General features: G+C 61.5%; 51 protein-coding genes (2 of these 51 cut by a window edge). 32 read left to right on the plus strand and 19 right to left on the minus strand.

Annotated elements, in window-relative coordinates:
- The 10 genes from ACXJKE_RS14135 to wecB all read left to right on the plus strand — a co-directional run.
- Positions 1 to 834, plus strand: the 3' portion of a protein-coding gene (locus ACXJKE_RS14135) for a CgeB family protein (RefSeq protein WP_457281233.1). It extends 165 nt beyond the left edge of the window; the window shows 834 of its 999 coding nt (coding positions 166-999); its start codon lies beyond the left edge, outside the window; its stop codon occupies positions 832 to 834.
- Positions 827 to 1,858, plus strand: a complete 1,032-nt coding sequence (locus tag ACXJKE_RS14140) for a glycosyltransferase family 2 protein (protein WP_457281234.1) — start codon at positions 827 to 829, stop codon at positions 1,856 to 1,858. The genes ACXJKE_RS14135 and ACXJKE_RS14140 overlap by 8 nt, the downstream gene beginning before the upstream one ends.
- An 11-nt stretch (positions 1,859 to 1,869) precedes the next feature.
- Positions 1,870 to 2,895, plus strand: coding sequence for a glycosyltransferase family 10 domain-containing protein (locus ACXJKE_RS14145; protein WP_457281235.1), 1,026 nt, complete (start codon positions 1,870 to 1,872; stop codon positions 2,893 to 2,895).
- Between the two features lie 52 nt (positions 2,896 to 2,947).
- Entirely contained in the window at positions 2,948 to 4,342 is a 1,395-nt protein-coding gene (locus tag ACXJKE_RS14150; RefSeq protein ID WP_457281236.1) for a hypothetical protein, read from the plus strand.
- 66 nt (positions 4,343 to 4,408) lie between these two features.
- On the plus strand, positions 4,409 to 6,115 hold the full coding sequence (locus ACXJKE_RS14155) for a hypothetical protein (RefSeq protein ID WP_457281237.1): 1,707 nt from the start codon (positions 4,409 to 4,411) through the stop codon (positions 6,113 to 6,115).
- Positions 6,105 to 7,163, plus strand: coding sequence for a glycosyltransferase (locus tag ACXJKE_RS14160; protein WP_457281238.1), 1,059 nt, complete (start codon positions 6,105 to 6,107; stop codon positions 7,161 to 7,163). Before ACXJKE_RS14155 ends, ACXJKE_RS14160 begins: the two co-directional genes overlap by 11 nt.
- 5 nt (positions 7,164 to 7,168) lie before the next feature.
- A complete protein-coding gene (locus ACXJKE_RS14165) occupies positions 7,169 to 8,392 on the plus strand; it encodes a glycosyltransferase family 4 protein (protein WP_457281239.1) in 1,224 nt (407 codons plus the stop codon).
- 9 nt (positions 8,393 to 8,401) lie between these two features.
- Positions 8,402 to 9,259: a dTDP-4-dehydrorhamnose reductase family protein gene (locus ACXJKE_RS14170; RefSeq protein ID WP_457281240.1), complete on the plus strand. Its 858-nt coding sequence runs from the start codon at positions 8,402 to 8,404 to the stop codon at positions 9,257 to 9,259.
- 9 nt (positions 9,260 to 9,268) lie between these two features.
- Positions 9,269 to 10,282: a polysaccharide biosynthesis protein gene (locus ACXJKE_RS14175; protein WP_457281241.1), complete on the plus strand. Its 1,014-nt coding sequence runs from the start codon at positions 9,269 to 9,271 to the stop codon at positions 10,280 to 10,282.
- Positions 10,275 to 11,402, plus strand: a complete 1,128-nt coding sequence (wecB, locus tag ACXJKE_RS14180; RefSeq protein ID WP_457281242.1) for a non-hydrolyzing UDP-N-acetylglucosamine 2-epimerase — start codon at positions 10,275 to 10,277, stop codon at positions 11,400 to 11,402. The genes ACXJKE_RS14175 and wecB overlap by 8 nt, the downstream gene beginning before the upstream one ends.
- Before the next feature lie 12 nt (positions 11,403 to 11,414).
- Here the strand turns inward: wecB and rfbC are convergent, their stop codons facing one another.
- From rfbC to ACXJKE_RS14200, 4 genes are all read right to left on the minus strand, one after another.
- On the minus strand, positions 11,415 to 11,963 hold the full coding sequence (rfbC, locus tag ACXJKE_RS14185) for a dTDP-4-dehydrorhamnose 3,5-epimerase (RefSeq protein WP_457281243.1): 549 nt from the start codon (positions 11,961 to 11,963) through the stop codon (positions 11,415 to 11,417).
- Positions 11,960 to 12,877 (minus strand): dTDP-4-dehydrorhamnose reductase, encoded by a 918-nt coding sequence (gene rfbD / locus ACXJKE_RS14190; RefSeq protein ID WP_457281244.1) that lies wholly within the window; start codon positions 12,875 to 12,877, stop codon positions 11,960 to 11,962. The genes rfbC and rfbD overlap by 4 nt, the downstream gene beginning before the upstream one ends.
- Positions 12,855 to 13,883, minus strand: a complete 1,029-nt coding sequence (gene rfbB / locus ACXJKE_RS14195) for a dTDP-glucose 4,6-dehydratase (RefSeq protein WP_457281245.1) — start codon at positions 13,881 to 13,883, stop codon at positions 12,855 to 12,857. The genes rfbD and rfbB overlap by 23 nt, the downstream gene beginning before the upstream one ends.
- A gap of 131 nt (positions 13,884 to 14,014) precedes the next feature.
- Positions 14,015 to 16,000, minus strand: a complete 1,986-nt coding sequence (locus tag ACXJKE_RS14200; protein ID WP_457281246.1) for an SDR family oxidoreductase — start codon at positions 15,998 to 16,000, stop codon at positions 14,015 to 14,017.
- A gap of 248 nt (positions 16,001 to 16,248) precedes the next feature.
- Between ACXJKE_RS14200 and ACXJKE_RS14205 the strand changes: the two genes are divergently transcribed.
- The 4 genes from ACXJKE_RS14205 to ACXJKE_RS14220 all read left to right on the plus strand — a co-directional run bounded on the left by ACXJKE_RS14205 (position 16,249) and on the right by ACXJKE_RS14220 (position 19,888).
- Positions 16,249 to 16,752 (plus strand): phasin family protein, encoded by a 504-nt coding sequence (locus ACXJKE_RS14205; protein ID WP_431098472.1) that lies wholly within the window; start codon positions 16,249 to 16,251, stop codon positions 16,750 to 16,752.
- 238 nt (positions 16,753 to 16,990) lie between these two features.
- Positions 16,991 to 18,262 carry a patatin-like phospholipase family protein gene (locus tag ACXJKE_RS14210; protein ID WP_457281247.1) on the plus strand — a complete coding sequence of 424 codons (1,272 nt, stop codon included), beginning with the start codon at positions 16,991 to 16,993 and terminating at the stop codon, positions 18,260 to 18,262.
- 133 nt (positions 18,263 to 18,395) lie between these two features.
- A complete protein-coding gene (locus tag ACXJKE_RS14215) occupies positions 18,396 to 19,055 on the plus strand; it encodes a TetR/AcrR family transcriptional regulator (RefSeq protein ID WP_457281248.1) in 660 nt (219 codons plus the stop codon).
- Between the two features lie 59 nt (positions 19,056 to 19,114).
- On the plus strand, positions 19,115 to 19,888 hold the full coding sequence (locus tag ACXJKE_RS14220; RefSeq protein ID WP_457281249.1) for a tetratricopeptide repeat protein: 774 nt from the start codon (positions 19,115 to 19,117) through the stop codon (positions 19,886 to 19,888).
- A 339-nt stretch (positions 19,889 to 20,227) separates the two neighbouring features.
- Here ACXJKE_RS14220 and ACXJKE_RS14225 read toward each other — a convergent pair whose 3' ends face one another.
- The 4 genes from ACXJKE_RS14225 to ACXJKE_RS14240 form a co-directional block, all read right to left on the minus strand.
- The gene (locus ACXJKE_RS14225; protein WP_457281250.1) at positions 20,228 to 20,914 is read right to left on the minus strand and encodes an HAD-IB family hydrolase; all 687 of its coding nucleotides are present in this window, start codon (positions 20,912 to 20,914) and stop codon (positions 20,228 to 20,230) included.
- The gene (locus ACXJKE_RS14230) at positions 20,902 to 22,440 is read right to left on the minus strand and encodes an ArnT family glycosyltransferase (RefSeq protein WP_457281251.1); all 1,539 of its coding nucleotides are present in this window, start codon (positions 22,438 to 22,440) and stop codon (positions 20,902 to 20,904) included. Before ACXJKE_RS14230 ends, ACXJKE_RS14225 begins: the two co-directional genes overlap by 13 nt.
- A 74-nt stretch (positions 22,441 to 22,514) precedes the next feature.
- On the minus strand, positions 22,515 to 23,465 hold the full coding sequence (locus tag ACXJKE_RS14235; RefSeq protein ID WP_457281252.1) for a lysylphosphatidylglycerol synthase transmembrane domain-containing protein: 951 nt from the start codon (positions 23,463 to 23,465) through the stop codon (positions 22,515 to 22,517).
- Positions 23,462 to 24,340: a decaprenyl-phosphate phosphoribosyltransferase gene (locus ACXJKE_RS14240; protein ID WP_457281253.1), complete on the minus strand. Its 879-nt coding sequence runs from the start codon at positions 24,338 to 24,340 to the stop codon at positions 23,462 to 23,464. The genes ACXJKE_RS14235 and ACXJKE_RS14240 overlap by 4 nt, the downstream gene beginning before the upstream one ends.
- Positions 24,341 to 24,502: 162 nt before the next feature.
- Between ACXJKE_RS14240 and argE the strand changes: the two genes are divergently transcribed.
- Positions 24,503 to 25,657 (plus strand): acetylornithine deacetylase, encoded by a 1,155-nt coding sequence (argE, locus tag ACXJKE_RS14245; protein ID WP_457281254.1) that lies wholly within the window; start codon positions 24,503 to 24,505, stop codon positions 25,655 to 25,657.
- A 126-nt stretch (positions 25,658 to 25,783) separates the two neighbouring features.
- On the opposite strand, the gene ACXJKE_RS14250 is transcribed toward argE, so the two are convergent.
- Positions 25,784 to 26,914, minus strand: a complete 1,131-nt coding sequence (locus tag ACXJKE_RS14250) for an ABC transporter substrate-binding protein (protein ID WP_457281255.1) — start codon at positions 26,912 to 26,914, stop codon at positions 25,784 to 25,786.
- Between the two features lie 174 nt (positions 26,915 to 27,088).
- Complete coding sequence (locus ACXJKE_RS14255) at positions 27,089 to 28,240, minus strand: ABC transporter substrate-binding protein (protein ID WP_457281256.1); 1,152 nt, start codon at positions 28,238 to 28,240, stop codon at positions 27,089 to 27,091.
- Between the two features lie 52 nt (positions 28,241 to 28,292).
- Here ACXJKE_RS14255 and ACXJKE_RS14260 point away from each other — a divergent pair, with 52 nt between their 5' ends.
- Positions 28,293 to 30,422, plus strand: coding sequence for a molybdopterin-containing oxidoreductase family protein (locus ACXJKE_RS14260; protein WP_457281257.1), 2,130 nt, complete (start codon positions 28,293 to 28,295; stop codon positions 30,420 to 30,422).
- 6 nt (positions 30,423 to 30,428) lie between these two features.
- A complete protein-coding gene (locus ACXJKE_RS14265; protein ID WP_457281258.1) occupies positions 30,429 to 31,568 on the plus strand; it encodes an aminopeptidase in 1,140 nt (379 codons plus the stop codon).
- 51 nt (positions 31,569 to 31,619) lie between these two features.
- On the opposite strand, the gene ACXJKE_RS14270 is transcribed toward ACXJKE_RS14265, so the two are convergent.
- From ACXJKE_RS14270 to ACXJKE_RS14280, 3 genes are all read right to left on the minus strand, one after another.
- The gene (locus ACXJKE_RS14270; protein WP_457281259.1) at positions 31,620 to 32,090 is read right to left on the minus strand and encodes a GNAT family N-acetyltransferase; all 471 of its coding nucleotides are present in this window, start codon (positions 32,088 to 32,090) and stop codon (positions 31,620 to 31,622) included.
- Positions 32,087 to 32,893, minus strand: coding sequence for a class I SAM-dependent methyltransferase (locus ACXJKE_RS14275; RefSeq protein WP_457281260.1), 807 nt, complete (start codon positions 32,891 to 32,893; stop codon positions 32,087 to 32,089). Before ACXJKE_RS14275 ends, ACXJKE_RS14270 begins: the two co-directional genes overlap by 4 nt.
- Before the next feature lie 235 nt (positions 32,894 to 33,128).
- A complete protein-coding gene (locus ACXJKE_RS14280; protein ID WP_457281649.1) occupies positions 33,129 to 34,232 on the minus strand; it encodes an alpha/beta fold hydrolase in 1,104 nt (367 codons plus the stop codon).
- A gap of 205 nt (positions 34,233 to 34,437) precedes the next feature.
- Between ACXJKE_RS14280 and ACXJKE_RS14285 the strand changes: the two genes are divergently transcribed.
- The 7 genes from ACXJKE_RS14285 (at position 34,438) to ACXJKE_RS14315 (ending at position 40,517) form a co-directional block, all read left to right on the plus strand.
- The gene (locus tag ACXJKE_RS14285) at positions 34,438 to 34,770 is read left to right on the plus strand and encodes a polyhydroxyalkanoic acid system family protein (protein WP_457281261.1); all 333 of its coding nucleotides are present in this window, start codon (positions 34,438 to 34,440) and stop codon (positions 34,768 to 34,770) included.
- A gap of 20 nt (positions 34,771 to 34,790) precedes the next feature.
- Positions 34,791 to 35,723, plus strand: a complete 933-nt coding sequence (locus ACXJKE_RS14290; RefSeq protein ID WP_457281262.1) for a LysR family transcriptional regulator — start codon at positions 34,791 to 34,793, stop codon at positions 35,721 to 35,723.
- Between the two features lie 33 nt (positions 35,724 to 35,756).
- Positions 35,757 to 37,010, plus strand: coding sequence for a CaiB/BaiF CoA transferase family protein (locus ACXJKE_RS14295; RefSeq protein ID WP_457281263.1), 1,254 nt, complete (start codon positions 35,757 to 35,759; stop codon positions 37,008 to 37,010).
- Between the two features lie 89 nt (positions 37,011 to 37,099).
- Positions 37,100 to 38,050 carry a hydroxymethylglutaryl-CoA lyase gene (locus tag ACXJKE_RS14300; RefSeq protein ID WP_457281650.1) on the plus strand — a complete coding sequence of 317 codons (951 nt, stop codon included), beginning with the start codon at positions 37,100 to 37,102 and terminating at the stop codon, positions 38,048 to 38,050.
- Positions 38,047 to 38,439, plus strand: coding sequence for a VOC family protein (locus tag ACXJKE_RS14305; protein WP_457281264.1), 393 nt, complete (start codon positions 38,047 to 38,049; stop codon positions 38,437 to 38,439). The genes ACXJKE_RS14300 and ACXJKE_RS14305 overlap by 4 nt, the downstream gene beginning before the upstream one ends.
- A gap of 35 nt (positions 38,440 to 38,474) precedes the next feature.
- The gene (locus ACXJKE_RS14310) at positions 38,475 to 39,458 is read left to right on the plus strand and encodes a Bug family tripartite tricarboxylate transporter substrate binding protein (RefSeq protein ID WP_457281265.1); all 984 of its coding nucleotides are present in this window, start codon (positions 38,475 to 38,477) and stop codon (positions 39,456 to 39,458) included.
- Positions 39,459 to 39,542: 84 nt separating this feature from the next.
- The gene (locus ACXJKE_RS14315; RefSeq protein WP_457281266.1) at positions 39,543 to 40,517 is read left to right on the plus strand and encodes a Bug family tripartite tricarboxylate transporter substrate binding protein; all 975 of its coding nucleotides are present in this window, start codon (positions 39,543 to 39,545) and stop codon (positions 40,515 to 40,517) included.
- Positions 40,518 to 40,599: 82 nt separating this feature from the next.
- Here ACXJKE_RS14315 and ACXJKE_RS14320 read toward each other — a convergent pair whose 3' ends face one another.
- Entirely contained in the window at positions 40,600 to 40,854 is a 255-nt protein-coding gene (locus tag ACXJKE_RS14320) for an acyl-CoA-binding protein (RefSeq protein WP_457281267.1), read from the minus strand.
- 144 nt (positions 40,855 to 40,998) lie between these two features.
- Between ACXJKE_RS14320 and ACXJKE_RS14325 the strand changes: the two genes are divergently transcribed.
- Entirely contained in the window at positions 40,999 to 42,531 is a 1,533-nt protein-coding gene (locus ACXJKE_RS14325) for a wax ester/triacylglycerol synthase family O-acyltransferase (RefSeq protein ID WP_457281268.1), read from the plus strand.
- 141 nt (positions 42,532 to 42,672) lie between these two features.
- Here ACXJKE_RS14325 and ACXJKE_RS14330 read toward each other — a convergent pair whose 3' ends face one another.
- Both ACXJKE_RS14330 and ACXJKE_RS14335 read right to left on the minus strand, forming a co-directional pair.
- On the minus strand, positions 42,673 to 43,440 hold the full coding sequence (locus ACXJKE_RS14330; RefSeq protein WP_457281269.1) for a type III pantothenate kinase: 768 nt from the start codon (positions 43,438 to 43,440) through the stop codon (positions 42,673 to 42,675).
- 79 nt (positions 43,441 to 43,519) lie between these two features.
- A complete protein-coding gene (locus ACXJKE_RS14335) occupies positions 43,520 to 44,188 on the minus strand; it encodes a helix-turn-helix transcriptional regulator (protein ID WP_457281270.1) in 669 nt (222 codons plus the stop codon).
- Between the two features lie 183 nt (positions 44,189 to 44,371).
- On the opposite strand from ACXJKE_RS14335, the gene ACXJKE_RS14340 reads away from it, so the two are divergent.
- Both ACXJKE_RS14340 and ACXJKE_RS14345 read left to right on the plus strand, forming a co-directional pair.
- Positions 44,372 to 45,580 (plus strand): sensor histidine kinase, encoded by a 1,209-nt coding sequence (locus ACXJKE_RS14340; RefSeq protein ID WP_457281271.1) that lies wholly within the window; start codon positions 44,372 to 44,374, stop codon positions 45,578 to 45,580.
- A 47-nt stretch (positions 45,581 to 45,627) separates the two neighbouring features.
- Positions 45,628 to 46,614: a response regulator gene (locus ACXJKE_RS14345; protein WP_457281272.1), complete on the plus strand. Its 987-nt coding sequence runs from the start codon at positions 45,628 to 45,630 to the stop codon at positions 46,612 to 46,614.
- Positions 46,615 to 46,622: 8 nt separating this feature from the next.
- Here ACXJKE_RS14345 and cqsA read toward each other — a convergent pair whose 3' ends face one another.
- Together cqsA and ACXJKE_RS14355 are read right to left on the minus strand one after the other, a co-directional pair.
- Positions 46,623 to 47,873 carry an alpha-hydroxyketone-type quorum-sensing autoinducer synthase gene (cqsA, locus tag ACXJKE_RS14350; RefSeq protein ID WP_457281273.1) on the minus strand — a complete coding sequence of 417 codons (1,251 nt, stop codon included), beginning with the start codon at positions 47,871 to 47,873 and terminating at the stop codon, positions 46,623 to 46,625.
- A 224-nt stretch (positions 47,874 to 48,097) separates the two neighbouring features.
- Complete coding sequence (locus tag ACXJKE_RS14355) at positions 48,098 to 48,541, minus strand: rhodanese-like domain-containing protein (RefSeq protein WP_457281274.1); 444 nt, start codon at positions 48,539 to 48,541, stop codon at positions 48,098 to 48,100.
- 200 nt (positions 48,542 to 48,741) lie between these two features.
- Between ACXJKE_RS14355 and ACXJKE_RS14360 the strand changes: the two genes are divergently transcribed.
- The 5 genes from ACXJKE_RS14360 to icmF all read left to right on the plus strand — a co-directional run bounded on the left by ACXJKE_RS14360 (position 48,742) and on the right by icmF (position 57,100).
- Positions 48,742 to 49,629 carry a PPK2 family polyphosphate kinase gene (locus tag ACXJKE_RS14360; protein ID WP_457281275.1) on the plus strand — a complete coding sequence of 296 codons (888 nt, stop codon included), beginning with the start codon at positions 48,742 to 48,744 and terminating at the stop codon, positions 49,627 to 49,629.
- A gap of 152 nt (positions 49,630 to 49,781) precedes the next feature.
- Positions 49,782 to 50,891: a TRAP transporter substrate-binding protein gene (locus tag ACXJKE_RS14365; RefSeq protein ID WP_457281276.1), complete on the plus strand. Its 1,110-nt coding sequence runs from the start codon at positions 49,782 to 49,784 to the stop codon at positions 50,889 to 50,891.
- Positions 50,892 to 50,968: 77 nt separating this feature from the next.
- Positions 50,969 to 51,595, plus strand: a complete 627-nt coding sequence (locus ACXJKE_RS14370) for a TRAP transporter small permease subunit (protein ID WP_457281277.1) — start codon at positions 50,969 to 50,971, stop codon at positions 51,593 to 51,595.
- A 64-nt stretch (positions 51,596 to 51,659) separates the two neighbouring features.
- Entirely contained in the window at positions 51,660 to 53,591 is a 1,932-nt protein-coding gene (locus tag ACXJKE_RS14375) for a TRAP transporter large permease subunit (protein WP_457281278.1), read from the plus strand.
- 185 nt (positions 53,592 to 53,776) lie between these two features.
- On the plus strand, positions 53,777 to 57,100 hold the full coding sequence (gene icmF, locus ACXJKE_RS14380; RefSeq protein ID WP_457281279.1) for a fused isobutyryl-CoA mutase/GTPase IcmF: 3,324 nt from the start codon (positions 53,777 to 53,779) through the stop codon (positions 57,098 to 57,100).
- A gap of 17 nt (positions 57,101 to 57,117) precedes the next feature.
- Here the strand turns inward: icmF and ACXJKE_RS14385 are convergent, their stop codons facing one another.
- Positions 57,118 to 57,671 carry the 3' portion of a hypothetical protein gene (locus tag ACXJKE_RS14385; RefSeq protein WP_457281280.1) on the minus strand. It continues 196 nt past the right edge of the window, so only the last 554 of its 750 coding nucleotides appear in the window; the start codon falls outside the window, past its right edge; the stop codon is at positions 57,118 to 57,120.

The following is a 57,671-nucleotide window of genomic DNA, read 5'->3' on the forward strand; positions in this document are numbered from 1 at the left end:
CGCAAGCTGATCGAGGTCGCGGCGGCGTCCAGGCCTGACTTCGCGATGTTCTCGCTTTATACCGATCAGTTCGAGCCAGACACGATCAAGTCGATGAAACAGCTCACACGCACACTGTGCTTTTTCCACGACGACACCTGGCGCGTCGAGTTTTCGCGCTACTGGGCGCCACAGTTCGATTTTTTCACAACACCCGACGTATATGGTGAGCAGAAATACCGGGCATTGGGCCTGGAAAATGTGATCTATTTCCCGTTCGGCTGCAACAACAGCATTTACCGGAAAGCGTCTGTCGAAAAAAAATACGACGTGTCGTTTGTAGGTGCCTGGCACCCCTATCGCGAATGGCTCATCAATCGCCTGCGCAAAGCGGGGTTCAATGTCAAAGTTGCCGGGTACCGCTGGCCAGGCGGCATCGTGTCGCACGAGGAGATGGTCCAGCTGTTCAATGAAAGCCGCATCAACCTGAATATGTCGAATTCGACCTCCTGGGACGCGCGTTACCTGCTGTCGTCCCCGCGCGGTCTGGTCAATCGCATCCGCTCGCCGAAGTCCGTCGAACAGATCAAGGCCCGTCATTTCGAGATTAACGGCACTGGCGGGTTTCAGCTCTCGTACTACGTTGAGGGACTGGAACGGCACTACGGTATAGGCACAGAGATTGCCATCTACCTGGACCCCGATGACCTTCAGCAAAAGGTTGCGCTTTATCTCGCAGAGACTGCACTGAGAGAAAGCATCGCCGATGCCGGTTATGCCCGGACTCTTGCGGAGCACACCTTCGGCCACCGCTTTCGGCACGCGTTCGCCAGGATGGGACTCATCGATGGCTGACAATACACTGCCACTGGTCTGCATCTGCATCCCGACTTATAACGCGGAAAAAACCGTCGCAGCCACTTTGCATTCGGTGCTAAACCAGAGTTACGGGAACCTCAAAATTCACGTGGTCGACAATCACTCGACCGACAGCACGATCGCAGTTGTCGAAGGATTTTCTGACAGCCGCATCACGCTCTACCGCAACGCGGTCAATATCGGTGGCGAAGGCAATTTCAATCGTTGCATCGAACTGGCAACGGGGAAATACACCGCGATTTACCATGCGGACGATATCTACGAATCAGATATGGTCGCGTCACAGGTCGCATTTCTCGAGGTGCACCCACAAGCCGGAGCAGCGTTTACACAAGCACTGCTGATCGATGAGGACAACCGCCCCATCGGTGCGATCCGACAGCCCCCCGAACTGGCGGCCACTGGCCCGTTGCATCATTTTCCCGAGGTCTTCAGGGCGATTCTCAAGCATTCCAATTTTCTGATCTGTCCCAGCGTGATGGCGCGCACCAGCGTTTATCAGCAGAACATCAAGAGCTGGCGCGGAGAACTGTTCGGCCCGAGCGGCGACCTTGACGTCTGGCTCAGGATGCTGCAGCTTGGGCCCATCGGAATACTGCCTGGAGCGACCATGCGATACCGCATCAGCAGCAGCCAGTGGTCGGCGAATGTACGCCTTGATACGCGTCGTGCGGCTTTTTTTACCGTGATGGACTACTATCTCGCGCAACCCGACGTGTGCAAACTGGTTACCGCCGAGGATATGGTCAACTACGGACGCCTCGAACGTCGCGACCAGGTCATGCGCGCCGCCAACGCCCTGTTGCGCGGTGAGCCGCAGCTGGCTCAGGAACTTTTCCCCAATGTATTTTCACGGGACGCCCTAAAGGCAGCTCTACAGACCAAACGGGGGCTCGGCGTTTTTCTGCTGGGCCTGTACCTCAAGGTCATGCTCGGTTTGCGACTCGATGGCCTGGCCAGGATTTCGCTGGTTCATCTCAAGAGGATAAGCAAGAAGTGATTCCCGCTCCAGTGTCCGACGAAATTTACATCGACACGCCGCCGGCCTACCGGCAGGACCAGATGTTCGACTTGTCGAATCTCGCGCTCAATCGCGACGGGACATTGGTGCCCTACGCGCGCGTGCGCGAAGTGCACGCCAGTGCCGGCAGAACCGTACGCACCGCCGATTACCTGATGTCCTTGCCAGCAAACAACACCCCCAAGGACTACTACTCGCTCGGCGTCCTCGACAACTTCAAGATGCTGGCTGCACGTCCTGATGTACACCTTCGAGCCTTTTTGGTGCTGGAGCCGCCCGTCGTCGACCCGAGTATCTATAAGGCCTTACCGGAATTGACCGCAGCTTTCGAGCGGGTCTATGTCCACAACGTGAACGGTGACGGCTATTCGCTCGCAGGTGTTGACAGCTCGCGATTGCGCCAACTCTATTGGCCGCAGCCTCGCGAAGATGTTATGGAACCCTACTGGTCTCGGCGTGACCGTCTCAATCGCATCGTGGTGATCAACGGAAACCATGTGCCACGCAAAGTGCCGAACGAGCTCTACAGCCGCCGCATCGAGGCGATGACCGAACTGGCGGAATCCGGTGTTGTCGATCTTTATGGTCGCGGTTGGGCCAAATTAAAGGCTCGTACGTCTCTCTGGTGGCCCTATATAAGCCGGCGCAAAACGCTGCTGTCGATTTACAGAGGCTCGTGCGAATCGAAATACGAGGTACTGAGTCAATACAACTTCTGCCTCTGTCTCGAAAACATGGCGATGCAGGGGTACGTAACCGAGAAAATTTTCGACTGCTTCTATGCGGGAACGATTCCCCTGTATTTGGGCGCTCCCGATATCAAGCAGTTGATCCCCAAAGAAGCCTATATCGATTGCCGCGAATTTTCATCATGGCACGATGCCTACAAGGTGGCTGCGGCAATGTCGCCCGAAGCGGTTCGGCAAATGCGCGAACACGGCCGACGGTTTGTTCAAAGCGAGCAGGGCCGACGATATACCGATTCCTTGCTGAAGATTGTCGGAGACGCGCAATGAACCCCTCGTATTCTGTCGAATCCGATTCTCAGCGCGCTCGAGGCCGACCAGGATGATCAGAAATCCATTTTTTGAGCTTCCATGGGGCAAAGATTCTCAGGTATTGCTGATCTTTCTCACGGTATTTTCGTGGTCGCTCTTTCCGGTGATGCTGAAGCAATTCAACATCACGCTGTTCCAGGCCGGTTTCGCGATCTGTCTGCTCGTGATCTGTCTGTTTGTCGCCCTCACAGCACAGCGCAACCAATTGACGCTGACGCCTCTGCATAAACTCATGCTGATTTTCTGGGCGGGCTATCTATGCATGCTATTGATCGCTTCTGTCCATGCGACATCGAGAACCAGCATCGTGCAATGGTGCATCCTGTTCACCAAGTTCCTGTTTTTCCTGTTTCTGCTTTTCCACATCAATCGAAAATTTGTCTACGCAAGCCTGCGCATTTATTCGAACTTGATGGTCGCGACGGTTGTTTTTTCGCTTGCCGCCATAGCGGCGGTGTTGCTCGGCATCCATCCCTTCAGCACGATGGAAGTCGGAGGACGTGCGGCGGACGTTTTCTTCGGTGCCTACTACATCACCAACACGCCCATATGCCCGCCCACGCCGGTGTTCCGCATTCAGGGACTCAGCGAGGAGCCCGGAACCTACGCGTTCGCATTGATGCCCGCGCTGTTCTGGTTCCTCATCGCGGAGAAGGCTTATCTTCGGTCCACCGTTATCGTGCTCGGATTGATGCTTAGCATGTCCCTGGGTGCCGGGCTTTTTCTCTGCATGGTGCTGGTGCTGATTTTGCTTCTGATGGTCATCAAAAGGTCTGTTGGCGATCATAAGTTGGTGATCTTCCTGGCGGGTGCAATAGGCGCCATTGCCCTGATGTACAGCCTGGCCGGCGCCTGCACCAAACAGTATCTTGAGAACTTGAGCGACAAATCCGCCATGGCACTGGTCGAAGGATGCATGAAAGAGCATTCGTCTGACCGTGAGACCTGCGTACACCGGGTTGCCCATGCCCTGAGCACCACACCGACCGGTAAGTCGTTGTCACTTCATGACCGAAAAGAGGGGCTGCGTATCGTCATCGATTACTTGAAGGAGCATCCGATCGGAACTGGCACCGCGCTCGGCATGCAAACCGTGCAGAACTCGATTGCTGTAGGTTATGCGGTCGCGACACTGGAATCCGGCGTCGCCGGTGGAATCTTTTACATCGGCCTTTTTGCGACGATGGGCTGGCTTGCCCTGCGAACCATCGTCAGGGCGGACAACAAATCATTTGATGGACACGTCAACGTTGCGGTGTCGTTAAGCATCGGCGCCGTTCTCGTAATGGGCGCCCAGCGGATTCAGCCCGACCTGAGCTTCTGGCATATGTGGCTCTACGCAATATGGTTTCACCTCCTGCAGCCAACAGCATCGGGCGCCAGCACCGACTCACGAGCTCTTTGAAAATCAACATCCGCAGAGCACAAATTTGTGACCTGCGATCTTCAAATATTCCATGCCACGACAAACATGATTCCGCGACTCCTGAAAATTATTGATATGCCATCGGAGGAAAACCTGTGGGCCAGGAGCTTCATGATCGCGGGCGTCGGCATCTGGCTCATATTTTTCACCCTGGGACTGTCTGGCTATACCGGCGCCAAGGAGTCTTATCTGCTTTTTTCGGCCGCGACCGGCGTCATGCTGATCACCGGATTCCGTCAGAAACACAGTTATGGCTATTTGTTCCTGACGGTATTTCTGTGGCTCGGACTCTGGCTCAAACTGACGATTCACACCATTTTTAATTACCCGTATGTCGAACCCATCGGATTGTTCGAGGGTGCGCCAGCAGCGTGGGACGAAGTACTGCTGGTGGCAAGCGTGGCCAGCTTGGGTGTCATTGCGGGCGGCATGGCCTATGCAGCCCTGGCAAGACGTGCCAGCCCCATGCGCGAGGAAAGAAAACTCATTGTGCCTTCATGGTACGAACCAAATCGGAAATGGCTATGGCTTGCGCTGGCGCTCGCGATGGCAGGGGTGCTGATTGTCAATCTGGCATACGGAATACATCGAATCGGCCTTGCGCCAAAAGCGTCCTTGATGTGGCCGCTGAACTCGGTAGTAGCCTGGCTGCTCAACATCGGCCTGGCTACTTTCGTTGCCCTTTTTGCCTGGTGGGACATCACGCTCGGGAAGAATCCCGCCTTGGCGGCGTATGCCATATTGATTGAGGCGCTTCTCTCAAGCACGTCGATCCTGAGCCGGGCAGCCTATATCTTTCACGCCGTTCCACAACTGTTCGTTTTACACCAATTCAGGCACAAGCTGGCGGGCTGGTCGCGCCTGAAAACCGTCATGCTCGCCGCTTCCTTTTGTGCGCTGCTGGTGGTTTCCATCTCGGCTGTCACGACATTCCGGAACTATTTCTACCAGACCGGCCTTTATACAAGCACCGCCTACCATGAGGCCTACTACCGTTGGGAAATTGTCAGTGGCCATCTTGGAACGCTAGAGAATCAACTCAAAATTGCACCACCAGAAGAGCGTCCGCCAATCATTGAATTGATGCGGAAACTGAATGCCGAGAAAATACTGCTGGAAGCGATCATGGCCGCCGAAAAGAAGAAATGGGCGGAAGCCATGGGCACGGATTCGGCGCAATCCCGGCTGTTGCTCAATGAGTTTGGTTATCAACTGACCGACGGTTTTTCGGCGCGCCTCTTGCAGCTAAGTGTTGACAGATGGATAGGCCTGGAGGGCTTGATGGCCGTTCAGGCGTATCCAAACAAGGATCCGGCGCTCTTGCGTCGCGGTTTTCTGGAGAAGCCGGCGATAGGAAAGCCCGATATCTACCAAAGCATCTCGAAGTCTGTGTACCTCAAGTCCGACGGTACAAAATTCAGATTTGCAAGCCTGCCTGGCGGGCCGGCCTTCCTCTACTACAGCAATTCGCTCTGGATTGTCGCGCTCGGAATGGTTGTTTTTACGTTCCTGGTACTGCTTGCCGAGCTTTTGATACGAACCTTGACCCGCAACCCCATTCTCTGTTCGCTTTACGGCGTCGTGATGGCCAGCACCGCCGTTCAATTCGGCGTGGCACCGCAGCAAAGCATTCCCTATTTTCTGGTTCTCGGCTGCGGTATCCTGCTGGTATGGACGGTCCATACGCGAGGTTTTGCGTTCGCTCTGTACAAGTTGAAACTGGCAAAAGCCCCGCCACCACGTGACAACTAAAACGGCAACAACCCTTTTTGTCCACGCCACCAATGTGCACTCCGGCGGAGGGCAGTCGTTGCTGCGCGCGCTGCTTGAGGCTCTGCCGGCTGGTCGTGACACAACTGCGTTGCTCGATAGCCGCATGCCAGTGTCGAAGACTCATCTTCCGCACCTGAAAGTCATTACTGTTGCGCCTACCGTGTGGCGTCGTTTCTGGGCTGAATGGTGGCTTTCCAAATCCGTGGGGGCAGCTGACCTCGTGCTGTGCTTCGGCAATTTGCCGCCGCTCTTCAAGCTGAAGGGACGCGCCGTTGTGTTCGTGCAGAACCGTTATCTCGTCGACCCGGTGACGCTCACCAGCTTCCCTCTCAGGACGCGCCTGCGGCTGTTGATCGAAAGGGCTTGGTTCGCCCACAAGGCCCAAAACGCGCAAGCCTTTGTCGTGCAAACTCCTTCAATGCGCGACCTGCTGAATGCCTCGGGTTTGGCAAAGGGCAAACCGGTTTCGGTACTGCCCTTTGTGAGCACCAGCGCCGGCTATGAAAGAAGCACCACCCCGACGGCGCGCGATACCGCATGCGATTTCATCTATGTAGCCTCCGGCGAGCCGCATAAAAATCACAAACGGCTCATCGAAGCCTGGACCCTATTGGCACGCGACGGTGCGCGTCCTTCGCTACGGCTGACTGTCGACGCCAAGGCCCACCCGGAACTCTGCGCATGGATCGATGAAAAGAAGGCCCGTTCCAACCTGGATGTTGAAAACCTCGGCGCGAGGCCTCATGACGAAATCCTGCGCCTCTACGCCCAGGCGAAGGTACTGGTTTATCCGTCACTGTTCGAGTCGTTTGGCCTGCCACTGATCGAAGCGCGCCAGGCAGGCCTGGCAATCCTGGCGTCAGAACTCGACTACGTACGCGACGTGGTCGACCCCGAGCAGGTATTCGACCCCCATTCACCGGTCTCCATTGCCAGGGCAGTGAAGCGCTTTCTCGGCCAAAGCGAGCAGCCGCTTCCCCTAATGAACGCCGGCGAATTCCTCGCCCATGTTTTCCCCGAAGAGTGACCGAATTGCGTATCCTGATCGTCAGCCAGTATTTCTGGCCAGAAAGCTTTCGCATCAACGATGTCGCGAAAACGCTCGTTGAAAAAGGCTTCGAGGTCGACGTATTGACCGGCAAGCCCAACTATCCTGAAGGCTCGGTTTTTCCCGGCTACCGGGCCTGGGGCTGCCAGCGTGAATCATGGGCCGGCATCTCGATATACCGGGTGCCCCTGGCGCCGCGCCGGAAAAAAGGCGCGCTGAACCTGGTCTTCAACTATTTGTCGTTTGTTGCCTCGGGCACACTTTTCGGTGCGTGGAAGCTGCGCGGCAAACGCTACGACGTCATTTTTGCCTACGGTACTTCGCCGATCCTCCAGGCGATCCCGGCGTTGTTCCTCGGTTGGCTGAAAAGCCGCAAGGTTGCCGTCTGGGTCCAGGATCTCTGGCCGGAAAGCCTGGAGGCCACGGGTTATGTGCGTAATCCGCGTGCACTGGCGTTGGTGGGGTCCATCGTTAAAAGTATCTACGCACGCACCGACCTGCTTCTGGTGCAATCGCAGGCATTTGTGCCCAAGGTTCGCGAACTGGCCGGCGACACGCCCATCGCCTACTACCCGAATTCGGTTGACCCGCTATTTGCCGCGCCCGGCGACGCACCAGCGCCCCCGATACCGGTTATGGACAGCGGCGCGTTTTGCGTCGTATTCGCCGGCAATATCGGCGCCGGCCAGGCCGTCGAGGCCATTGTCGAGGCCGCTACCCTGCTCCGCGAGCGTCCGGATGTCCAGTTTGTGGTCGTCGGCCAGGGCAGCCGCCAGGCCTGGATGGCCGAAGAAGCTGCGGCGCGCGGGCTCACCAACCTGCACCTGCCCGGCCGTTTCCCGGTCGAATTGATGCCCGGCCTCATGCAAAAGGCCTCAGCGCTACTCGTAACCCTGGCCGACCAGCCGATTTTCGCGGCGACCATTCCCAACAAGATCCAGGCCTATATGGCCGCCGGACGACCGATAATTGCCTGTTTGAACGGGGAAGGTGCCCGCGTCGTCGAGGAAGCTGGGGCTGGCCTTTCGGTTCCGGCCGAGAATGCGCCGGCTCTGGCCGCCGCGGTGATCCGGCTGGCTGAGATGGGCGCACCAGAACGCGCCACTCTTGGCGCCAACGGTCAACGGTATTTCAAAGCGCATTTTGACCACGACATGCTGACACGTCAGCTCATGGACCATTTCCGCGCACTTGCGGAATCTTCTTGAGGTTTTTCGATGAGAGTTCTTGTATTGGGCGCCAGCGGCATGATCGGCAGCGCCATGATCCGCGTCTTGAGCCAAAAAAAGGATTGGCAGGTCTTCGGCAGCATGCGAAATGCCGCGGCGCTGCGCTTTTTTGAGCCCGCCATCGCCGAGCGCATGCTGACCTTTGTCGATATCAACGACCGCGACAGCGTCATCCGCGCATTTGCCCACGCCCGGCCTGACGTGGTGATCAACTGTATCGGCCTGACCAAGCACCATACCGAAGCTGATGATCCGTTGCTCGCGATTCCCATCAATGCGTTGCTGCCACACCAGCTCGCCGGGCTGTGCCTGGCGGCGTCGGCACGTTTGATCCATATCAGCACCGACTGCGTCTTCTCGGGCTCCAAGGGGCACTACATCGAAGCCGACGCTGCCGATGCAAAAGATGTCTATGGCAAGTCCAAGCTCCTCGGTGAGGTGCTGGGCCAGGGCGCGATCACTTTGCGCACCTCGACAATAGGCCACGAATTGCAAAGCGCTTACGGGTTGCTGGAATGGTTTCTTGCCCAACAGGGTTCCTGCAAAGGCTTCAACAAGGCCATTTTTTCGGGTCTGCCGAATGTCGTGTTCGCCGAAATCGTCCGCGACATCGTGATTCCACGGCCCGAGCTGACCGGCCTGTACCACGTTGGCGCCTCCCCGATCGGCAAATACGACCTGCTCAAGCTGATCGCCGCAGCCTACGGCAAGGCCATTGATATTCAGATGGACAATACGTTTACGATGGACCGATCGCTCGATTCCAGCCGTTTCCGCGAAGCGACAGGCTACACCGCACCGGCCTGGCCCGAGCTTATCGACATCATGCATTCCTCCAAACTGTAAGAATCAGCCATGTTTGACAACAAAATACTGATGATCACCGGCGGCACCGGCTCGTTCGGCAACGCCGTCCTCAAACGCTTTCTCTCAACCGAAGTGCGCGAAATCCGCATTTTCAGCCGCGACGAAAAAAAGCAGGAAGAGATGCGGATCGCGCTGAACAATGACAAGCTCAAGTTTTACATCGGTGACATCCGCGACTACGACAGCATTCACCAGGCGATGAAGGGTGTTGACTACGTGTTTCACGCGGCAGCACTCAAGCAGGTCCCGTCCTGCGAGTTCTATCCGATGGAGGCGGTGCGTACCAATGTACTGGGCGCGGAGAACGTCATGAACGCAGCGATCGCCCACAACGTCAAGCGCGTCGTCGTCCTGAGCACCGACAAGGCGGTCTATCCGATCAATGCCATGGGTGTGTCCAAGGCAATGATGGAAAAACTCATGGTCGCCAAGGCACGCATGCAAAACGATGGCGAGACCGTGCTTTGCGCCACGCGTTATGGCAACGTCATGGCGTCGCGCGGCTCGGTGATCCCGTTGTTCGTCTCGCAGCTCAAGAGCGGCGCGCCGCTGACCGTGACCGACGCCAGCATGACCCGCTTCCTGATGTCACTCGACGATTCAGTCGACCTGGTGCTGCACGCGTTCGAGCACGGCCAGCAGGGCGACATTTTTGTGCAGAAGGCGCCGGCCTCGACCGTCGCCGACCTTGCGCAAGCGCTCAAGGACATTTTTGGCGGCAACGACCAACCCACCAAGATCATTGGCACGCGCCATGGCGAAAAGCTCTACGAAACGCTGGTGTCGCGCGAGGAAATGGCCCGGATCGACGACATGGGCGCGTACTACCGCATTCCCGCAGACAACCGCGATCTCAATTACGCCAAGTATTTCAGCGACGGTGAGGAACGGATCTCGCAACTGGACGACTACACATCGCACAACACCGAGCGGCTCAATGTCGCCCAGGTCAAGGCGCTTTTGGGAAAACTGGATTTTATTGAGGAGGCACTTCGTGTTTAAAGTGATGACGGTAGTCGGGACCCGGCCCGAATTGATCAAGATGAGCCGCGTGATTGCGGCGCTCGACAAGCACACCCAGCACATTCTTGTGCACACGGGCCAGAATTTCGACTACGAACTGAACCAGATTTTTTTCGAAGACCTGCAGATTCGCAAGCCCGACCACTTTCTCAATGCAGTCGGCGAAAATGCGGCCCAGACCATCGGCCAGATAATCATGAAGGCCGATGAGGTGTTCCAGGCCGAGAAGCCCGACGCCGTCCTGCTCTACGGCGACACCAACTCATGCCTGGCAGTGATCGCGGCCAAACGGCGGAAAATCCCGGTGTTCCACATGGAGGCAGGCAACCGCTGCTTCGATCAGCGCGTTCCCGAAGAACTCAACCGAAAGGTGCTCGACCACCTGTCGGACATCAACATGGTCCTGACGGAACATGCACGGCGCTACCTCATCGCCGAAGGCGTGCGGCCCGAAACCATCATCAAGACCGGCTCGCACATGCGTGAGGTCGTCGACCACTACCGCCCGCAAATCGACAAGTCCGACATCATTTCGCGCCTGTCCCTCAAGCCCAATGAATTTTTCCTGGTCAGCGCGCATCGCGAGGAAAACGTTGACTCGCCCGACGCGCTGAAGGACCTGCTCGAGACCTTGACCGAGCTTGTCAAAAAGTATGGCTTCCCGGTGATCGTTTCCACCCATCCACGCACGCGAAAACGGCTGGAGGAGGCTGGTTACGAAGGTCTGGACAAGCGCATCGTGTTCGGCAAGCCGCTCGGGTTTTTCGACTACATGAAACTGCAGGTCGAAGCCAAATGCGTGCTGTCCGACAGCGGCACGATCACGGAAGAAACTTCGCTGCTCAACCTCTGCTCCATCACCCTGCGCAATGCCCACGAGCGCCCGGAAGGAATGGATGTCGGCACCCTCATCATGAGCGGCCTCAAGAAGGACCGCGTGATAGACGCCATCGAGATCGTGACGTCGCAATATGACCGCAACCGGCGCCCGGTGCTACCCATCTCCGACTACGAAAACCCGTTCGTCTCGACGCAGATCGTGCGTGTCGTGACGAGCTACATCGACTACATCAACCGGGTCGTCTGGTCGAAAAAATAGTACGCGTGGCGGCTATGGCGGCAGCTCCGCCTGCGCCATCGTCGCGCCGTCACAATCTCTGGCTGAAAGCAGAGGCACAGCGCCCGCCAGGGGCCAGGCAATCGCCAGATCCGGGTCGTCCCAACGGATGCAGCGTTCATGTTCAGCGGCGTAATAGTCGGTGGTCTTGTACAGCACGTCGGCAAATTCGCTAAGCACCAAAAAGCCGTGCGCAAAGCCCGGCGGCACCCAAAGCTGCCGATGCTCCTGGGCCGACAGCTCGAACGCGACCGAACGCATGAAATTCGGCGAGGAGCGCCGGACATCGACCGCCACATCCCAGATGCGGCCGCTGACCACCCTCACGAGCTTGCCTTGGGGTTGCCTGAGCTGGTAATGCAGGCCGCGCAGCACATGGCGAACCGAGCGCGAATGGTTGTCCTGTACAAAACCGCCGTCAAGCCCGGTTGCCCGCTCAAAATCGCGCCTGTTGAAGCTTTCGAGAAACAGGCCCCGCGCGTCAACATGAACTTCAGGCTGAATCAGCAGCACTTCGGGCAGGGCCGTCGGGGTGACCTTCATGAGAGCTCCTCAACCATTTTGGCGACACCCGTTTGCCAACCGGGAATGTCGACTCCGAAAGTCCATCGCAGCTTCGAAGTATCAAGCCGTGAGTTCAATGGGCGGCGGGCTGCCTGCGCGTAGGTGGTTGACGCCACGGGCTGGACCGCATCGATGGGCACACTGGGCAACAGGCCGGTTTTTTGTGCCTGCTCGACGACAAAACACGCATAGCCATGCCAGGAAGTTTCACCGGTGGCAGCCGCGTGATAAAGCCCGGCCAATCGCTCATCCGCGAGAACGCGCGTCAACGCCAATACAGTCAGGTCGGCCAGCCAGGGCGCTGCGGTGGGCGCACCGAACTGGTCGTTGACCACCGCCAGCCGGCCGTCCCTGCGCAACTTGTGCAGGATTTTCTTTGCAAAGTTTTCACCATGCGCCGCATAAAGCCAGCTTGTGCGGAAGATCAGGTGCCGCGCGCAATTTTTTGCCACCAACTGGTCGCCGAGCAGCTTGCCGCGGCCATAGGCGTTCAGCGGCTGGGCGGGGTCGGCCTCGATCCACGGCCGCGTTCCCCCGCTGCCATCAAAGACATAGTCGCTTGAATAGTGCACAAACCAGGCACCGGTCTCGTCACACGACCGCGCCAGCACGGCCGGTGCACCGGCATTGATCGCGTTGGCAATATCAGGCTGGCCCTCGGCCGCATCAACGTCGGTGAAAGCCGCCGCATTGACGACGATATCGGGCCTGGCACTGAGTACGGCATCCCGGATACCGGCGCTGTCGGCAAGGTCGCCGCCAGGCCGGCTCCGATCGGGTGCAATCACCTCGCCCAACGCGGCCAGGCTGCGCACGAGCTCCGCGCCCAATTGCCCGCTCTTGCCGAACAGCAATATCTTCAGCATCGGCTCACCCGGTATGGCCGCGCTCACGCACCGCTTGCAGCCAACCTGGGTTGTCCAGGTACCAGCGCACGGTGTGGCGCAGGCCGGCTTCGAAGCTCTGGTCAGCATGCCAGCCCAGCTCATGGCGAATCTTGCTCGAATCGATGGCGTAACGGGCATCATGGCCGCGGCGATCGGCTACGTGGGTGATCAGGCCGGCATAGCCGGCCGGCACCGGTCGCAATTCATCGAGCAGGCGGCAGATCGTGCGCACGACGTCCAGATTGGTTTTTTCTCCCTGGCAACCGATGTTGTAGGTCTCACCGGGCCGGCCGGCCTCCAGCACCATGCGGATCGCCTTGCAATGGTCCTTGACATACAGCCAGTCGCGCACCTGCAGGCCATCACCGTAGACCGGCAGGGGCCGCCCTTCGAGCGCTGCAACAATCATGTGGGGGATCAGTTTTTCCGGAAACTGGTAGGGCCCATAGTTGTTGGCGCAGTTGGTGGTAAGCACCGGCAGGCCATAGGTGCGATGGCTGGCACGCACCAGGTGGTCGGCGGCCGCCTTGCTTGCGGCATAAGGGCTGTTGGGCTCATAGCGGTCAACTTCACGGAAAGCCGCCGCCGCCGACGTCAGCGAGCCATAGACTTCATCCGTCGACACCTGCAAAAACCGAAAGTTCGCGCCGCTTGATCCCTCCAGCTCCGACCAGTAGGCACGCGCGGCCTCCAGCAGGCGGAAAGTGCCCACGATATTGGTCTGGACGAACTCTTCGGCCGCGTCGATGGAGCGGTCGACATGCGACTCCGCCGCGAAGTTGATGATGGCGCGCGGCCGGTGCAGCGCGAGCAGGCCGGCCACCCACCGGCTGTCGGCAATATCGCCGTGCGCAAAGACATGGCGGCTGTCACCCTCAAGCCCGCGAAGGTTGTCGCGGTTGCCCGCGTAGGTGAGCTTGTCGATATTGAGGATCGGCTCATCGTGCAACGCGAGCCAGTCCAGAATGAAGTTGGCTCCGATAAAACCGGCTCCGCCAGTGACCAGAATCATGGATAGCCTTTGTTGACGGCGCACGTGCGGCAACGGCGCCTGGAAACGAATTATCCCCCAGCCGTGGCCGCCGCCCAACGAAAAACGGGCCTGGAAAACCAGGCCCGTTTGGCTTCAAGCCTGAAACATGCTCAGAAATGAATCCCGCGCATCATCTGCTGCATCGCCACCGCTTCGGCCGACAGCGTCGGTTTGGCGCTCTTGTCGCCCTTGGCAGCCGATGAGTCGGGGAACATACGGAAGCTGGTGTTCATGGCGATCTGGGCGATGCGTGGCACCAGCGCATGCATGAGCTGGCCGGTGATGCCCAGGCGGGTGGCCACGCGTACCGGCTTGAAGATGCAGGCCTGCGCAATCATGTCGGCGGCCTCTTCAGGGGAGAGCGTGGGCACGTTGTTGTACAGGTTGGTCGGCGCGATCATGGGCGTGCGCACCAGCGGCATGTTGATGGTGGTAAAGCTGATGCCGACGTCGGCAAATTCACTGGATGCGCAGCGCGTCCAGGCGTCCAGCGCGGCCTTGGAGGCTACATAGGCCGAAAAGCGCGGCGCATTGGTCAGCACACCGATGGAGCTGATGTTGACCACATGGCCCTTGCGCTTGGCCGCCATGCCGGGCAACAGCCCCATGGTCACGCGCAGGCAGCCAAAGTAATTGAGCTGCATGGTGCGCTCGTAATCGTGAAAACGGTCGTAGCTGGCCTCAATGGCGCGGCGGATGGAGCGGCCCGCGTTGTTGATGAGGAAGTCCACGCCGCCATGGTTGGCGATCAGTTCCTTGATGAAACGGTCGCAATCCACCATGTCGGCGATGTCGGCCGGGTAAGCCACGAAGTTATAGCCCTTGGCCTTGGCTTCCTTGCAGGCTTCGTCGAGCTTGTCCTGGTCGCGCCCGCAGATGATGGTGATGGCACCCGCATCGGCAAACTTGTGCGCCGCCGCCAGACCGATGCCGGATGAACCACCGGTGACCAGCACCACCTTGCCATTGACGGTGCCGCGCAGCGACCGGTCGATATGCAGGTCTGGATCCAGGTGGCGTTCCCAGTAATCCCAGAGGCGCCAGGCGTAGTCTTTCAGGTTGGGACATTCGATGTTCGAACCCTTGAGCGCAGCCATGGTGTCGCGGCAGTCAAAGCGGGTCGGGTAGTTGACAAACGTCAGCATGTCTTCCGGCAGGCCCAGGTCGGCCAGCACCGCATTGCGTACGCGGCGCACCGGCGCAAGTGCCATCAGGCTCTTTTTGACGCCGCGCGGAATGAAGCCCAGCAGGGCGGCATTCACGAACAGGTTCATCTTGGGCGCATGGGCCGCGCGGCTGAAGATGTCCAGCACATCACCGACGCGGTAACCCACCGGGTCCACCAGGTGAAAGCATTTTTTGGCAATGCCGGTTTTGTGGCTGAGGTGGTCCAGCGCATCGACAACAAAGTCGACCGGAACGATATTGACCCGCCCGCCTTCCAGCCCCACCGCCGGCATCCAGGGCGGCAGCAGCTGCCGCATGCGCTGGATCAGCTTGAAGAAGTAATAAGGCCCGTCGATCTTGTCCATTTCGCCGGTGGTGCTGTCGCCGACCACCATGGCGGGGCGAAACACCGTCCACGGAACCTTGCATTCCTTGCGCACGATTTTTTCGCTCTCGTGCTTGGTCATGAAATACGGGTGTTCGTAGTTTTCGGCCTCTTCGAACATGTCCTCGCGGAACACGCCTTCATAGAGGCCGGCAGCGGCGATGGAGCTCACATGGTGAAAGTGGCCGGCGTCAATCGCCTTGGCAAACTCCACCGTGTTGCGGGTGCCGTCAATGTTGACGGCCACCTGGCTTTCCTCGTCGGCGCTCAGGTCATACACGGCGGCGAGATGGTAAAAATGCCCGATCTCGCCCTTGAGTTTTTTGATGTCTTCACTGCTGACACCGAGCTTTTTGCTGGTCAGGTCGCCGTGCACGGCCACCGCACGGGCAGCAGGCACGCCCCAGTACTCGCGCAGCGCCGCCACTTTGCCGGCGCTTTCCTTGCGGATCAGGAAATGAACGGTCGTTCCTTTTCGTTCCAGAAGTTTTTTTACCAGGCGCTTGCCAATGAAGCCTGTGGCCCCTGTAACGAAATAATGCATTTGTGTTTCCTCCGCTGAACGGCCAAGTCAAAAAGTGATTCTTGCTTAAACGGCATGACTCTCTATTCAGCAGAAACCCGCGCTCAGCCTGACTGCACGTGCTTTTCCGTAGAGCCGCATGCCTAGAACCTGTTCACGGTTCTAGAACGCCGCACCTAAACGCCACCGCGAGGAGGGCTTATATTTTCCCCATGCGTGCGGCATACTGCCCGCGAAGTTCCATAACCACAAACTGTCTGGAGTAAACCATGGTCAAGAAACTGCAAAAAATGAGCGCCGACAAGAAGTCCGGCCCACAGCTGTCCGGTGCTGTCAAGGAATCCGCCCAGCAAATCTGGCTGGCCGGCCTGGGCGCATTCTCGAAGGCGCAGGAAGAAGGCGGCAAAGTGTTTGAGACCCTGGTCAAGGAAGGCCTGTCCATCCAGCGCAAGACCCAGGCCGTGGCTGAAGGCAAAATTTCTGAAGCCACCAACAAGATGGCCAGCATGGCCACCGACATCCAGTCCAAGGCCGGCCACCAGTGGGACAAGCTGGAAAACATCTTCGAAGACCGCGTAGCCAAGGCCCTGAACAAACTCGGCGTACCTTCCGCCAAAGACGTGGACGCCCTGATCGCACGCATTGACGAGCTCAACCGCAATGTGCAAAAAATGGGCGGCAAGCCAGCAGCCAAAACCGCAGCGGCAAAACCCGCAGCAAAAAAGGCGGCCCGCCCCGCGGCCAAACGCCCAGCTGCACGCAAATCGGCTTAAGCACGGCGGCCTCACAAGAAAAGGGACATGCCGTCCCTTTTTTTACGCCTGCGCGCAATCACCCAGCGCCCTGACTTTGCTGCAAAGCAGCAAATAGTTCCAGGGCCGCCGTCTACACTTTCCAGCCATGACCCAAGCGAAGCCCGCAAAAAATAAACGCCCTGCAAAACCGCGCATCGCCCTTGCGTTGTCGGGCGGTGGTCATCTAGCTGCTACGCAGCCAGCCGACCCGGCAAAGATGACGAAACGGTCCGCCGCCCGGCCGCGCATTGCTTTGGCACTCTCTGGCGGCGGCCCTTTGGGCGCCATCTACGAAATCGGTGCGCTGTGCGCGCTCGACGAATCCCTGCAGGGGCTTTCATTCACCGAACTGGACCACTATGTCGGCGTGTCAGCCGGCGGTTTTATCGCGGCGGGCCTTGCCAACGGCATGACGCCGCGCGAACTGTGTGCCGCCTTCATTGAAAACGGCGACCAGGCGTCCGAGGTGTTTGACCCGGCCTGGCTGATGGTGCCGGCGTATGGCGAATTTTTGCGGCGCGGCATCATGCTGCCCGGCCTGCTGGCGTCGGCGGCCTGGCGCGCCACCTTCGGGCGCAAGTCACTGGTCAATGCGCTGGAGGCGCTGGGCCCGGCCTTGCCCACCGGCGTTTTCTCCAATGACGAAATCAACACGCGCCTGACCGCATTGTTTTCCAAACCCGGCCGCACCAACGACTTTCGCCAGCTCCGCACACGGCTGACACTGGTTGCGACGAATCTGGACAGCGGGGACGCCGCGCCCTTCGGCCGCCCCGGCTGGGATCACGTGCCCATTTCCAAAGCCGTGCAGGCCAGCTCGGCCCTGCCGGGCCTGTTTCCGCCGGTGGAGATCGACAGCCACTACTACGTGGACGGCGCGCTGAAAAAGACCATGCACGCCGGCGTGGCACTGGACGACGGCGTTGACCTGATGTTCTGCCTGAACCCGCTGGTGCCCTTCAACGCCACCCGCGCACCCGCACTGGCCATGAACCAGCGCGTCATGCGCCGCGGCCTGCCGGCTGAAAAGCAGGCCATCCCGCGCATAGTGAGCGGCGGCCTGCCCGCCGTGATGAGCCAGACCTTCCGCTCGATGATCCACTCGCGGCTGGAGCTCGGCATGAAGCACTACGCGCATGCCTATCCCGGCACCGACATCGTGCTGATGGAACCCGACGCCCGCGACACCGAGATGTTCCTGGCCAATACCTTCAGTTACCGGCAGCGCCGCGAGCTGGCCGAGCACGCCTACCAGAACACCCGGCAGATGCTGCGCTCACGCAAGACCACGCTGTCTGCCACGCTGGCGCGGCACGGTGTGTCGCTGAACCTGGACGTTCTGGAAGACCCCAGGCGCCACCTGGTGGCTGAAAGACCTGCCGCCACCCGTGTGGGCCGCGCCATTGCCTCGCTCGAAGATGTGATGGAAGATTTGAGCCACGCGCTGCGGCCCGCTGCACGCAAGCTGCCCGCGTCAGCCGGCGCTTAACCCAAAGGTTTGCCAAAGGTGCATGCCATGCCGTTCACCTTGTTGCAAACCGCCGTGCGGATTGATGGACTTCCCTAGTGTCGCCCGGGGAAACGCTGGGTTAGAGTAAAGAACAACACGAGGTAGACAACTTATGGCGAAAAAAGCGCCGCGCCGTACAGCAGAGCGGATCCTGGAGGTCACCCTGGACCTGTTCAACCGCTTTGGCGAGCCCAATGTGTCGACCACGCTGATCTCCGCCGAGCTCAGCATCAGCCCAGGCAACCTGTACTACCACTACCCCGCCAAAGACGAGCTCATCAACTCGCTGTTTGACCGCTACGAAAAATCCCTGAGCGAGCTGCTCAATGCCAGCGACGGCGTTCGCGACGTGGAAGACGCCTGGTTTTTCATGCATACGCTGTTCGAGCTGATCTGGCAGTACCGCTTTTTGTACCGCGACCTCAATGACCTGCTGAGCAAGAACCGCCGCCTCGAAACCCACTTCCAGTGGGTGCTCAAAAACAAGACCCGCGCCGTGAAAGCCCTGCTGGACGGCATGAGCCGCTCAGGCGCCGTGACGATTGATTCGCGCGAGGTCGAGGCCACGGCCACCAGCATGGTGGTGGTGCTCACTTACTGGCTGAGCTTTGAGTACGTGCGCGACCCACGCAACGCGCTGGAACCTGCCAACGCACAGGCCGCCCTGCTGCGCGGTGCGCACCACGTGCTCAACCTGCTGATTCCCTACCTCGAGCAAGGCCAGCGCGCCCACCTGCAGGCGCTGGTCGGGGCTTACAACAACCCGGCTTGAATTCCGTCAAACTGCCGTCATTCATAACACCAACAATTTTTACCAAGGAGACAACACACATGGCCAAATGGACTGCCTTTCCCCACGCCGGCGACTACACATTTGATGCTGCCAGCCTGAAGAAGAGCTGGGCCCGACTGCACCAGGGCGACTGTGAGCCCCTGCCCAAGGATGCCGATGTGCTGCAGGCCTGGGTGCTGTTTCATAACGGCGACTTTCAGAAAGCGGCTGAGGCCGGCGCCAAGGCCGGCGGCGACGGCATCACCGTGGCCAACAAGGCCACCAGCATGTACGCGACCTACCTCGAAACCAAGGAAAAAGCCAAGCTGGACATGTTCATGGAAGTGGCCGCACGCGCCGAAGCCCAGCAAAAATCCGACCCGAAGAACGCCAACGCCTGGTACTGGCAGGCCTACGCGCTGGGCCGCTACAGCCAGGGTATCAGCGTGGCCAAGGCGCTGGCCCAGGGACTGGGGACCAAGGTGAAGAATTCGCTGGAGCAGGCCATCAAGCTGTCCCCCAAACACGCGGACGCGCACATCGCACTGGCGGCCTTTCATGCCGAGGTGATCGACAAGGTGGGCTCGCTGATCGGCGGCATGACCTATGGCGCCAAAAAAGACATCGGCCTGGCGCTCTACAAGGACGCGCTCAAGCTGCACCCGGGCTCGGCCATCGGCATGATCGAATACGCCAACGGCCTGGTCATGCTGGAAGGCGACAAGAGAATGAAGGAAGCCACCAAGCTGTACGAGCAGGCCGCAGCCAGCAAGCCGCTGGACGCCACTGAACGGCTGGACGTGGAGATGGCCAAGGCCGAACTCGAAGACTGAGCCGGCAGCGAAGCTTCACTCAACACTCCCGGCAGGGCCCGCGCGTCGCAAGGCGCACGGGCCTTGCCTGTTTTTTGCTATGGTTTTGATAGCTACTTGCGCAAGTGAATATTGGGCTGGAGGCCAAATTGATGCTCAAAAACAGGTCGAAGTGGCCTTCAAACTGGTGCTTTGGAGCCGGTTTTGGCGATTTTCAGCATCGCAAAGCAGGTTTTGAGGCATCTTTTGAGTGCCAAACAGGGCTGAAAGGCATAGGGGTCTTGCGCAAGCAGCTATCAAAACCATAGCGCCCACGTGGGCCGGCCTGCGTCAGGCGCCGGGCCAGACCGGCTCAAGCCCTCACACCGGCCGTGCCGCATCCACCCAAGGCTTGCCCCGGTACCACGCATGCCGGGCCAGCCGCAGCATGGGCTTGTCGCCGGAGGTATCGCCGTAGGCATACAGGGTGACGCCGTCCAGCGCTGTTTCCCCATAGCGCGCCAGCGCCCAGGCCTGCAGTCGCAGCACCTTCTGCTCGCCATGGCAGTTGGGGGTGCTCATGCGACCAGTGAGGCGGCCGGTGAGATGCCCGTCCTCACCCTCGTCCACCACTTCCATTTCCGTGCAGAGCAGCGCGTCAAACCCCAGCTGCCGTGCCACCACGGGCAGGTAGATGTCGGGCGACGCGCTGACCATGACGCAGCAATGCCCGGCCTCGCGGTGCCAGGCCAGGCGCGCCATGGCGTCCTCGCGCAGCTGGCCGGGAAAATCGTGGGCCAGCCAGCGGGCCGTCCAGCTCTCCATCTCGGCCAGGCTGCGGCCGGCCAGCGTGGCCTGCATCAGCTTGCCTTTGGCGACGTGGTTGGGCACCAGGCGCAGCGCATAGCCGGCCAACCAGGGAAGGCAGCGCAACACGGCCACCAGGAACCGCGGCCAGCCCAGGCCGCGCACCAGGAAAGGCATGAAGGTGTCGCGCCGGGTCAGCGTGCCGTCGAAGTCAAAGGCCGCGACGACGGGGCCGGCCCCGGCAGCGATCACCTCGTGCATCGCACCTGCCCGCAGTAGCGCACGCAGAACGGGCAGCCCGTCATCGGCAGCCACGAAGGGATGTTGAAGTAGCGCTTGAAGATCGTGCCCAGCACACCTTCGCGGTAGGCCTGGTATTTAAAGCCCATGCCTTCAACCGCGTAGAAGGGCACGCCGTCCTGCTCGAAGCTGAGCACACGCACCGACTCGAAGTAAGGCGCAAACTCTTCCAGCTTCGGCTTGTCGGCAACGATGACACGCACCGTCTTGCCCTGGTAGAGCGAAAAGTCGACCAGCATGTCGTCCTGGCGCGCATGGAACTTGCCGACGCCGAACACCGGCATGTATTCGCGGCGTTCGAAACCGAAAATCGACGCGGGCGTATAGGCCTCGCCCATCAGCACCACGCCGGGCACGGTGACCTGCTGCAGCATTTCGGCGGTCTTGTAGCTGCGGATGATCTGCGGATAAAGCTTGGTCGTTTTCCAAGTATCCAGCGACGTCATGTACAGCCCGGCCACCGCCAGCACATGCAGGCCGGCAAACACGGCCAGCCCCTTGGCGCAGGCCTTGAGCCTGTCAGCCGGCAAGGCAAACGCCAAAAAGGCGAAGCCAAAAGGGTAAAACGACAGCACCCAATGCAGGCCAATCACCTTCTTGCCTGACAGCAGCGCAAAAAACAGCAGCGGCACCACCACCAGGCAGGCCAGCAGGCGCTGGTTCCGGGCAGCGGCCATCAGCGCATCACGGTAGCGCACAGCCATCCATACCGCCACGGGCGTGATCAGGTAGACCATCATGCCGATGTAAGTCAGCGGCTTGCGCCATTCGAACACCGCATCTTCATTGCGGTTGTAGACGTTGAACATGATGTTCGACCAGCCGTGCGACATGTTGTAGGTGATGTTGATCGCCGGGCCGGGCAAGGCACACAGCACCAGCAGCGCAAAACCCGCGAGCCGCTCACGCCGGTACAACACGAAGTAAACGAAGTAGGTGAAGCCAAGCACCACCGAGAAATACTTCGACAGAAAGGCACAGCCCAGGAAAAGGCCCGACAGGGCGTAGAGGCCGTAAGCGGCGCGGTCCAGCTGCGCCCGTCGCTCGGCGCGCATCAGCGCGGCCACCGACAGTGCCGACCAGAAAATCAGCGGTGTGTCGGTGGTGATCAGGACGTTAAGCCAGTTCAGCGGCGCCAGCCAGAAAAACAGCACGGCCCAGGCAGCGCGCACCTTGCCCGCCGGCTTGAGGGCCCACCAAAGCGCCCCGCCCAGAGCCAGCGGCAGCAGCACGATGGGCAGGCGTATCGACCAGAGGCTGTCGCCCAGCGTGGCGCGCATCAGCGCAATCAGCCAGCCCACCATGGGCGGGTGGTCTGAATACCCCCACGCGGGGTACACCCCCCACCAATAGAAAAAGGCCTCGTCACCGGTGACCGGAAAGGTGACGGCGATCCAGAACCGCAGCAGCAGTGACAGAAGGCCGGCGGCCAGCAGCCAGCGGCTCAGCGAAACGGGGAAAGCGGCGGTGTCTTGGTTCTGGGGCATGAAAACTAGGGGAACGGGTAGGTCTGGCGGCTTTGCATGGTGCGGGGAAGGCCAGGAAAGAAGGCCCGCAGGGGCTAGCGAAAACTGATTTCCTTGCGGATGGCCGCACTATAAAGCAAGGCCACCACGCCAATGGCGACGGCCAGCCACAGGGTCAACAGCCGCACCAGCACCGTGATGGAAAGGGCTGCAGCCGGTGTGGCGCCCTGTGCCACCAGCAGGCCGGTCAGCACGGCTTCGGTGCCGCCCAGGCCCGCCGGCAGGGCAGACAACGCCCCGGCCACCATGGCGGTCGCGTAAAACCCGGTGGCTGTCAGCAGGCCGAGGGGGGCATTCATCTCGCGGCATACCAGCCAGACCGCGACACCCTGCGCGGCCCAGGCCGCGAACGTCAGGCCAAACCAGAGCAGCGGGCGCACCGCCAGGCACAACCAGGCCTCCTGCAGCCAGGCAAAGCGCAGGAACAGCCGTGCGCGGTGCTTGAACAGCAGGCCCAGCACCAACGCCAGCAGCAGGGCTGCGGCAGCCAGCAGCCCGGCCAGCCAGGCGGGTGATGCCGGCATCGCGCCATGGTTCAGGCCCCACCACACGGCGGGCAAACACAGCAGCAACAGGCACAGCAAATCGGCCAGCCGCTCGGCGCCGAAGATGGCCAGGCTTTGCGCGGTGCCTAGCGGGCGCTGGGCCAGCATCAGGCCGCGCACCGCTTCACCCACATTGCCCGGCGTGGGCGTGAAGGCATAACCGGCCAGGTAGAGCCTCAGCCCCTGCAGCCAGCCGAAATGGCGCCCGAAGTGGGCCATCCAGAGCCGCCAACGGAGGCCTCGCAGCAAATAGTTGAGCAGGCAAAGGCCTGCTGCCTGGGCGCCCGTCCACGACCACAGCAACGCGAGCGAGGCCCTGGGGCTGTCACCCCAGATCAGCAGCACGGCCGCATAAGCCGTGGCTACCACGCCGAGCACCAGCAACAGCTGCTTGAACGGCAAGGTACCGCGCGCGGGCGGCGGAGCGCCCTCGGGAATCACAGGCGGCGGCTCAGGAAGATGGCCAGCCAGATCGCGCCGGCCGCCAGGATCCACGGGTCCCGCAGCATGTCACGCGCCACGTCTTCGCCGCGGCCGCGGTGCACCTGGTAGGTGTAGCGCAGCATGCCGAAAATGACCACCGGCACGGTGTAGAGCAGGCGCTCGCCATGCTGCAGCTGCGCCTCGGGGCTGGTGGCAAACAGGCTGTAGGTGGTGAGCGTGGCTGTCATGGTCGCGGCCATGAAGGTGTCGAGCAGGGCCGCCGGGTAGTGCGCCAGCACGGCGCGCTGGCTGGCTTCTTCATGAAAAGTTTCGGCCTTGCGTTTGGAAAAACCGAGGAACAGGGCCACAAAAATGCCGGTGAGCAGCAGCCAGCGCGAAGGCGGAATCCCCACCGCCACGGTGCCGGCAAGCAGGCGCAGCATGAAGCCCGAGGCAATGATGGACACATCGACCACCGGCACCTGCTTGAGCCGCCACGAATACGCCAGGTTCAGCACCGTGTACAGGCCCAGCAGCACCAGCAGCGTGCGGTTGCCCGCGGCCAGCAGCAGGCCGGCCACCAGCAACAGGACCGCCAGCACCAGCGCCACCGGGGCAGCCACTGCGCCGCTGGCCAGCGGCCGGTGGCGCTTGGTGGGGTGCAGGGCGTCGCTCGCGCGGTCATGCCAGTCGTTGATGATGTAGACCATGCTTGAGAGGCAGCAGAACGCCGCAAAGGCGTAGAAGACGCGCAGGTCCAGCGCGGTGTCCTGCCAGTTCTGGCTGAACACCAGGCCGGCAAACACAAAGGCGTTTTTGAGCCACTGGTGCGGCCGCATGAGCCGTATCAGCGCAAGCGGGGAAGAGGACGAAGAAGGGGACAAGGAAGACATCAGGATGGGCGAAAACGCCCCGGAGGAAAGCGACGTTGAAGCATACCTGACAGGACCGGCTCCAGATATCCGGGAATGCGGCCAAAATAGGCGATGGATTCCGCGCCTTCCTCCTCCATCTTCCCGGGCCCCACCTTGATCCCATCCCCTTCGCTTCCTCCCGTGTCCCCCCGCGCCCTGCAACTGGTCCAGACCCTGGTCCGCATGAACACGGTCAGCGACAACAGCAACCTGGCGCTGATTCATTTCGTGCGCGACGAGCTGCAAAAGCTCGGCGTTGCCAGCCGCATCACCACCAATGCCGACAAAACCAAGGCCAACCTGTTTGCCACGCTGGGCGAAGGCAAACCGGCCGGCATCATCCTGTCAGGCCACACCGACACGGTGCCCTGGGACAACCAGGACTGGACGCTGGACCCGCTGTCGGCCACGGTCAGCGATGGCAGGCTGTATGGCCGTGGCAGCTGCGACATGAAGGGCTTTATTGGCCTGGCACTGGCCCACGCCGGAGATTTTTTGAACAGCCAGGCGCCTTTTGCGGTGCACCTGGCGCTGAGCTACGACGAGGAAGTCGGCTGCATGGGCGTGAAGGAACTGATTGCCGACATGAAGGACGCGGGCATCAAGCCGCTCGCCTGCATCGTGGGCGAACCGACGAGCATGGTGCCGGCCACCGCGCACAAGGGCGTGTACCGCTACAAATGCTGCGTGCGCGGCAAGGAGGCGCACTCCTCGCTCACGCCGCAATCCGTCAACGCCATCGAGATGGCGGCGCGTGTCGTCGGCAAGCTGCGCGACATGGCCGACGGCTTTGAAGCGAACGAGCCGCGCTATGAAGGCTTCGATGTGCCCTTCAGCACCGCCAGCGTCGGCCAGTTCCACGGCGGCATTGCCGACAACGTGGTGCCGCGCGACGCGGAGTTCCGCTACGAATTCCGCAACCTGCCTACGGCGGATGCAGTTTTAATGCAAAAAGAGCTTGTAGCCTATGCGGAACTTGCGCAACCAGCTATGAAAAAGATAGCGCCCGACGCCGGTTTCAGCTTTGAGACGATTTGTGAAGTACCGGCCTTTCTCGGCTCCGCCGGCGATGCGGTGACCCAACTGGCGCAGCGCCTGGCCGGCACACGAGAGACCACGCTGGTCGCTTTCGGCACCGAAGCAGGCCTGTTCAAAAACGCCGGCATTCCCACGGTAGTGTGCGGGCCCGGCAGCATCAACCAGGCGCACCAGCCCGACGAGTTTGTGAGCCTGGAACAGCTCGCGCGCTGCGAGGATTTCATGCGCGGGTTGGTCGCTACGCGGCAAATTGCCTGATCGAACGGACTTCGCTAGTGGGCGGGTTTTCGCGCGGGCCACCGTGGAACCGGCTTTGCCGGGCCACTAGTGGCGCCCCCTTGAGGGGGAGGCGGCCGCAGGCCGCTTCGGGGGGGAGTCAGTACTTCAGGTCCTGATCCGGCCGTCGCCCGTCAGCATCGACAGCTCCACGAAGTGGGACGCCACATGGTCGGTCGGCGAGAACGTCACGGAAAACCCGCCGAGCGACTGGGTGCCGATGGCTTCCAGGCCGGAAATCAGCGAATCACGGCTCATCTTGGGGCCGCCGCGCTTGAGGCCGTCCACCAGAATCCTGGCGGCCACATAGCCTTCCATGCTCGAGAAATTAACCTTCGCGTCCTTGCCGGCCGCCTTCACCGCATCGGTAAACTCGCGCACAATCGGCCGCGCTCCGTTGTAGGGCGAAGGCATGACCTGCGACACCACCACGCCTGCGCCTTCCTTGCCCAGCTCGTCGGCCAGCGCCTGCGTGCCGACAAACGATACGTTGTAGAACGTGCCGCCGTAGCCGGCCTTGCGGGCTTCGCGGATGAAAGCTGCGCAGGCCTTGTAAGCACCGATCTGCACCACCGCATCGGGGCCCGCGGCCACCAGCGTGGTGACGGCCTTGGCCACGTCCACCGTGTTGCGTTCAACAGTCGCCTGCGCCACCGGCTTCAGGTTCTGCGCACCCAGGGCCAGCGTGACGCCGTCCAGCCCGGCCTTGCCGTAGGCGTCGTTCTGGTAGAACACGGCGATTTTCTTCAGCCCCAGGGCGGTCAGCTGTTTGACGATGAGGCCGGTTTCGTCGTTGTAGGACGCGCGCACATGGAAGACATTTTTGTTGAAAGGTTCACGCAAAGCCATGGCACCGGTGAACGGCGCGATGAACGGAACCTTGTCCTTGATGGCCAGCGGCAGAGCAGCGATGCTGGTGGGGGTGCCGATGTAGCCAAACAATGCAAACACCTCATCCTCGATCAGCTTGCGGGTGTTTTCGGCGCAGCGGGCGGGTTCATAGCCGTCATCCAGGTTGCGGATTTCAATCAGGCGCTTGTTGACGCCGCCCTGTTCGTTGACCTGGTCGAAGTACACCTTCGCGCCCTGGTAGAACTGGATGCCCAACTGCGCAGCCGGGCCGGTGAAAGGCGCTGACTGGCCCAGGATGATCTTGTCGGTCTGGGCATGCGCGATGTTGAAACCCGCGAGCACGGAAGCGCCGGCAGCGGTGGAAAAGGTTCTGCGAGTAATGTTCATGACGCTATCTTCGCAACAAAAATTTACAAACGGTTTGATTTGTAAAAACTAAGTTACAAATACGTGAGATAGGTCACTACTTTAGCGGAAGCCAGCAACGCAACAGCCGGTAATTTGTCACCTTTTGCATCATCCAACCCACAACACTCGCCAATTTCCGCTATCTCACTCTTCCTATTCCCGCACCCGTCCGGTGGCATCAATCAGGCTGAGTTCCACCAGTTTGGAGCCCACGCGGTCCCCGTCAAAGTGCACCCGAAAACCGCCCAGGTTCAACTCCTGCATGGTGTCCAGTGCCTTGCGCAGTTTGACGCGGGTCGGGTCCTTTCCGGCCTTGCGCAGGGCTTCGACATACGTCCAGGCAGCGATGTAGCCTTCGAGCATGTACACATTGGGTTTGCCCAGTTTGGCCGCTGTAGCGTCGGCCTGCAGTTCACGGACCAGGACGCTCTTGGCGTTGTCCGACTTGGGTGTGACGCGCACCACCACCACACCGGCACCGGCCGCACCCAGCTGCTCGGCCAACAGGCTTTCGCCAGTGCTGGAAAAGCCGTAGATGGGCCCGCGAAATCCCTTGGCGCGCAAATCGCGTATCGCGCTGGCGGCGCCGGCAGCGTCGCTGATGACCAGTACGGATTCAGGCTTCTTGCCCAGAATCTGTTCAACGCTCGCGGCCACACTGCCGCCCGAGAGGGCCGACTTGGCCACCAGGTTGGCGCCCAGCCCGCCCATGGTGCGCTCGGCTGAATCCAGTGCCGCCAGCGATTCGGCATCCTTGCCGTGCAGTATGGCCAGCTTGCGCATGCCCAGGGTTTCGGCGTGCCGCGTGATCATGGCAGCTTCTTCCGAATAACCGGGCCGGACCGAATACACGTTGGGATAGAGCGAGCCGCGCAGTTCGTCGGCGCCGGCCATGGGGGCGAACAGCAAAATGTCGGTGTCTTTCAGCAGCGGGTTGACGGCCGTGACCTGCGGCGAGCCGTAGTAGCCGAAGAGCGAAAACACCTTCTGGTCCAGCAGCTTGCGGGTGTTGGCCGCGGCGGTATCGGGGTTGCCCGCATCGTCCAGCGTCGTCAGTTCGATCTTGCGGCCGTTGACGCCGCCGCCGGCATTGACGTGGTCGAAGTAAAGGCGCGCGCCCTGGGCAAACGGCACAGCCAGTGTGCTGCCGGGCCCCGTCATGGCCAGTGACTGCCCCAGCGTTACAGCGGTTTTGCTGATGCCGTCCTCGGCATACACCCACGGCGCCATCAGGGCGACCAGTGCCGCTACCATGGTGATCCTGACCAGCGCGCGGAATGACTGCATTCCTGTTTTTGTTGTCATGTTGTCTCCTCATCCCCGGGGGCCGGTATGGCTGTCAATATAAAGTTGAACCATGAGCAATACCATCAGCATCTCCCCTAGGACCGAGGTCAAACCTGACACCGGGCTGAAGCCTGCGGCCGTACAGGTGCTGGGTGCCTGCCCGCACGACTGCCCCGACACCTGCTCGCTGCTGACCACAGTGGAGGATGGCGTGGCCATCCGCGTGCAGGGCAACCCGGACCATCCGCATACCGGCGGCGTGCTGTGCAACAAGGTGTCGCGTTACACCGAACGCACCTACCATCCGGAGCGCCTGCTGAGCCCGCTCAAGCGCAGCGGCCCGAAAGGCAGCGGACAGTTCGAGCCGGTGAGCTGGGAAGCGGCGCTGGCCGACATTGCGGCCCGCCTCAAGCCCATCGCCGCACGCAATCCCGAAGCGATCGTTCCTTACAGCTATGCCGGCACCATGGGCCAGGTGCAGGGCGAAAGCATGGCGGGCCGGTTTTTCAACCAACTCGGTGCGTCATTCCTGGACCGCACCATCTGCTCATCAGCCGGCGGCGAGGCCCTGACGCAAACACTGGGCGGCAAGGTCGGCATGCGGGTGGAGTTTTTTGCCGAATCGAAGCTCATCATCATCTGGGGCAGCAACTCCATCGGCAGCAACCTGCACTTCTGGCGTTACGCACAACAAGCCAAGCGCGACGGCGCAAAACTTGTCTGCATCGATCCGCGAAAAAGCGAAACCGCCGAGAAATGCCATGAGCACATCTCGCTGCTGCCGGGTACCGACGCCGCCCTGGCGCTGGCCCTGATGCACGAGCTGATCACCCACGACTGGCTCGACCACGACTACATTGCGCAGCACACGCTGGGCTGGCAAAGCCCGGACGGCGGGCTGCGCGAGCGCGCGCTGCAGTGGCCCCCCGAACGTGCAGCCGCGGTCTGCGGCGTGCCGGCGGAACAGATCCGCTCGCTGGCGCGCGATTATGGCGAATGCTTTGTCAAAAAACAGCCCGCAGCGATCCGCCTGAACTACGGCATGCAGCGCGTTCACGGCGGCGGCAATGCGGCGCGTGCCATTGCCTGCCTGCCCGCGCTGACGGGCGCGTGGCGGCATCGCGCCGGTGGCGTGCTGCTCAGCAGCTCGGGGCTCTTTCCCGTCGACAAAGCCGCCCTGCAGCGGCCCGACCTGCTGCAGGGCCGCCAGCCGCGCACCATCAACATGAGCACCATCGGCAACGCCTTGCTCGAAGCTGCATCGCCTCAATTTGGCCCGAAGATCGAGGCGCTGATCGTCTACAACAGCAACCCGGTGGCAGTGGCGCCGGAATCCGGAAAAGTGGTTCGGGGCTTCGCGCGTGAAGACCTCTTCACTGTCGTGCTTGAGCACTTCCAGACCGACACGGCCGACTACGCCGACTACATCCTGCCGGCCACCACACAGCTGGAGCATTGGGATATGCATGCCTCCTATGGCCACACCGACGTGCTGCTGAATCGCCCCGCTATCGCGCCCATGGGCCAGGCCAAACCCAATACGCAGATCTTTCGCGAGCTGGCCGCCCACATGGGCTTTACCGACCCCTGCTTTGCCGACAACGATGAGCAGCTGTGCCGCGCCACGTTTGGCGACAAGGTGGACTTTGGGCAATTGCTGGACACGGGCTTTGCCACGCTGGCGCTGCCCGATGCGCCGTTTGCCACCGGCAACTTCCCCACCGCCTCCGGGCGCTGCGAGTTCTTCAGTGCGCGCCTCGCGGCCACCGGCGCCGACGGCCTGCCCGGCCACGTGCCCAATTACGAAGCAGCCAACACATCCGACCAGTTCCCGCTGGCCATGATCTCACCGCCCGCGCGCAACTTCCTCAACTCCACCTTCGTCAACGTGAAAAGCCTGCGCGATATGGAAACCGAACCGGTGCTGGAGATTCATGCGGACGATGCCGCTGCACGCGGCATCACCACGGGCGCGGTCGTCAAGGTGTTCAACCAGCGCGGCGAGTACCGGGTCAAGGCTGAAGTCTCCACGCGGGCACGCCCCGGCGTGGTCAACGGCCTGGGCATCTGGTGGCGCAAGCTGGGCCTGGACGGCACCAACGTGAACCAGCTCACCAGCCAGCACCTGACCGACATGGGCCGCGGCCCCGTCTTTTACGATTGCCTGGTGCAGGTGCAGCGCGACGCTGAAACAGCCTGAGGCACGGTGAGCCGAACGCGCGCCAAGACACTGACCGGCCTGGCTGCTGCGCTGGCCGCAGCCGCGTTATGCCTCACGGGGTGTGCTGACCTGGGTTACTACTGGCAGTCCGTCAGCGGCCACATGCAGATGCTCAACGCCGCCCGGCCGGTGGACGACTGGCTCGGCGAAGCGCAAACATCGGCCTCATTAAAAAGCCGGCTGGAACTGTCGCAGCGCATCCGCAGCTTTGCGGTGACCGAGCTGAAACTGCCGGACAACGCCAGCTACCGCCGCTATGCCGACCTGCGCCGCAGCGCCGTGGTCTGGAACGTGGTGGCGGCGCCGGCGTTTTCACTCACGCTCAAAACCTGGTGCTTCCCGGTCACAGGTTGTGTCGGCTACCGCGGCTACTTCAACGAGGCCGACGCGCGCGCCGAAGCGGCGCGGCTCAAGGCCGAAGGCCTGGAAGCCAGCGTTTACGGCGTGCCCGCGTATTCCACACTGGGCTGGATGAACTGGGCCGGCGGCGACCCCTTGCTCAACACCTTCATCGGCTACCCTGAGGGGGAACTCGCCCGGCTGATCTTTCATGAACTGTCCCATCAGGTGGTGTATGCGCCGGGTGACATGATGTTCAATGAATCGTTTGCCACTGCCGTCGAGCGCCTGGGCAGCGAGCGCTGGCTGGCCACGCAAGCCGGTGACGACGCACGCAAGGCCTACGCCGTATTTGACGGCCGGCGCCGGCAGTTCCGCGCGCTGGCACTGGCCACGCGCCGCGAATTGGCCGCAATTTATGATCAAAAAGATGCCGCAGCCCAATCAGAACCTGCGCAAATAGCTAGCAAAATGATAGCGCACCAGCGCTTTCGCGACGCCTATGCTGAACTCAAGGCATCATGGGGCGGCTTTGCCGGCTACGACCAGTGGGTGGCGAACGCCAACAATGCCTCGTTTGGCGCACAGGCCGCGTACGACGAACTGGTACCGGGCTTTGAAGCGCTGTTCGAACGCGAGGGCCGCGACTGGCAACGGTTTTATGATGCGGTCAAAAAGCTGTCCCGGCTACCCAAGGACGAACGGCGCAAGGCACTTGAACACAACATGGTGAACCTTGCGCAGGCACACAGTCACCAACGCAAGGCCGGACAGCCCAAAGAGTAGTTCAGCCTGGGCAGCGTCCCAGCACATGCGGCGAGGGGCGTATCTATAGGCTTACACGCACATGATCGTGAGGCGGTGTCCCTGATGTTCCGTATGTTCGACGACTTTCCAGCCGAGCCGGGCATACAAGGCTTCGCTGTTCGGCGTAAACAGGTAGACCTTGTCTTTGCCCATGCCGGCGGCCTCCCGAACCACATGCCGGACCAGCGCCGACCCAATCCCCTTGTTCCTGTGCTCGGACGCGACATAAACGCTGGACAACCAAGGCGATAAGTGGGAATGGGTAATCGTTTGCGGCAGCAGGCTTGCCGACCCCAGAAGCCGGCCTTCGCAGACCGCCACAAAGGTCATCGGCAACGCGCCCTTCTGCGCGGATGCCTTCAGCCTCTGCGTGCGCTGCTCAACCGTAACCGATGTATTGAGATAGCCGAATTGCGCCTGGTGCCACACGGCCAGCGCCGCGAGATGCTGCGGGTGGTCGGCAAGATGGCCAATGCACACAGGAGATGCTGCGTGCCTCATGCCAGTTGAACCCAGGCAGCAACAGACATGGGCGGCACGGTCACAGTGTGCTCGTCGCGGCCCGCCAATTCCCGGGCCAGCAACGCGTCGACATCGTGATGATCCGCATCAGCACGCCCGAGCTTTCGAGCCATGGGTGTGACCGACCTGACCGCCTCCAGAGGCAGTTCGATTGAACGTGCACCATACTGAAGAGGTGCTGATGTCTGCACCTGCACACTGCCGTAGCGCGTCAAAATACTTGGGAGCCTTGCTGCCATGTACGGATTGATGCCTGCGTCCAGCATGACATCGCCTATGAACACAATCGCCTCATGTGTTTCTGGCGATGCAGGCGGCCAGATGCTGCTGTGTACGCCGCGGAAAAAATCCATTTCCAGAAACGCCATCGCTCCTCCCGGCCGGACCCAATTGGCCACGCGTGCAACAGCAGCCTCGGGACTTGCGATGTACAGCAGGAAGTACCGCCCAACCACAGCGTCAAACATCCGGGGTGGCTCAAAATCGTCCAGATCAGCCAAAACAAACTTCACATTCTGAAAACCCGAATCAGCGATGCGCAACGCAGCGGCATCAAGCTGGGCCGGGTCCCGGTCCACCGCCGTCACTTCGCCGCCGGGCCCCACACGGCTTGCCAGCAACAAGGTCATATCACCGCTTCCACAGCCCAGTTCCAGGACCTGGGACCCAGGCTGTACGCCGGCCCCTGTCAACAGGTTCTCGGTAAGCGGCAGTATCGCCAGCCCCTGCATTTTCAACCTGTCGCGCTCTTTTTCACTGCTGTGCAGCGGGTAGCTTTTCATCCTTCATGGATCCTTTTTTTGGTTGTCATGTCGTTCCAGAGCTGCGGCAAAGTGCCCGCACGGGATGCCCCAATCGGTCAGGCATACATCGTCGATGTGACGCCAGCAACGTGATTCTCGAAAGAGCAGTATCCAGCCCCTGCAAGGCTCTGCACAGTGTGTGAACTACGGTATCCAGAGATCTCGGCCCGGTAGGCAATACCGTAGCCAAGCCGACTCTCTGACCACGACCGGGCTAGAAAATCCCGTATTGCGCGGCCCGGTGCGCAGCTTCAGCCCGCGTCTTGCTACCCAGGGCTTTCAAGGCAGCGCTCACATGCATTTCAACCGTACGAGGACTCAGGGATAGTGTGCGTGCGATCTGTTTGTCGGTCTGTCCTTGCGCTACCTGCCTCAGCACCTCGGCTTGGCGCACTGTCAGCCGGAAAGCAGGTGCCACAGCGCCCTCGTTGCCGGCGAGAAATTCAAGCACGGTATCGCGCACCCCGGGCCATGCCGGCTCCTCCACCAAAGGGATGTTGTTGTGCGAGTCAATCGGAACGAAGCGTGCGGCAGGAATGAGTGTGGCCAGTCTTTGCCCTTCGTCTATCGGATACAAAATGTCTCGGCGGGCGTGTAGAACCAGGCATGCAGTGTCAATCCGCTTCGCACTTTCGCTGAGATCAAGGTCATAGAACGCCCGGACGCTCTGCGCAGCGATGGCGCCGTTCATGCGCTGGCTGACGATTCGATCATGGGCCTCAAGTTGCCCGGCCGAGGCGTCCGGGAGAAATTGTGCCGTGAATATGCGCCGGAAAGACACCGCAAACTCGCTTCGCCCATCCAGTCCGGATTCATACACCTGCAACGCCGCCATGGCATCGTCCCGTTGCGCGGGAGTCAGTTCACGCCGCAAACGCCCGCGAACGGCCCCTCCATAGATAACGAGGCGCGTCAACCGGGCAGGATGGCGGGCGGCATACTCGATTGCCGCATACGCCCCCGTACACACCGCCACCATGGCAAAGCGCGTCAGACCCGCTGCATTGACGACCGCCTCAATGTCTTCCACCCAGGCATCCAGGGACATGCGCTCAGGTTTTCGCTCCGAAAGCCCACAGCCCCGCATATCGAGCCTGATCACGGTGTGGCGGGCGGCCAGCGCGTCCATCCAGTGCCTGCTCGCGGGTCCAGGCGATGTCAGGTCGTTGTCGGTGTACTGCAGGGTGACCCATACGACTGGTGGCCCGCAGCCAGTTGCAGTGAAAGCGATGGCCGTTCCATCGGCGCTTTTGCAAAAATGAATGGAATTTGGATTCTTCAAAAGAGGGGGCTGTTGCAAATTTGTCTGACAACGCACGGGTAGATGGGGGTGCGTCAACAGTGCTCAGTATCACATCACAACGCAGTGTCTTGAACAGGGCCGAAAGCGTAGCCCGCTTTGAAATACTGCCTGAACGAAACGTCGGCACCGGTAAGCGTTTTATGATGCAGTCAAACGGCTGGCCCGGCTGCCAAAGACGAACGGCACAAGGCGCTTCAAATCAACAACACGGAGACCACCAATGGCTGACATCCAGATCCAGCGCGAACACACCCTGGGCCTTGCGGAGGCGCGCAAGATCGCCTTCAAATGGGCCGAGCAGGCCGAAGAAAAATTCGACATGGAATGCACCTACGAAGAGGGCAAGGACGAAGACCTGGTCAGCTTTACCCGCTCGGGTGTCAGCGGCACGCTGACCGTCACCAAGGACCGCTTCGATCTCCAGGCCAAGCTGGGTTTCCTGCTCGGCGCCTTCAAGGACAGGATCGAGGACGAAATCGTGAAAAACCTGGACACCCTGATCGCGAAAAAGCCTGCGGCCAAAAAAGCCACCGCCAAAAAGAAAGCGGCCTGAGTTTTCAGGCTCATTTCCCCGTGAGCTACAACCTCGCCCGGTTTGACCTGGTGTCGGTGCGCCTGGCGGTGGCCTGCGCCCAGACAGGCAGCCTGACGGCCGCTGCACGCGATTCGCACCTGGCGCTGGCTGCCGCCAGCCGGCGCATCCGGGAGCTTGAGGACGCCCTGGGCGACGCGCTGTTCGAACGCCATCCACGCGGGCTACTCCCCACGGCGGCGGGCCGCGTCTTCGTCAAACACGGGCTCACGCTGCTGCAGACCATGGAACAGTTGGGCTGCGAACTGGCCGACCTGCGGCGCGGCATCGCGCGCCACATCCGCCTGTGCGCGAGTAGCGCCGCCATCAGCCAGTTTTTGCCGCCCTTGCTGGCGCGCTATGGCGAGCTGCATCCGCAGGTGCATATCGACCTGGAAGAGCAGGTGTCGGAAGCCGTGGCGGCCACTCTGCGCGAAGGCCGGGCCGATGTGGCGGTATTTGTGGAAGGGCCCGACACCACAGGGCTGGACACGCGTCTCTTTCGCGAAGACGAGCTGGTGCTGATCCTGCCGGCCGGCCACACGCTGGCAGGCAAAACGCCGCTGGCCTTTGTCGATGCGCTCGACGAAGAATGGATCAGCCTGACCGCCGGCGCCGCCATGCTGCAAAAGCAGCAGCAAGCCGCGCTGGCCGCCAACCGACCGCTGAAGCTGCGCATGCAGGTGCGCAGCTTTGACGCCGTCTGCCACATGGTGGCCTCCGGCCTGGGCGTCGCCATCCTGCCCAAGGCCGCGACGCTACCCATGGTCAAAAGCATGAAGCTCAGCTGGCGGCCGCTGGCCGACGCCTGGGCCCAGCGCCGCCTGCTGACGGCCACCATGGCGGGCCAGTCAGATGCGGGGATTGCATCGCTGGTGGATTTTCTTACCCCGCTTTCGCAAAACGCGAAACCTAAAGCCCTAAAACGAAAATAGACGGAGCCGGACCGCGGCGGCACACTGCCGCCCATGCCCTCCCCTGAAAAATCCCTCGCGGCTTCTACCCACGCTCCCGGCCAGGGCCCGCTCACCGGGCTCAAAGTGCTGGAACTCGGCCAGCTGATTGCCGGGCCTTTTGCCGCCAAGACGCTGGCGGACTTCGGCGCCGACATCATCAAGGTCGAAACGCCGGGCACGGGCGACCCGCTGCGCAAATGGCGCCTGCTGAAAGACGGCACTTCCGTGTGGTGGCAGGTGCAGTCGCGCAACAAGCGCTCGGTGGCGCTGGATTTGAAGAGTCCTGAAGCGCAGGCCATCGTGCGCCAGCTCGCGCTTGACGCCGACGTGCTGATCGAGAACTTCCGCCCGGGCGCCATGGAAGGCTGGGGCCTGGGACCCGACGAATTGCTGGCGCTGAACCCACGACTCATCATGCTTCGCATCAGCGGCTACGGCCAGACCGGCCCTTACCGCGACAAGCCGGGCTTCGGCGTGGTGGCCGAGGCCATGAGCGGCCTGCGCCACCTGACGGCCGAGCCGGGCCGTGTGCCGGTGCGCGTCGGCGTGAGCATTGGTGACACGCTGGCCGCGCTGCACGGCGTGATCGGCATCCTGCTGGCGATGCAGGAACGCCAGCGCTCCGGCAAAGGCCAGGTGATTGACGTGGCGCTTTATGAAGCTGTGTTCAACTGCATGGAAAGCCTGCTGCCTGAATACAGCGCCTTTGGCGCGGTGCGCGGCGCGGCCGGCAGCGCCCTGCCCGGCATTGCGCCCAGCAACGCTTATCTGTGCAAGGACGGCGGCTATGCGCTGGTGGCCGGCAACGGCGACAGCATCTTTAAACGGCTGATGACCACCATAGGCCGCAGCGATCTCGGCAACGACCCGGCGCTGGCCGATAACGCGGGCCGCGTGGCGCGCGTGGCCGAGATCGATGCGGCCATCGGCCAATGGACGTTGAATCTCACAGTAGACGAGGTGCTGGCGGCGCTCGACAAGGTCTCGGTGCCCGCCGGCCGCATCTACACCGTGGCCGATATCGTTGCTGACCCGCACTACCAGGCGCGCGGCATGCTCGATGAAGTAAAGATGGACGACGGAAGCCTGCTGGCCGTTCCCGGCATCGTGCCCAAGCTTTCGCGCACGCCGGGCGGGCACCGCCGAAATGCGCCGCAGGTGGGGCAAGACACCGATGCGGTGCTGCGCGAGATCGGGCTTTCAATCGAACAGATTCAGGCGCTCAAGGACAAAGGCATCGTGGCTGGAAAGGATGTCAAATCGTGAACACCCTGAAACGTGAAGTGCGCCGCGCCGGGCCGCCCCAAGCAAGCATAGCCCCCTCGGGGGGCAGCGTATTACACGAAGTGAAAAGCGTGGGGGTCAAGATCCATTTCAACGAGGTCGCCACGCGTGACGGCTTCCAGATCGAGCCGAACTTCATCCCAACCGATGACAAGGTCGCGCTGGTCGATGCCCTCAGCGTATGCGGCTACGCCAAGATCGAAGTGACATCGTTTACCTCGCCCAAGGCCATCCCCATGCTGCGCGATGCCGAAGAGGTGATGGGCCGCATACGCCGTGTGCCCGGCGTGGAGTACACCGTGCTGGTGCCCAACCTGCGCGGGGCGGAGCGAGCGCTGGAGTCGCGGGCCGACGAACTCAACCTGGTGATGTCGGTATCGGAAACCCACAACCTGGCCAACCTGCGCATGCCCCGCGAGAAAAGCTTTGCCGCGCTCTCTGATGTCATTCGCCATGTTGACGGCCGCACGCCCATCAACATTTCGCTGTCGTGCTGCTTCGGCTGCCCGATGGAAGGCGAAGTGGTCGAGGACGAAGTGCTGCGCTGGAGCGATCGCTTCGCCGCCTTCGGCGCAGACCGCGTGCGCGGCCTCACGATCTGCGACACCACCGGCATGGCCCACCCGGCTCAAGTCGGCCGCATGGTGGAAGCGCTGCAACAACGCTTTGAAGGCCTGCAGCTGACCTTGCACTTTCACAACACGCGCGGCATGGGCCTGGCCAATGTGCTGGCGGCCGTGCAGGGCGGCATCACGCGCTTTGACGGCTCGCTGGGTGGCCTGGGTGGCTGCCCCTACGCGCCCGGTGCCAGCGGCAACATCAGCAGCGAAGACGCGGTACACATGCTGCATGCGATGGGTTACGACACCGGTATGGACCTTGAAAAGCTGCTTGCGGTGGCGCGGCAAATGCCCGGCATCGTCGGCCATGACGTGCCTGGGCAGGTGGCCAAGGCCGGCCGGATTACCGATTTGCATGAGCCACCGCCTTATGTGGCCGAGCTAAGGGCCGCCTCGGCATGATTCGGCAACTGGATCACCTGGTGCTGACCACCTCGGACGAAGCCCCCTGCGTGGACTTCTACACCCGCGTGCTGGGCATGACGCTGGAAACCTTCACCGGCGGCACACCACCTGTAGAGCGCAAGGCCTTCAAGTTCGGCAAGCAGAAGATCAACCTGCATGTCAAAGGGCGCGAGTTTGAACCCAGAGCCCACCTGCCGGTGCCCGGCGCTCTGGACCTGTGCTTTCTGGCCGGTGTCCCGCTTGCTGACGTGATCACCCATCTCGAGCGGGAGCGCTGTCCAATCATTGAAGGCCCCGTGCTGCGTACCGGCGCCACACAAAAGATCCGCTCGGTCTATGTGCGCGACCCCGACCTGAATTTGATAGAGATTTCCGAACCCGCCTGAAACAGCATCCCAAAACTACCACCGGAGACAACGACATGAGACAACGTAATTTCTTCCACCATCTCGCCATCCTGGCAGGGGCGATGACCGGTCTGGCAATACTGCCTGCCGCGGCGCAGCAGGCCTATCCCGGCCGCCCGGTCACCGTCATCGTTCCGCAGGCGGCGGGCGGCGCCAACGATGCCATTGCGCGCATCGTGTCCCAAAAGCTCGGCGAAATCATGGGCCAGACCTTTCTGGTTGATAACCGGCCCGGCGCGGGCGGTAATGTCGGTACCGCCCAGGTGGCCAAAGCCAGGCCCGACGGCTACACCCTGCTGCTGACGACCAACAGCGCGCACGTCATCAATCCCGCCATCTACAAAAGCACCGGTTTCGACCCCGTGAAGGATTTCGAGCCGGTCGGCCTGGTGGCCAACGCCGGCTATGTGCTGGTTGCCAACTCGGCCTTTCCCGCCAATTCGGTGGTCGAGCTGATTGCCCAGGCAAAAGCCAGCCCCGGCCAGATCAGCTATGCCTCGGCCGGCAACGGCACGCTGAACCACCTGATCGGCGAAATGTTCAAGCGGGCGGCCGGCGTGGACATGCTGCACGTTCCCTACAAGGCTTCGGCTGCCGCAGCCACCGATGTTGCCGGCGGACAGATTCCGGTGTCGGTGCAGAGCCTGCCGTCGGCGCTGCCCTTCCTGCAGTCCGGAAAAATCAAGGTGCTTGGCGTGGTGAACGAAAAGCGTCTGGCCTCCTTGCCCAATGCGCCGACGATTGGCGAAACCCTGCCAGGCTTCGGCTCGACACCATGGTATGGGCTGTTGGCGCCCGCCGGTACGCCCAGGGAAGTCATCGTCAAGCTGCAGGCCGCCCTTGAAAAGACCCTGGCCAGCAAGGACGTGGCGGACAAGCTCGCGGCACAAGGCTGCGACGTGATGACCGCCAGCCCAGCGCAGTTTGCTGCGTTGATCCAGGGCGACCTGCCGCGCTGGAACAAGATCGTCAAGGACTCTGGCGCCCGCATCGACTGATCCACCGCCCTTCAGCCAAAACCTGGTCGGACATTGCCCGGCCTGAGCCACCCTTCCCCGAAAAAATACTATCCGGAGACAACCATGACCCTTATTTCCCGCAGAACCCTCATGACCGTCGCCAGCCTGAGCACGGCCGCATGGCTCAACCCGGTGCGTGCGCAGCTCGCCGGCAAACCCATCACGCTCATTGTGCCCACAGCGGCCGGTGGCACCACCGACATTGCGGCACGCATGCTGGCCGAGCCCTTGGGCAGGATTCTGCAAACCTCGGTGGTCGTGGACAACCGCGGCGGCGGCAACGGCAACATCGCCGGCCAGATGGTCGCGCGAGGCCCGGCCGATGGCACCAGCCTGCTGGTGCAGTACTCGGGCTACCAATGCATCACGCCGCTGATCCAGCCGGTGCCTGGCTTTGACCCGGCGACCAACCTCAAGCCGCTAGGCCATTTGATTGACGCGCCGCAGCTGCTGGTGGTACGCGGCAACTTTCCCGCCGACAACTTTGTGGACTTCATCAAGTACGTCAAGGCCAACCCAGGCAAGGTCAACTATGCATCCAGCGGCAACGGCTCGCTGCAGCATGTGACGACCGAGCTGCTCAAGGACCTGACCAAGACTTTCATGGTGCACATCCCCTACCGCGGTACGGGCCCGGCGCTTAACGACCTGCTGGCCGGCACGGTGGACTTCACCATCACCACACCGCCGCCGCTGCTGCCGCACATCCGCGCAGGCAAGCTCAAGGCGCTGATGGTGACCGGCCGCACGCGCCTGGCCGCGCAACCCAATGTGCCGACCGCTATCGAGACGGGTGTGCCGCTGGTGGCATCGTCGTGGTTCGCGGTCTACGGGCCGACGGGACTGTCCGCCGACCTGCAAGGCCGACTCTCGCTGGCCATCAAGCAGGTGGTGGAATCGGAGGGCTTCAGGAAGCGCGCCGAAGAGCAAGGCGCGAAAGCGGTTGTGATGAGCGGCGCCGAGCTGGCTACCCTGGGTGACAACGAGCGCAAGATGTGGGACCGGATCGTGAAACTGGCGAACATTAAAGCCGACTGAAGTCTTTAACAGCCAGCAAAAAGCGGCACAGCCCCGGTGCAAATTGCGCCAGGGCTGTGCCGCTTTTTTGTGGAAGAGAGTCTTAGCTCAGATCGGCGATCAAATCGATGTACTGCTGCATCGCGTCATCCTGCGAGGTGCCCTTGAGGTTGTTCCAGGCGTCCCACTTGGCACGTGCGACCATGTCGCCGAAGCCGGGCTTTTTCTCGGCGTTGTCGCCGATGCTGCCCTGCTTGTAGAGCGCATAAATCTTCAGCAGCGTGGCGTTGTCAGGGCGCTCGCTGAGGTTTTTCGAATCGGCCATGGCTTTGTCGAAGGCGGCTTTCAGGTCTGACATGAAGAATCTCCGTTTTTAGAAGTGGGTCACCAATGAGGTGGCTTGGGGTAACTGCCCGGTATCTTAGCCAGGCCGTTCCTTGCAAAATAGGGAACTTACCCCATCCGGGGTGAGTTCGCATCAGTTTTGCATTCGGGAGTGCTCATGGTTACACGCGTTACCGCTCAGGCCGCAGGCCGCAAAGTGGCAAAAAACGTCCAGAAGAACGTCAAGCGGGCCGTCTCGGGAACCCTGGGCATTTCAGGGGAGCGCATGAGCAAGGTCGACACGGCCTGGCTGCGCATGGACAACGATGCCAACCTCATGATGATCGTGGGCGTCTGGCAGCTGGCGCCGGGCGTCAAGTACGCTGCCGTCTGCGAACGCATCGAAAACAGCCTGCTGAAGTACGACCGTTTCAGGCAGCGCGTGATGGAAGACGCCGCCGGCGCCACCTGGGTGATGGACCGCAACTTCGACCTGGCCAACCATGTCGTGCAGGAGAAGTTGGCCAAATCAGCCAACCAGGAGCAGGCCCTGCAGGACCGCGTGGCCGTGCTTGCCACCCAGCGCCTGGATCCGAGACGCCCGCTGTGGCAAATCCACCTGATCGAGGATTACACCGGGCCCGATGGCGTCAAGGGCAGCGCGATGATCGTGCGCATCCATCATTGCATCGCCGACGGCATTGCGCTGATCTCCGTGACCATGTCGCTGGTCGATGGCGGCACGCCGCCGCCTGAGCGGCGCACGAAGGCTGCGGCGGCTACCGGCACGGAAGACTGGATTGCCGACACCCTGCTCAAGCCCTTCACCGACATCACCGTCAAGGCACTGGGCGCCGTCGGTGAAGGCGCAGCGCGCTCGCTGGGCATGCTGGGTGACCCCAAAAAGGGCATGGAAGACGGCATGCACGGCTCCATGGACATGGCCAAGGTCCTGATGCAGGTGCTCAAGGACGGCGCCGCGCTGGCCCTGATGCCCGACGACTCCAAGACCCGGCTCAAAGGCAAGCCAGGCGGCGCAAAAAAAGTGGCCTGGTGCCAGCCGATTCCGTTGGATGAAGTCAAAGCCGTGGGCAAGGCACTCAACTGCTCGATCAACGACGTGCTGCTCAGCTGCGTGGCCGGCGCCCTGGGCGAATATTTGAAAACTTTCGGTGACGACGTGGCAGGCCAGGAGATTCGCGCCATGGTGCCGGTCAACCTGCGGCCGCTGGACCAGGCGCACAAGCTGGGCAACCGGTTCGGCCTGGTGCCGCTGGTGCTGCCCATCGGGGTGGAGAATCCGATCGAGCGCGTCTACGAGGTGCGCCGGCGCATGGCTGCGCTCAAGGGCAGCTACCAGCCGTTGCTGGCTTTCAGCCTGCTGGCGGTGGCGGGCCTTTTGATCAAGCCGGCGCAGGACGTGATGCTCAACCTCTTTGCCAAGAAAACCACGGCGGTGATGACCAACGTGCCTGGCCCGCGCGAAAAGCTCAAGTTCTGCGGCTCGACACTGGAGCAAAGCATGTTCTGGGTACCGCAGTCGGGCGACGTGGGGCTGGGCGTGTCGATCTTGAGCTACGGCGGCGGCGTGCAATTCGGCGTAATCACCGACAGCACCCTGTGCCCGGAGCCGCAACGCATCATCGACGAGTTTGTGCCGGAGTTTGCCAAGCTGTCCATCGTGACGCTGATGCTGCCCTGGGGAGAGTGAGCCCTCGCTGTGCGTCGCAGCTGCCAGGAAGTTCCGGTTAATTTTTTGAGGTTTTTATGGCCTTAGCCCAATAAGGACGGGCGCAAGCAGCTACTTTTTTGATAGCACATCCCGCGGCAACTCCACCGCGCGGAAAGGACGTCAGGCTGCAAAACGCTGTGAGGCGATGGCCAACAGTCCGTCGAAGATGAGGCTGTCCACCAGCTCAAACTTCACCGACATGCTGGGCGCCATCTTCCAGCCAGCGCCGCCGGTCATGATGCATTCGGGTGTTTCGCCGCAGTGGCGGGCGACGTTTTCCACCATGCGGTGTATCGCACCGGCAATGGCGAAAGTGCCGCCGCTGGTCAGCGCATCGCTGGTATTGGTGGGAAAGTCGCGCACCTCGCCGGTGGGAACGTGCAGACCGGCCGTGCCGGACTCGAGCGCGCGCAACATGATGCCGTGGCCTGGAAGAATGAAGCCGCCCAGGAATTTTCCGGAAGCGTCGATCGCCTCGACCGTCACGGCGGTACCCACCATGACAACCACGCAAGGCTTGTTGATGCCGCGTGCCAGCAGCCGGTGGCGCGCACCGATCATGGCCACCCAACGGTCAGCGCCCAACCTGGCCGGATGGTCATAGCCATTGGTGACACCAGCCTCATGCGGGCTGGAAACGACCCAGTGCGGCGCCACGTCCCAGAGTTCCATTTGCTCGACCACACGCCGCTTGATGGCGTCGCCGGCAACGATGCAGCCGAGGATACGCGACGGAGGTTGCATGCCGCCCCACTCTTCTTCGGACAGCTTGTCGATGTTTTCCAGAAACACCGCACCCTGCGCCAGCAGCTTGGCCCTGGGCACAGGGGCTTCGTACTGGGCCCATTTCAGGCGGGTGTTACCCACGTCAAGCGCTAGAAAGGTCATTTGGCGGATTATGAACAGGTTTGAAGCGCACCTGCAGGCGCAGGCCTACAGGTTTTCCAGTAGACGCGGCAAAGAACGCTCAGATCAATCCGAACCAGCACGCGCGCTGGATGGCGGCCAGCTTGTTGTCGACCTTGAGTTTGGTCATGGCATTTGAGAGGTGAAAGTTCACCGTGCGTTCGCTGCAGGCCAGCAACTCGCCGGTCTCGCGTGCCGTCATCCCCTGGAAGGCAAGGCTCAGGCATTCGAGTTCGCGCGGGCTCAGCGGACTGCGCGCTTCGGCCAGCGCGCGCTTGAGCAGCGGCCAGATGTTGAGGGCCGACCAGGCCAGCAAGGCCGCCTCGCTGCGGTCATGCCACTGGCGCGGGCTGAAGAGGTAGCATTCAAAGGCCCGCCCCACCGTCAATGGAAAGGCGATGCGTACCACACTTTGGTAACCGTGAGCCAGCCACAACCGGCGCCAGCGGCCCAGGCTTTCGAAAGCGGTTTTGGAAATATCCTGCCAGGCAACAAGAGGTGCGTCGGAGTCGCGCCACGGGGCACCGAAGTCCCGGCTCTCGGCCAGGGCCTCGGCGGCATCCAGCAGGCGCGGAGGGTGAATGGCCAGCACCAGCCGGTCTTCCTGCCCCCCGAACGGGTCGGGGCCGAGCACCAGGAGCGCTTCGACCGAGAACTCGCGAAGGGCGCACAGCCAGTCGCTGATGACGCCATCCAGGCTGACGCTGTCAAAGTTGGCAGGTAACAGCATTAGCTTGACGAGATGAGAACCGGGACAATACAGTCAAATGTCAAATGCATCATCAGTCAGGTTCCCGGTTGTGCTGGAGAAGTTCTTAACGTGAGGAGCGCTCGCTTTCACGCGTGGCTTGCGCGGCGTCCCCTGCTTCAGTGGCTGCGCGAGGAACTGATCCTTGCGCCCCTGGAGCCCATTTTGCATCCATCCCCGCGACGGCTGTGGTGGCTGGGTCTTTCTTTTTTTTCGGGCAACGCCCTGTTCGCCTGGATCTGGTCGGTCTGGCTGCCGCAGCCCTATGAAAACCTGCCGCTGCGCGTCGTGGCCAGCGTGCTGGGCTACAGCCTGATGACCAAACGCGTCAACCATGACCCGGGAAGCCGGCTGGCGCAACGGGTGTTTGGCGTGGTGTTCTGGCTTGAACTGCCGGTCCTGTTCAGCTGGATGTACCTGTGCAACGGCAGCAATACCGTGTGGCTGGCCACCCTGGCGGCCATGGTGCTGATCTACTACCATGTCACTGACTGGCGCCTGGCGACCCTGGGCACCATCACCGGTGGGGGGCTGGCCTGGGTCATGTTCCTGTACGTGGGGCCGGCGGTTCCCTCCCTGCCGGAAGACCAGCGCACCGTGCATGCCGTGGTATTTGCGTTTGCCTGGTCGATCGCGCTGGTGCTGAACCTTTCCTCGGCCAACCTGCGGCGGGAACAGCTTTCCAGCACGCTCACTACCATCGGCATCATGGCGCACGAGCTGCGCACGCCGCTGTCGACGGCAGCCCTGCTGGGCGATGCGATCCAGCTGGAGGTACAGCGCCAGCCCGACAACCCGCGCGCGCTGCAGCTGGACAAACTGGCGCTGCGCCTTCACGCACTGGTTCGAAACATGAACCACCAGATCGACACACAGATCGCGAATGCCAAGCTGCTGCAGCTGCCACGGCATACCCAACAGGTCGCGGCCGGCAAATTGGTCCAGGATGTCGTGGCGGCGTATCCCTACCAGTCGAGTCGCCAGAGGGAATGCGTGCGGGTGCTTGTTCACGATGACTTCACCTTCCGTTCTTCCGCCACACAGTTTTCCCAGGTGCTGGACAACCTCATCAAGAACGCGCTGCATTCCCTGATGGCGGCTGACTCGAAATACCCGCACGGCGCCCTGCGCATTGAAGTCGGCAGGACGCAGGCGCGCGGCCGCATCATGGTGGCCGATGAGGGCATGGGTATCGACGCTGCCTTGCTGCCGCAGATTTTCAAGCCGTTCTTCTCGAGCAACCGCGGCACGGGGCATGGCCTGGGCCTGGCCTTTTGCCAGCAAGTGGTACAAAGCGCAGGTGGCACCATTCATGTGAAATCAGAGTTCGCCGTGGGAGCTGCTTTTACCATCGAGCTGCCGATTACGGCCTGATACCTTGCACATGATTTGCTTTTGACAACCCGCGCTAGACTGACAACATGTCCTTTGCACTTTACCGCCGTCCCGGAGGCGTGGTTTTCCTGGACGACGACCCGGATTATCTCGAAATGCTCGCGGAAGTCATGCCGCTGGACTGGTGTGTACGCCTGTTCCTGCGCCCGGTGGCGTGTATAGACCTGCTGCTCCAGGAGCCGGTGCGCTGGGAAGCGGATGCCTGGCGCCAGCAGGAAATCATCAATCGATGGCGCGAGGGGACGGCCCTGATCCCGCAAATCCTGCAGTACTGGCGGGAAGACGGCACGGCGCGATTTGCGCTCACGCAGGTCTGTGTGGTGGACTATTCCATGCCGGCCATGAGCGGGCTGAGGGTGTTGAGCGAGCTGACCGGCTGGTCGGGTTCGCGCGTTTTGCTGACAGGCCGGGCCGACGAGCAACTTGCCGTGTCGGCCTTCAACCGCGGGCTGATCGAACAATTCATTCCCAAGCAATCTCCGGAGATCCGGCTGCGCCTGACCGATGCGGTGCAGGCGCTGCTGCGACAGCCCGATCCCCGGCACCAGCAGACCTGGCGGGCGACGCTGTCCCGCACGCAGCATGCGCTGCTGTGCGAACCATCCGTCGCGCAGGAGCTGGAAAACCTGGCACTGCGGCAAGGCTGGATCGAGCATGTGGTGATTGGTGCACCCTTCGGTGTGCTGGCCCTTGACCGTAAAGGCAGCGTCAGCTGGTTGCAGCTGGAACCCGCCGGGAACCTGCCAGAGCTTGCCGAAATGGCGGCATCGCAAGGCTGGGATGCCGCGACCGTGAAGGACGTGGCGGCAGGCAGGAAACTCATCGACCTGGAACTGCAGCTGGCGCTGGGCGCCGGCCACAAACCCCAGCCGCGCCAGGCCTTCGCCATCGCCTCCGGTCCGACCGTGCTTCATGCGGCGCTTTTTACCGTCGGCGAGCCTTTTAACCCCGGCTTCATGAGCAGCCACGAGCGATTTATTGCCACCTCGGGTGAGAGACACCTTCAGGACTGACGCCGGCATCATGCCTCCTGGCCGGCCCGGGCGCGCCGTGCAATCGGCCAGTCCCATGGCTTCACGATCGGCGCGATCTCGCGTGCGACCGCTTCCACATGGTCCAGTTCGGAATCCATCAGCCCGGCATTCAGGGTTAACCTCATCATCGCGCGTTTGCTGCTGGTGGCCGGCGCGCAGAACATCGACGAAAACACGTTGCGCTCCTCCAGCCGATCCCGCAACACCATGGTGTCGGATTCCAGTCCAACCTCCAGCGCAATGATCTGCTGGCTGCCCTGGTGGATGGGATAGCCCAGCTCGCTCAAGGCAGACCGCAACCTGCGCGTGTGGGCGTGAAGCCTTGCGCGCGCATCGTCGCTGTTGCGGATCACCTCCAGCGTGGCTGCAAGGCCGGCAATCTCGTGCGGCAGCAGGCTGGAGCTGAAGATATTGGGAAAGCTTGAACAGAGAATGTAATAGCGCATGTGCGCCGGCGCGGTAAAAAAGCCGGCCCGGCCCGCAAAAGCCTTGGCAAGGCTGGCGGTGATGAAGTGCACGCGGCTGGTGAGGCCCAACTCGGCGCACAGCCCCGCACCTTCCGGGCCGTGTGTGCCCAGCGAGTGCGATTCATCCACCAGGATCATGCAGCCGTGCTGCTCGGCCACATCGACAATTTCCCCCAGGGGGCAGATGGCACCCGTGGTGCTGTACACGGAATCGACCACCACGATGCCCGGGCCGTTCCTGGCGATCATCCGGGCAAGATGAACCGGATCATTGTGGCGAAAAGCGAAAGCCGGGGCGCGCGCCGCATGGGCGCCTTCCCACAACGATGCATGGGCCAACGTATCAAGGTATACAGGGGTCTGCGCATCGGCAATCGCCTGCAGCAGGCCGACATTGGCCGCATAACCCGATTGGCAAATGAAGCCGTCGTCCTTGCCGACCCAGGATGCCAGTGCCAGCTCCAGCGTGTGTGTGGGATGCTGGTTCAGGTGGAAGACACCGGACTGCACCACAAACTCCTGCTCCTTGCGCAAGGCTTCCACCTGCGCGTGAACGATGTGCGGATGGCCCGTGACGCTGAGGTAGTCGTTGCCGTCCAGCCGGATGGCATTGGAGTCCGGTGTTTTGCCATGAAGCATGAACTTTCCGCTCCACTGGTGGTTCCAGCGCGGCGTGAAGTCGCGGGATATTCGCTGGCACAGCTGGGCCCCAAGGGCAGGGTTGGAAAAGTGCGCGGTGTCAGGGGAAAGTTTGCGTTCGAGTACTTGCATGGGGACTCCGTTAAAAAGAGGAACCCCATTGAAAGCGCTCAAACAAATTGATACGCCTTACCCCCTGTCAGAACTAACAGGGGGCACCCCCATACATCAAACTTCAGACAAAGTCATGCGAACTATTCACTTCATTTTTGTGAAATAAATGCGCCATTCACTTACATATATAAGTTACCAAAGGTACGCACAGGACTGCTTCAATCCAGGGTTTTACCGGAATTTCAGCCCTGCTTCCAGGGCAAGCCCCGAAAACGCCAGCCTCCCTTGCGGCCGCGCTGCCCCTGGTCATCAGCATCGCCTTCAAAACCTTCGAGGATGTTGTAAGCCTCGACGCCCAGCTCGGTCGCGCGTTTGGCCGCCGCGACCGAACGCACGCCGCTGCGGCACAACAGCACTGCCTTCTTGCCGGCGGGCACGGCAGCTTTCAGCCCCTCCTCGAATCCTGCGTTCATTGCCATGCCCGGCCATTGCTTCCAGGCCAGGGGGACAGCGCCGGGCACATAGCCCACCCATTCGCGTTCGGCGTCAGTTCGTACATCCACCAGCACCGCCTCGCCCGACTGCATCCATTCAAAAGCCAGCTGTGCAGAAATATCGCCCGCATACCCGGAAACAGGCTGGACACCAGGTCGCGCGGAACCATTTGCAGAAGTGTTTTTTTTCATCACAGGGCCTCTCAGTTCGGGGTGTTGATCAACAGGCATATCGGGCATGCATGCACCGCATGACAGCGACCCGAAACCAGCAGATCAAGTTTATCCCCCTGCAACCACACGCCAGACAGTGAGGGCATAGGCAGGCCGCGCATCCCTGGCGCAGGTGTGACATGCACAATCACCCTACCCATGAACTGCAGGAGACCCCGATGCCCCGCAACGCCGACACACCTTCTCCACAAAAGGTACAGCCTGGCAAGGCAAGCTTCAAGGCTCTGGCCAAAACCGTAGCCCCCTGGCAACCCTCTCCGTCGAAGCCCAAGGGGTTTTCTCTTGCCAGCCTTGACCCGGCCGCCAAGCCGTTCTCGACGGGCGACAAGCTACGCGATAAAGCTGCCGTCGAAGCACTGGCCACGGAGATTGACGGATTGCAAAACCTGTTTTACGCGGACAAACGCTACAAACTTCTTGTGGTCCTGCAGGGAACGGACACCTCAGGCAAGGACGGAACATTGCGCGGTGTCTTTGGGCGCATCAGCCCGCTGGGCGTACGGACGGTCAGCTGGAAGGCGCCGACGGAAGACGAGCGGGCGCATGACTACCTGTGGCGAATCCATCAACAGATGCCGGGCACGGGGGAGATCGCGATTTTCAACCGCAGCCATTACGAAGATGTGTTGGTGCCGCCCGTCAACGGATGGATCACACCGGCACAAACAGCACAGCGGTTCCGGCACATCAACGACTTCGAACGCATGCTCTCGGAAACCGGTACGGTGATCCTCAAGTTCATGTTGCATATCAGTCCCGATGAGCAAAAGCAACGGCTGCAGGAGCGACTGGATGACCCCGCCAAACACTGGAAATTCAGCGCGGGCGACCTGGAGGTTCGCAAACAGTGGAAGCAGTACCAAAAGGCTTACGAAGCACTGCTTCAGGCCACCAGCACTCCTTGGGCACCCTGGACCGTGGTGCCGGCTGACTCCAAGACGCATCGCAACCTGATGATCGCCACCCTCGTCCGGGCCCGGTTGCTGGAACTGAAGCTACGCTTTCCGCCGGGCGATCCGGCCCTCAGGGGGCTGAAAGTCACCTGAGCTCCTCGCGGGCTCCTGTCGGTCACGCACAAACAGTTTCACCCTGAGAAGGGGCAACAACCTGTAGCGTTGGTGGAAACCCTCTTTGTAAGGAATGGGCAAGACGGAATGATGAGTCCTCTTATATTTTTCGAAACAACAGGAGACAAGTCATGACCGAGAGCAAAAGCCCCCGCAGGCGCGGCCTGCTGAAAGGCGCCGCGATTGCCGCCGGCGCCCTGTCCGCCCCCATGGTCGCCATGGCGCAGACAACGTCCTTTCGCTTCCAGAGCACCTGGCCGGCCAAGGACATCTTCCATGAATACGCCAACGATTTCGCGAAGAAGGTCAATGACATGGCCGGGGGCCGACTGAAGATCGAGGTGCTTCCATCCGGCGCCGTGGTGCCGGCTTTTCAGCTACTGGAAGCTGTGAATAAGGGAACCCTTGACGGTGGACACGGCGTGGTGGCTTATCACTATGGCAAGAACAACGCCCTGGCCCTGTGGGGCTCCGGCCCGGCCTTCGGCATGGACCCGAACATGGTCCTGTCCTGGCACAACTATGGCGGCGGCAAAGCGCTGCTGGAAGAAATCTACAAGTCGATCAGCATGGATGTGGTGTCATACCTCTACGGCCCCATGCCTACGCAGCCGCTGGGCTGGTTCAAGAAGCCGATCGCCAAGGTGGGTGACATGAAGGGTCTGAAGTTCCGCACGGTCGGCCTGTCGGTCGATATCTTCACCGCGATGGGCACCTCCGTGAACCCGTTGCCCGGTGGTGAGATCGTGCCGGCACTGGACCGCGGCCTGATCGACGCGGCCGAGTTCAACAACGCCAGCTCCGACCGCGTTCTGGGTTTCCCGGACGTGGTCAAAAACTGCATGCTGCAGAGCTTTCACCAGAGCGGGGAGCAATTCGAGATCCTGTTCAACAAAGGCAAGTACAACGCGCTGCCGGCCGAACTCAAGGCGATCATCGACTATGGCGTGCAGGCGGCCAGCGCCGACATGAGCTGGAAGGCCATCGACCGTAACTCCACCGACTACGCCGAGATGAAAAAGCAGGGCATCAAGTTCTACAAGACGCCCGACGCCGTGCTCAAGGCACAGCTGGAAGCCTGGGACAAGATCATCGAGGACAAAGCCAAGGCCAACCCGCTGTTCAAGAAGGTGATCGACTCGCAGAAAGCCTACGCCGCACGCACAATCCCCTGGCAGAACGACTACATGGTCGATTTCAAGATGGCCTACAACCACTCCTTCGGCAAGAAGAAAGCCTGAGCCTGCGAGCCCCGGCGAAGCCGGCCAGCCGTCCAACCCGGGATGGCTGGCCTTTTTGATGGGAACACCGGTTCAAAATGAATACACAAAAAATCCTTCACACGGCTGACCACATCAGCACCTGGGTCGGGAAGGCCGCCGCCTGGCTCATCGTGATCCTCATGGTGGTCGTTTGCGCTGAAGTTTTCAAGCGTTACGCGCTCAACGCGCCCACCGCGTGGATCTTCGACGTCAATAACATGCTGTATGGCACGCTGTTCATGCTGGGGGGCGCCTACACGCTGGCGCATGACGGCCATGTGCGCGGCGACTTCTTCTACGGCAACTTGAAGCCCCGCACGCAGGCCTGGCTGGACCTGGTCCTGTACATCGTCTTCTTCCTGCCCGGGATTATGGCGCTGACCTGGGCCGGCTGGACATACTTCAATGAGTCACTGGCGATGCGCGAACAAACCTTCAACGCCACCCCAATCCCGCTGTATCCGTTCAAGTTTGTGATCCCGGTGGCTGGCACCATTGTGCTGATGCAGGGGCTGTCCGAGATCCTGCGCTGCGTCGTTTGCATCCGCACCGGCATCTGGACACCTCGGCTCAAGGACGCCCAGGAATCCGATGTGGTCGCGCAGCAGCTGGCCGGCAGCGAGTTTGTGGATGAAGAAGCCAAGCGGCTGGCCATCGAAAAATCCGCCGGCCTGAAAGGTTGAACATGAATCGCCCGGCCGTTCCGAAGATTCTTGGCACCGCAGCCCACAGGGCGGAGGTCTCCAAGTGAGCAACGCAGTACTCGGCATGACCATGCTCGGTCTGATCGTGGTCGTCATCATGATGGGCTTTCCCACCGCATTCACACTGATGGGCCTGGGCATGGCGTTCGGCTTCGTGGCCTTCTACGATCCGTCCACCCATTTTTGGGAAAACAGGATCTTCGACCTGATGGTCCAGCGCGCTTTTGGAGCGATGACTAACGAGACCCTGTTATCGATTCCGCTGTTTGTGCTGATGGGCTATGTGATGGAGCGCGGCGCGCTGGTGGACAAGATGTTCCATAGTGTGCAGCTGGCGTTCCGCAGCGTGCCCGGCTCACTGGCGGTCACCACCCTGATCATCTGCACGTTCTGGGGCATCGCCAGTGGCCTGGTGGGCGCTGTGGTGGTGCTGATGGGCGTGATCGCCATGCGGCCCATGCTCAACGCCGGCTACGACACGCGACTGGCGGCCGGCGTGATCACCGCCGGCGGCACGCTGGGCATCCTGATCCCGCCCTCGGTGATGATCATCGTCTACGCCGCCGTCGCCGGCCAGTCCGTGGTCAAGCTCTACGCGGCGGCCATGTTCCCCGGCTTCTTCCTGGCCCTGCTCTACCTGGTCTACATCGTCGGCTGGGTCATGCTCAACCCCAAGATCGCGCCCAAGCTGCCGCCGGAGCAGAACCGCGCGCCGGTGCCACCCTGGCTGCAGCAGGTGACCGCCGCCTATTCACGCAGGGCGCTGCCGGCGCTGGCCATGGCCATCGCGGCCCCGGGCAAGGCGCTGCAGGCGGGCGCCCAAGTCAGCCGCGGCTTCCTGTTGCGCAGCTTGGGCACTGCCCTGGTGCCGGTGGTGTTCGCGCTGGCGACTCTGGGCGGCACCTGGTGGTATGTGGTCATCCATTCGCAGGCCGACAACATCGCCCAGGTGGCGGCGGCACGCGCCGCCAAGGCCGCAGCGCCGACAGGAGGAGGCCTGCAGGGGCCCGCAGTCACCGGCGGAGTCCAGGAACCACCTGCGGAAGAAGGGCTGAAAGAACCCGGCGACACGGCCAAGGAGCCGGCCGAAGCCGGCGGCTTGCAGGCGCCGCCGGGATCGGAAGATGCGAAGCCATCGACAGCAGCAACCACCGCCGACGCACCACTGCAGGAAATCGGCGAGCCCTCGGGTTCGGGGCCACAGACCGCACCCGTGCCCGAGTCCTTCTACACGGGCTTTGCCATCGCCTGCGTGCTGATGGCGGGACTGCTGCTGTGGTACTACCGGCGCTTCGACGCCGAGCAGTTCGAGATCCTGCGGATGCTGGTGAGCTCGGTCATGCCGCTCGCGCTGCTGACCATCGTCGTGCTGGGGGTCATCCTGTTCGGCATCACAACCGCCACCGAATCGGCGGCCGTCGGCGCGGCCGGCGCCTTTCTTATGGCTTGGCATGCCGGCACGCTGGACTTTCAGAAAATCAAGGAGGCGGTGTTCCTGACCTGCAAGACGACCTCCATGGTGTGCTGGCTGTTTGTGGGTTCAGCACTCTTCTCCGCGGTTTTCGCTCTGCTGGGCGGCCAGCGCGTCGTCGAGGAATGGGTGATGTCGATGAATCTGACACCACTGCAGTTCCTGCTGCTGTCGCAGGCCATCATCTTCGTCCTGGGATGGCCACTGGAGTGGACCGAGATCATCGTGATCTTCGTGCCCATCTTCCTGCCGCTGCTGCAGCATTTCCAGATCGATCCGATCCTTTGGGGCGTGCTGGTTTTCGTGAACCTGCAAGCGGCCTTCCTGTCGCCGCCCGTGGCGATGTCGGCTTTCTACCTGAAGGGGGTGTCGCCACCGCATGTGACCATCAACCAGATCTTCGCCGGCATGATGCCCTACATGCTGATCGTGATCCTGTGCATGGTGTTCATGTACATCTGGCCCGGGTTGACGCTCTGGCTGCCTAAATACCTGTACGGGTAAACAGGCCGGAAGCCATTGGGTACCAGGCTTTGGCAAAGAGGGGCGCTCCGCGTCCTTTTTTTTGCTCGCACCGCTACACGGCGCACACTTGATCGGCGCCGGCTTACCGGCTAAGATTGACGTTTACGTAAACGTCAATCAAACAGATCACAGATCGACGGTCCAACCGCCGCCCGGAGACAACCATGACCGACATGTCCGCTGAATACAAAGCGCTCGCCAGCTACCGCCCCACTCACAAAGTGCGCTTCATCACGGCGGCCAGCCTCTTTGACGGTCATGATGCCGCCATCAACATCATGCGGCGCATCCTGCAGAGCATGGGCGCGGAGGTCATCCACCTGGGCCACAACCGCAGCGTGGACGAAGTGGTCACAGCCGCCCTGCAGGAGGACGCGCAAGGCATCGCCATCAGCTCCTACCAGGGCGGGCATGTCGAGTACTTCAAGTACATGGTCGACCTGCTCAAAAGCCGCGGCGGCGAACACATCCAGGTGTTCGGCGGGGGCGGCGGCGTCATCGTGCCGCCCGAAATCCGCGAGCTGCATGCTTACGGCGTCACCCGCATCTACAGCCCCGAAGACGGCCAGAAGATGGGCCTGGCCGGCATGATCGGCGAGATGGTCATGCGCTGCGACAAAGACCTGACCAGTTTCGCGCCCAAGAACGTCACGGCCATTGAAGGCCACGGAGAGATGAACTGGCGGGCGCTGGCGCAGTTGATCACGGCGCTGGAGAATGGCAAGGCCGACGCGGCACTGGTGGACAAAGTCCGCACGCAGGCCTCCACCTGCAAGATCCCTGTGCTGGGGATTACGGGCACTGGCGGCGCCGGCAAGTCTTCATTGACCGACGAGTTGATACGCCGCCTGCGCCTGGACCAGAACGACAAATTGCGCGTAGCAGTCATCAGCATTGATCCATCACGCCGCAAGAGTGGTGGCGCGCTGCTGGGTGACCGCATCCGCATGAACGCCATCAATCCCTGGACTGTTCCCCTGGCTGGTCAGAAGAACGCCGACAGCGGACAACGCGTGTTCATGCGCTCGCTGGCCACACGCGACTTCGGCTCTGAAATCAGCCAGGCGCTGCCCGACGTGATCGCCGCCTGCAAATGTGCAGGCTTTGACCTGATCGTGGTCGAAACTTCCGGCATAGGCCAGGGCGACGCCGCCATCGTGCCGCATGTGGACGTGCCCATGTACGTGATGACGCCCGAGTTCGGCGCAGCCAGCCAGCTCGAAAAAATCGACATGCTGGACTTCGCCGAGTTCGTCGCCATCAACAAGTTCGACCGCAAGGGCTCACTCGACGCCCTGCGCGATGTCTCCAAGCAGGTGCAGCGCAACAAGGAAGCATGGGGCACACCGGCCGACAAGATGCCGGTGTTCGGCACCATGGCCGCGCGCTTCAACGACGACGGCGTGACCGCGCTCTACCAGGCGCTCAAACCACGCCTGGCCGCGCTGGGCCTGGCGCTTGAGGCTGGCATGCTGCCCGCCGCAGAGGTCCGCCACAGCACCAATCAGACGCCTGTGGTGCCGGCCGCGCGTACGCGCTACCTGGCCGAGATCAGCGACACGGTGCGCGGCTACAAAAAGCGCGCCCGCGCGCAGGCTCAGCTGGCGCGCGAGGTGCAGCAACTCAAAGCCGCCGCCGCCATGCTCAAGATCGACAAGCCCGACCGCGCGCCCGCCGCCGAAGCCGCGCTGGACCTGGCCGGCCACCGCAAGGCCCGCATTGATGCCGACGCGCGCGCCCTGCTCGCCCAGTGGCCCGACATGCAGGCTGCCTACGCCGGCGACGAATACGTGGTGAAAATCCGCGACAAGGAAATCCGCACCGCGCTGACCACCAAATCCCTCTCAGGAACCACCATTCGCAAGGTGGCCTTGCCGCAGTACGAAGACCACGGCGAAATCCTCAAATGGCTGATGCTGGACAACGTACCCGGCAGCTACCCCTACACCGCCGGCACCTTTGCTTTCAAGCGCGAGGGCGAGGACCCGACCCGCATGTTCGCCGGCGAAGGCGACCCCTTCCGCACCAACACCCGTTTCAAGCTGCTCAGCGAGGGCATGGCCGCCAAGCGCCTGTCCACTGCGTTTGATTCGGTCACGCTCTACGGCAACGACCCGGCGCTGCGGCCCGACATCTACGGCAAGGTCGGCAACTCGGGCGTCTCTATTGCTACGCTGGACGACATGAAGGTGCTGTACGACGGCTTCGATTTGTGCAACCCCTCGACCTCGGTCTCGATGACCATCAACGGCCCGGCGCCGACGATTCTGGCCATGTTCATGAACACGGCCATCGACCAGAACCTCGACAAGTTCAAAAAAGACAACGGCCGCGACCCGACGGCGACCGAGGCTGCCAAGATTCGCGAATGGGTGCAAGAAAACGTGCGCGGCACGGTGCAGGCAGACATCCTGAAAGAAGACCAGGGCCAGAATACCTGCATCTTCTCGACCGAATTCAGCCTGAAAGTCATGGGCGACATCGCCCAGTACTTTGTGCACAACCGGGTGCGCAACTTCTACAGCGTCTCCATCAGCGGTTACCACATCGCCGAAGCCGGCGCCAACCCGATCAGCCAGCTGGCCTTCACGCTGTCCAACGGTTTCACCTTTGTTGAAGCCTACCTCGCGCGCGGCATGCACATCGACGACTTTGCGCCCAACCTCAGCTTCTTCTTCAGCAACGGCATGGACCCGGAATACACCGTGATGGGCCGCGTCGCGCGTCGAATCTGGGCCGTGGCCATGAAAGAAAAATACGGCGCCAACGAACGCAGCCAGAAGCTGAAATACCATATCCAGACCTCGGGCCGCAGCCTGCACGCGCAGGAAATCCAGTTCAACGACATACGCACCACGCTGCAGGCGCTGATCGCCATCTACGACAACTGCAACTCGCTGCACACCAACGCGTTTGACGAAGCCATCACCACGCCGACTGAAGAATCGGTGCGCCGCGCCATGGCCATCCAGCTCATCATCAACCGCGAATGGGGCCTGGCCAAGAATGAAAATCCTTCACAGGGCGCTTTCATCATCGAGGAGCTCACCGAGCTGCTCGAAGAAGCCGTGCTGCTGGAGTTCGAACGCATCGCCGAACGCGGCGGCGTGCTGGGCGCGATGGAAACCGGTTACCAGCGCGGCCGCATCCAGGACGAGTCCATGCACTACGAGATGCTCAAACACACCGGCGAGCTGCCCATCATCGGCGTCAACACTTTTCGCAACCCGCACGGCGACGCGGTGCAGGACAAGCTGGAGCTCGCACGCTCGACCGAAGAAGAAAAGCAGAACCAGCTCAAGCGCCTGGAAGATTTTCACCGCCGCCACGCCGCCGAATCGCCCGCCATGCTCAAACGCCTTCAGCAAGCCGTGATCGAAAACCTCAACGTGTTCGAAGTACTGATGGAAGCGGTGCGGGTCTGCTCACTGGGCCAGATCACCAATGCGCTGTTTGAGGTGGGTGGGCAGTACCGGCGGAATATGTAGTCAGCCCATACAGCCCGCTACCTGCCTGCGTGGCTGAAAGAAAAGAAACTGGATGACGGGGACTTACGCTGCCCGCCCTGCGCGGCAGGTTTCAAGTCATGCTTCCCCAGTGAATAAGAAAGCGCGTAGATGTCATGTGTCATGGCCGCAAGGGCGCCTGCAGCCTGGAGACGCTGTGGCGACAATTCGTTGGCCAGGGCGTGTTGCAGGGCCTCCGTCTCATACGACGACAGCAAGACAATCCAGTCGGCGGCGGCATCCCCGCCGCGGATTTTTTGCTCTTGCGTCATGGCTGCCTCCGGCGTTCGGGTTTGCAGCAGGTGCGCCCCGACGATGCCTCTGCTGTCGGTCTGGCGGGCCAGCAGCTTTTCCAGCCAGGCCAGCAGAGCCTCTGCCTGGCCATCCGCAGGTGACAGGCGGATCGTCAGCACCGCCTTGCCCAGCCCGCCCCCGAAACTGCTGAGCAGCTTGCACTGGCTGCGCACCATGTACAGGTGGTGCGGCATCATCTTCGCTGACCACGGCGTCGGGTTGTTCAGGCTCTGCAGGTAGCCGGGAGAGGTGAGGGTGT

The sequence above is a fragment of the Polaromonas sp. P5_D5 genome, assembly GCF_054049435.1.

What these genes read in the sequence shown, in the direction of transcription:
- ACXJKE_RS14140 (WP_457281234.1), top strand. Translation starts at nt 827, where the DNA reads ATGGCTGACAATACACTGCCACTGGTCTGCATCTGCATCCCGACTTAT.
- ACXJKE_RS14150 (WP_457281236.1), top strand. Translation starts at nt 2,948, where the DNA reads ATGATCAGAAATCCATTTTTTGAGCTTCCATGGGGCAAAGATTCTCAG.
- ACXJKE_RS14155 (WP_457281237.1), top strand. Translation starts at nt 4,409, where the DNA reads ATGATTCCGCGACTCCTGAAAATTATTGATATGCCATCGGAGGAAAAC.
- ACXJKE_RS14170 (WP_457281240.1), top strand. Translation starts at nt 8,402, where the DNA reads ATGAGAGTTCTTGTATTGGGCGCCAGCGGCATGATCGGCAGCGCCATG.
- ACXJKE_RS14175 (WP_457281241.1), top strand. Translation starts at nt 9,269, where the DNA reads ATGTTTGACAACAAAATACTGATGATCACCGGCGGCACCGGCTCGTTC.
- rfbC (WP_457281243.1), bottom strand. Translation starts at nt 11,963, where the DNA reads ATGAAGGTCACCCCGACGGCCCTGCCCGAAGTGCTGCTGATTCAGCCT.
- rfbB (WP_457281245.1), bottom strand. Translation starts at nt 13,883, where the DNA reads ATGATTCTGGTCACTGGCGGAGCCGGTTTTATCGGAGCCAACTTCATT.
- ACXJKE_RS14200 (WP_457281246.1), bottom strand. Translation starts at nt 16,000, where the DNA reads ATGCATTATTTCGTTACAGGGGCCACAGGCTTCATTGGCAAGCGCCTG.
- ACXJKE_RS14205 (WP_431098472.1), top strand. Translation starts at nt 16,249, where the DNA reads ATGGTCAAGAAACTGCAAAAAATGAGCGCCGACAAGAAGTCCGGCCCA.
- ACXJKE_RS14210 (WP_457281247.1), top strand. Translation starts at nt 16,991, where the DNA reads ATGACGAAACGGTCCGCCGCCCGGCCGCGCATTGCTTTGGCACTCTCT.
- ACXJKE_RS14215 (WP_457281248.1), top strand. Translation starts at nt 18,396, where the DNA reads ATGGCGAAAAAAGCGCCGCGCCGTACAGCAGAGCGGATCCTGGAGGTC.
- ACXJKE_RS14220 (WP_457281249.1), top strand. Translation starts at nt 19,115, where the DNA reads ATGGCCAAATGGACTGCCTTTCCCCACGCCGGCGACTACACATTTGAT.
- ACXJKE_RS14225 (WP_457281250.1), bottom strand. Translation starts at nt 20,914, where the DNA reads ATGCACGAGGTGATCGCTGCCGGGGCCGGCCCCGTCGTCGCGGCCTTT.
- ACXJKE_RS14230 (WP_457281251.1), bottom strand. Translation starts at nt 22,440, where the DNA reads ATGCCCCAGAACCAAGACACCGCCGCTTTCCCCGTTTCGCTGAGCCGC.
- ACXJKE_RS14240 (WP_457281253.1), bottom strand. Translation starts at nt 24,340, where the DNA reads ATGTCTTCCTTGTCCCCTTCTTCGTCCTCTTCCCCGCTTGCGCTGATA.
- ACXJKE_RS14250 (WP_457281255.1), bottom strand. Translation starts at nt 26,914, where the DNA reads ATGAACATTACTCGCAGAACCTTTTCCACCGCTGCCGGCGCTTCCGTG.
- ACXJKE_RS14255 (WP_457281256.1), bottom strand. Translation starts at nt 28,240, where the DNA reads ATGACAACAAAAACAGGAATGCAGTCATTCCGCGCGCTGGTCAGGATC.
- ACXJKE_RS14260 (WP_457281257.1), top strand. Translation starts at nt 28,293, where the DNA reads ATGAGCAATACCATCAGCATCTCCCCTAGGACCGAGGTCAAACCTGAC.
- ACXJKE_RS14270 (WP_457281259.1), bottom strand. Translation starts at nt 32,090, where the DNA reads ATGAGGCACGCAGCATCTCCTGTGTGCATTGGCCATCTTGCCGACCAC.
- ACXJKE_RS14275 (WP_457281260.1), bottom strand. Translation starts at nt 32,893, where the DNA reads ATGAAAAGCTACCCGCTGCACAGCAGTGAAAAAGAGCGCGACAGGTTG.
- ACXJKE_RS14285 (WP_457281261.1), top strand. Translation starts at nt 34,438, where the DNA reads ATGGCTGACATCCAGATCCAGCGCGAACACACCCTGGGCCTTGCGGAG.
- ACXJKE_RS14295 (WP_457281263.1), top strand. Translation starts at nt 35,757, where the DNA reads ATGCCCTCCCCTGAAAAATCCCTCGCGGCTTCTACCCACGCTCCCGGC.
- ACXJKE_RS14305 (WP_457281264.1), top strand. Translation starts at nt 38,047, where the DNA reads ATGATTCGGCAACTGGATCACCTGGTGCTGACCACCTCGGACGAAGCC.
- ACXJKE_RS14310 (WP_457281265.1), top strand. Translation starts at nt 38,475, where the DNA reads ATGAGACAACGTAATTTCTTCCACCATCTCGCCATCCTGGCAGGGGCG.
- ACXJKE_RS14315 (WP_457281266.1), top strand. Translation starts at nt 39,543, where the DNA reads ATGACCCTTATTTCCCGCAGAACCCTCATGACCGTCGCCAGCCTGAGC.
- ACXJKE_RS14320 (WP_457281267.1), bottom strand. Translation starts at nt 40,854, where the DNA reads ATGTCAGACCTGAAAGCCGCCTTCGACAAAGCCATGGCCGATTCGAAA.
- ACXJKE_RS14325 (WP_457281268.1), top strand. Translation starts at nt 40,999, where the DNA reads ATGGTTACACGCGTTACCGCTCAGGCCGCAGGCCGCAAAGTGGCAAAA.
- ACXJKE_RS14330 (WP_457281269.1), bottom strand. Translation starts at nt 43,440, where the DNA reads ATGACCTTTCTAGCGCTTGACGTGGGTAACACCCGCCTGAAATGGGCC.
- ACXJKE_RS14335 (WP_457281270.1), bottom strand. Translation starts at nt 44,188, where the DNA reads ATGCTGTTACCTGCCAACTTTGACAGCGTCAGCCTGGATGGCGTCATC.
- ACXJKE_RS14345 (WP_457281272.1), top strand. Translation starts at nt 45,628, where the DNA reads ATGTCCTTTGCACTTTACCGCCGTCCCGGAGGCGTGGTTTTCCTGGAC.
- cqsA (WP_457281273.1), bottom strand. Translation starts at nt 47,873, where the DNA reads ATGCAAGTACTCGAACGCAAACTTTCCCCTGACACCGCGCACTTTTCC.
- ACXJKE_RS14355 (WP_457281274.1), bottom strand. Translation starts at nt 48,541, where the DNA reads ATGAAAAAAAACACTTCTGCAAATGGTTCCGCGCGACCTGGTGTCCAG.
- ACXJKE_RS14360 (WP_457281275.1), top strand. Translation starts at nt 48,742, where the DNA reads ATGCCCCGCAACGCCGACACACCTTCTCCACAAAAGGTACAGCCTGGC.
- ACXJKE_RS14365 (WP_457281276.1), top strand. Translation starts at nt 49,782, where the DNA reads ATGACCGAGAGCAAAAGCCCCCGCAGGCGCGGCCTGCTGAAAGGCGCC.
- ACXJKE_RS14370 (WP_457281277.1), top strand. Translation starts at nt 50,969, where the DNA reads ATGAATACACAAAAAATCCTTCACACGGCTGACCACATCAGCACCTGG.
- icmF (WP_457281279.1), top strand. Translation starts at nt 53,777, where the DNA reads ATGACCGACATGTCCGCTGAATACAAAGCGCTCGCCAGCTACCGCCCC.